Source organism: Belliella filtrata, assembly GCF_022549775.1.
In the GTDB taxonomy this organism is placed as follows: Bacteria; Bacteroidota; Bacteroidia; order Cytophagales; family Cyclobacteriaceae; genus Belliella; species Belliella filtrata.
Window position 1 is genome coordinate 57,672 of the sequence record NZ_JAKZGP010000007.1, and the last position, 55,042, is coordinate 112,713.

Here is a 55,042-nt window from a genome sequence, read left to right on the forward strand (position 1 = left end):
CCTTACACAGAGAGTTGAAGTAGCAAGTCGATCTATTATCAATATAGAACTAGGGTCAGATTTGCAAGCTTTGTCTGAAGTAATCGTAGTGGGGTATGGTACTCAGAAGAAAAGTGATATCACTGGAGCTGTCGCATCCTATAAGGCGGAACAGCTTGAGACAATGCCCACAGTTTCGCTTGGTCAAGCATTACAAGGACGGGTGGCTGGTTTAGCAATAACTAATTCAGGGTCAGGTGTAGAAGGAGATAATGTAAGCTTACAAATTAGAGGAAGAAATTCCTTGGCAGCAAGCAGCGAGCCATTTATCGTATTGGATGGAATACCTTATAATGGCCGAATTTCTGAAATCAACCCCATGGATATTTCATCATTGGAGGTATTAAAAGATGCATCTTCAGCGGCGATTTATGGTGCTAGAGCAGCAAATGGTGTTGTCTTGATCACAACCAAAAGGGGAACTACGGGCAAAGCAAAAATTTCATATGATACTTACTTTGGAATAGATCAGATTGCAAATATTCCTGATTTGATGGATGGGAATACTTTCTACCAAACCAAAGTTGATCGGTATGGTCTTGGGTCAATCTCTCAGTCAGAGCAGATTGCTTTTGAAAATGGAGTAGACACTGACTGGTTGGGTCTTGCAACTAGAATGGGGACAAGACAACAACACAACCTTTCGATCTCAGGGGGAACAGAAGATACAAAGTACTTTATTTCTGGGAATTTAGTAGATGCTAAAGGTGTCGCAAAGAACGATGATCTACTTAGAACTACATTGAGACTTAATGTTGACACAAAGATTGCACCTTGGTTGACATTGGGTACGAGTAACCAGCTTCTGTATACAGATAGAAGTGCGAATGCAGCAAATTTCGGATCAGCATTCAACATGAACCCACTGACGACACCTTTTCAAGAAGATGGGGAGACGTTGACGATTTTTCCTTGGCCAGAGGATTCATTCTATGCTAACCCACTAGAGCCTTTCAATATTCTCAATGAGGATAAAACTAGAAGAATCATTACTCAAAATTATTTACAGGTCGATGTTCCATTTGTGGAAGGGTTGAAGTTTAGATTGAATACTGGGTACGATTATAGGTATAGAGCTATAGACACATATTCTGGTAGAAATACCCGTTCAGGGCTGCAGCAAGGTGGAGTGGCAACTACAAATAATTGGCAGGAGGAAGATTGGATTGTAGAGAACATTCTTACCTATGACAAGAGTTTTGGAAAACATACGATAGGATTCACCGGGCTATACAGTGCACAGCAAAGATGGAGTAAAAACCATAACCTAACAGCAAGTGGTTTCCCCAGTGATATCATGACTAATTTCCAAAATAATTTAGCTACTGTGTGGAATCCAAGTGACAATTACACACAATGGAACTACTTATCGCAAATGGCAAGAGTCAATTATGGATTTGACAGCAAATACTTGTTGACACTGACGGCTAGAAGAGACGGATATTCAGGATTTGGAGATGCTACAAAATTCGGTTTGTTTCCTTCTGTTGCCCTTGGTTGGAACATTGACAGGGAGTCTTTTATGGAGAGCATGGCACTGGTTACTGCATTGAAGCTACGAGTATCTTATGGAGAAAATGGGAATCAAGCTATTGCACCTTATTCTACCTTGCCTGGCTTGAGTGTTCAGAATTATTTAGATGATTTGAGAGGAACTGCATTTGGATTTTACCCCTCTGGAATTGGAGATCCAAGTTTAGGGTGGGAGACTTCAAAATCAACTAATTTGGGTATTGATTTTGGCCTCTTCGAAAATAGAATACAAGGTTCAGTAGATTACTTCATGACCCAAACAGTGGATTTACTTTTAAATAGAAATATTTCTCAAGTTAACGGGACAGGAATCATCAGGCAGAATATTGGTTCGACAAGGAACAGAGGTCTTGATCTGCAAATTTCATCGATCAATGTAGACCAAAGAGATTGGAAATGGACAAGTGATTTGACTTTCTCATTTTTCAGGAACGAAATCGTAGATGTGGGACTTCGTGATGAGTTAGGCAATCCAGCTGATGATTTAGCCAATAGATGGTTTATTGGTCAGCCATTGAATGTGAACTTTAGCTATTTGTTTGATGGAATATGGCAAGTGGGTGATGATATAGTGAATTCCGCCCAGCCTACGGCAAGACCAGGAGATATTAGAGTCAGAGATGTAAATGGTGACGGAACTATCAATGCTGACGATCGAACCTTCATAGGAAGTGCAATACCAGATTTTATTGCTGGATTAAACAACACAGTCTCTTACAAAAACTTATCTCTACAGTTTTTTATAAGTACTGTTCAAGGTTTGACTAGAGGGAATGAGTTGATGAATCCATTTTTTGATGGCCGTACCAGAACGCTGAATAGAAACTGGTGGACACCTGAAAACCCAAATAATGAATGGCCAGCAAACAGAGATGACTCGAATGCTTTTCAAGTTCAATATTTTGGAAGATCAAACAATGCCAGTTATGTACGGCTCAATGATGTGACCTTGAGTTATAGGTTGAACACTTCACTGTTATCTAAGTGGAAGTTGGGTAGGGCAGAGGTCTATGTCAATGCTAAGAATTTGGTGACAATAACAGACTGGGAAGGAACAGATCCAGAGCTAAGCAGCCAGAGATCTATACCTTTTGTGAAATCATATATTGCTGGATTTAGAGTACAATTTTAACTGGTCAAAAACATGAAAAAGATATTATATACAATCATCATATTGATCCTTGCAGGTAGTACAGGATGTGATGAAGAGCAATTCTTAAAAGAAGACCCGAGAGATAACCTGTATGCTGATAACTTGTTTGGGACTTTTCAAGGTTTTAGGTTAGCTACCAATGCTTTGTTGGATTTTGTCCGTGATGAGCGAGAAGATAAAATCCAATCTGCCGAGCTCGGCTTCGCATGGAAGATTGGGGTGGATAATGGATGGGCAAATACTGAACTATCATGGACTAGAGGACTCAATCAATATAATATTGAATTGAATCCAGAGATGCAGCTACTCAATGGAGACACAGCTGGCAATCCTGGTATATTTTTATTGATGTATCGAGCGATCAACTCCGCAAACATGATCATCGCAAGAGCTGAAAACCCAGCAGTGGATTGGGAAGCTACTTCTCCGGAAATGGAATTGCAAAACAAGCAATTGATTTTGGGACATGCTCATCTTATCAGAGCTTGGGCGTACAGACACTTGGTTTATAGCTTTGGAGATGTACCTATATCGACAGAGGAGATCAATGGATTGAATTACAAGAATGACTGGGAGCGAAGACCTGTTAGAGAAGTCCAAGAATTGATCGTAGAAGATTTGCTTCTGGCAGAAGAATATTTGCCACATGTGTCAAACAGCGTTTTGAACTTATCCGGTGCTATAGCTTCGCATTATCTAGCAGAAATGTACTTATGGATGGATATGCCAGAACAGGCAAGAGATAAAGCATCTACAGTAGTATATGGTGGTGATTTTTCTCTCACTACTTCACGCTTTGGAGTTAGGGCCAATGAGCCTGGAGTACCTTTTATGGATCAGTTTTATGATGGAAACATCACAAGAGATCAAGGGAATAGAGAAGCGTTATGGATTTTCCCAAATTCAGATGTTTTAAATCTTCCAGGGGCAAGTTCTAACTCTATGAGAAGGTCTTGGGTGATCAATTATAATGGATATGCTCCATTTACTCCAGAAAATGGTGGCAGGGGGATTGGCAGACTTGCTATTTCAGCATGGGCATTTAGTATTTATGAGCCTCAAGATGATAGGTTTAGCGAATATGCTGTAAGGAAGTTTTACATAGGTTTCGATGGAGATACAATCCGTACCCACATGGAGCCAAGTCAAATGAATATCAATAACAATCGATGGGCTTCTACTAGGAAATGGGATTGGACCTACAATGATCCGAATCTTTGGAATGCAAACTATGCTTTTGCAGATCAAGTCTACTTAAGGGTTGCAGAGACTTATTTATTGCTGGCAGAGGCAGAGTTTAAACTTGGTAATTTGGGTGAGGCAGCAACGCTGATCAATCAGATTAGGAGAAGATCAAATGCTAGTGAAATTTCTCCAAATCAAGTGACAATAGACTTTATTTTAGATGAAAGATCAAGGGAATTGGTTACCGAGGAGCATAGGAGACACACTATGGTAAGGACTGGTAAATTGGTAGAAAGAAATCGAGCGCACAACAGGTTTGCTGCAAGCATTCAAGAATTTCAAGTTTTGTTACCGATTCCACAGCGTGTGATTGATGCCAATACAGATAGGGTAATGCCTCAGAATCAAGGATACTAAATGACATGATCGAGGTAATGGTAAATTAAAATATGAATAAAATGAAAAAATATAGTGTGATGATAGGACTTTTTCTACTGATAGGGAGTGGCATGTGGTCTTGCTCTGATTCAGGTGAAGAACCAGTAGTAGAGATTCCAGATGACCCTGATAAAGAGGAGGATAATATCCGGTTAAAAGCCAAATTTGATATTGGCGCTGCGGTAACTAATAGAGAGCTTTCAAGTGCTCAATATGCAAATACACTTCGTACGCATTATTCTCAAATTACAGCTGAATTTGAAATGAAAATGGCTCACATCTGGAAAGGTGAGAATAATTATGACTGGGCAGCAGCCGATGAAATGGTCAACTTTGCCCAAACCAATAACATGAAGGTACATGGACATACTTTGGTTTGGTATAGCTCATTTCCGAATTGGTTCAAAAGTGCAAACTATGATTCAGCTGCATTTGAATCTAGAGTGAAAACATATATCGAAAGAGTTGTCCAAAGGTATAAAGGTAAGGTGGTGAGTTGGGATGTCGCTAATGAAATATTTAATGACAATGGTACATTGAGAAGTGAGAACTGTCCTGTCTATCAGACATTTCGTGATCCAATTGCTTTTTATGGGAGGTGCTTTGCTTATGCAAGAGCTATAGATCCTGATGCCAAACTATTCTATAATGATTACAATGTAGTGTTAGCTTCTGGTAAAAGAGGGGCTATGAGACAGCTGGTCAATCGCTTTCAAGCAGATGGATATCCAATAGATGGCTTAGGAGATCAATTCCATTACATGGTGTCTACGAATAGGAACACAATTAGAAATGGCCTTACGGATATGGCAGGATCTGGATTATTGATCCATATTTCCGAACTGGATATTAGGGTCAATGTGAACAGGGAAGATGACTATGTATACCTGCCCTCAGAGCAAGCAAAGCATGCAGAAGCATATCGAGATATAGTTAGTTTTTACGAATCTATTCCACAAAATCAAAAATTTGCAATTACTACCTGGGGAGTTGCAGACAATGGGACATGGTTGAGGGATTGGTGGCATCCAAAAGAATATCCTTTGTTGTTTGATGATAGTTTTCAAAAGAAAAGGGCATATAATGGCTTTTTAGAAGGATTGAACTGACTAAGGGAAAGTAAATTTCTCGAACCTATTTTATAACACAAAGCAAGGGGAACTATTAGACAAGTTTCCCTTGCATAATCTTGAAAGATGAATCATTTCAAATACACACTTACAATTATACTGATCACTATGGTGATTTTCGGTGTACAAGCCCAAGACACCAATGGGTTTTATGAAGTAAAAGCAAGAAAAAATGCTAATGATACTGTATGGGGTACTTACCAAGCGAAAACAGTAGATCATATACCTGCATTGAGAAAAAAGAAAAAATCTCCGATACAAAGTAAGTATGGAGGGTGGAAGTTTATGCAGTCAGAGGGGACAGGATTCTTTAGGATAGAGAAAATTGATGATCGATGGTGGATCATAGATCCAGATGGATACCCGTTTATACATAAGGGAGTTGCAGTCTTTCGGCCTGGTAAATCTGAAAAGCAAAAGGCATCAATGAAAGACAAATACAATGATATCCAGACCTGGGCAGAAAAGGAGTCGACATTGTTGAAAGCGCATGGGTTCAATGGTACTGGAGCTTGGTCTGATGTGGATTTATTAAGACAGCTCGAAGATCCACTTGTCTACACAGTGATCGTCAACCCCATGGGGAATTACAAATCTGATCATATTAAGAAATATGGTGGTGAATATAAGCAAACTGGCTGGCAAGGCTTTAGGTTTGATTTGATCATGGTATTTGATCCAGAATTTGATGAATATGTAGATAAAGCCATAGCGACAATTAGTAAATATGCTGAAGACAAGCACTTACTTGGTTATTATACTGATAATGAATTGCCTTGGAAAAATGATGCTCTTGATAGGCACTTGATGTATTTGGCTAAAGATGAGTATGGTTATCTTGCTGCAAAAGCGTGGTTAGATGAAAGAAAGGGAAAGGATGCGAGTATAGACGATGTTAATGATGATGACAGGTTAGCTTTTACTGCATTCTATTTTGAAGAGTATATTTCAAAAGTAAGTACAGCTATAAAGAAATATGATCCTAACCACATGTTTTTGGGCTGTAGGTTCAACCAAGAAAAAGAGGAATTGCAGAATCCAGCGATTTTTGAGGTAGCTGGAAAATACATAGACATTATTTCAGTAAATCATTATAGAAAATGGGAGCCAGACTTGGCAATGCTTGAAAACTGGGAGAAATGGTCAGGAAAGCCTTTTATTATTACCGAGTGGTATGTAAAAGGAGAAGATTCTGGTCTACCCAATAGAACTGGAGCAGGCTGGAATGTCCCTTCTCAAAAGGATAGAGGGATTTTTTATCAAAATTTCGCAATGAAACTATTAGAAAGTAAGTCTTGTGTGGGTTGGCACTGGTTTACTTACCAAGATAATGACCCATTGGATCTTACCACAGATTATTCCAATAGGGATTCAAACAAGGGTATAGTTGATAGTGAGTTTAATGCATATAAGCCTCTTATGGAATCGATGAGAACTTTCAATAACAAGGTGATCGATTTGATACAAATAATGGATAATTAATTGGGTTTATTGTTTTGACACCCTAGAGACATAGTTTCTAGGGTGTTTTTATTTTTTAGCCTCAATTTTTATGGATTAATTCCCCAAAACCTCACTTGACTTTTGTATTTCTTTAAATGCTATCCTACTCAATTTCTTCACTTTCCTTTATCAGTGGTGAGTTCCATTTGAACTTCGCTGATACTGGATAATGATCAGAGTAGTCTACCTCATTGTGTGTCCTGAACTCCAATATTTCTAATAGATCATCATAGAAAATATTGTCAATTCGTAAAAAGAAAAGAATCTTATTATAAGTAAATCCAAAACCACGTCCGGCTTTTTCAAAAGCATTATTCATCAGTTTTCTCAATGAAAAGTAGGTGTAGCTGTAGGGTACATCATTGAAATCTCCCACTAAGATATTTGCATATGGGCTATTATTCATGTGCTCTTTTAAAACACCTAGTTGAGAAGCTCTTACGACTTGGCCTCTCTTTAGTTTGCTGAGGGTTTCTCTGTAGTTTTCCTTGATCCCATCAATATCTGTCAAACCTTCGGAGGAAATAGACATCGATTCAAGATGAGCATTATATATCCTGATCGTATCTTTCTTGACTACAATGTCTGCGAATATAACACCATTGTTTCTTTTAGTATCAAATACCTTTCCTTCGTTGATTATGGGATATCTACTAAATATAGCCAGCCCGAAGGATCTTTTAGAAACATTCCCGTCTACGACTTGATAAGAATACTCATAACCTCTTTCTGTACCGATAGCTTTGATGGCATTTCTGGAAGGTGTGGTGTAGTCTTGGTAGAATTCCTGAAAGCATTTGATGTCAGAGTTGTCGTCCTGAAGCCACTTGGTAATGTTTTTGGTAACCTCCTGGACGTTTTGTCCAGGTTTAGTGTAATTGAGCATATGTACATTGTAGCTCAATACGGTAAGGTTTGGTTCAGCTTCTTTGGGTGTGTTTAGTTGAAAAGTAATACCAATAAACTTCCATCCTATCACTATTGCGATCAATGGTAAAAAGGCTAACTTCCTTTTAGAGAATGCTAACAAAATGAATAAAATAGCATTGATCACGATCAAAAAGGGAATCAGTAATGTGAGTAGTCCGGCGTATGGAAAAAACTCTGGGGAGATATAGACGCTAAGAAAAAGGAAAATAGAAACAAAAAAGATAGATCCTGCAATGAAACGCAACATGGGTAGATGATTTTAAGATTCAAAATTATGTCTAATACTGATGCTATGCAAGTATTTACTGTCTCTTTGCGTTGGTATTGTTAAAATTTAAGATTGCCTTTTTTGACTTCAAGATCGATTATGTCACTCTGCATCATGTCTCTTTGGAATGTCTGGATTTATAAATGTGAAACCTCTAGCATCATTCCCTTCATAAAAATCTATTTGCATTCCCATGAGAAACATGAAATGCCTCTTTTCGATCAATACTGGAATATCCTCAAGTTCAAATTTTTGGTCACCATCTTTAAGCTTGTCAAAACCTAAAGCGTATGACATACCACCACATCCACCACCTTTAACGCCTACCCTCAAGCAGTAGTCAGCAGGGATGTTTTTTGTTGAAATGATGTTTTTGATTTCGATTTGGGCTTTCTCTGTAATACTTATCGGTATGATCATGGTGTATAAATCGAATTTTTATGAAATCGGTTCATTTACTTGTTCAAAAATAGTTAATCCATTTTTATTTATCTCGTCGCTGTGGTTATTAATGAATGTCATGTGAATTTTTAACATGTTTAAATAAAAAATTATACAAAAAATAAAAATATGGTTTTATAATAGACTAAATATCCATAGATTAACAGAAAATTTCAAGAATACGGTTTTAAATAAGACCTTGTTTTAGAATATCGCCCAAATATAACCTTTTTGAAAACCTCTGTGATAGGGTAGGAGATGAATTATAATTTCAGCAATAATCAACCTTAAATCTTTGAAAAACTAGCTACTACTTTGATTTAGGCAAAGACTCGTAGGGAGCTAATCGGGTTAGTTTAAAAGGTAAAGTTGGTTAAAGTTGTATGATAGTTCTAATGAGCTGTTTCAGTGTGTTTTCTTAAAGGTGATTCATGATTCTATTTCTAAAAAAAAACTATAAGCAAATGAAAAAGTCAATCAATCGAAGATCATGGATTAAGAAATCCTTCTTGGGAATAGGTGCTATAGCATCAATGCCGAAGCTTGTAAGTGCCATGGATGTAAATGCAGCATTCCCAAAATCCAGCTTTTATGAAATCACTCCTCGTGAAGATTTCAATGCACCAAGAATGCTTGCAAGATTGTCCGCAAATGAAAATCCATACGGTCCTTCACCAGCAGTAGTCGAAGCTATAAAGGAGGCGGTTGTGACTGGTAATCGCTACGCCCATAGAGATGCATCTGACTTGATCGAAATGATCGCCAAAAAAGAAGGTGTAAGTCCTAAACACATCATGCTTGGTCCAGGGTCTTCAGATTTATTAGAGAAGATGGCTTTTGTATCATTTCCTTCTGGTGGGAATATCGTGTCTGCAGATCCTGCATACATGTCTATCATCAGTACGGCAAGAGCTTTGGGAGCAAGCTGGAAGCCTGTAAAACTTAAATCAGACTATTCTCATGATCTTGAAGCCATGAAGTCTGCTATAGATAGTGATACCAAGTTGGTGTATGTCTGCAATCCAAACAACCCTACTGGATCCATAACAGCCTCAGATAAATTGAGATCATTTTGCTCAGATGTATCTTCCAAAGTCCCCGTATTTGTTGATGAAGCATATTTGGAGTTTCTAGATGATAGTCAATCACATTCTATGGTCGATTTGGTGGCTAAAGGTGATGATGTAGTGGTGGCGAGAACTTTTAGCAAAATTCATGGTATGGCTGGTTTGAGGATAGGTTACATTGTGGCTCAGCCAGAGCGTATTTCATCTATTACTGATAAAGTTAGGAGTACAATGGGTTTATGCTCTACTTCCCTTAAAGGCGCCATAGCGAGTATGAACGATGAGCAGTTCACTGCAGAATGTAAGAAGCTCAATACGGAATGTAGATCATTTGTGGTTGACAAAATATCCGCTATGGGGTATGACATAATTCCATCATCTACCAGCTTTGTATTGTTTCCTATTACCATGAACGGAATGGAATTTATGAAAGCAATGAATGAATCTGGAGTGAGTATTAGGGTATTTAGTATAGATGAGAAACCATATTGTCGTGTGAGTATGGGTACGATGGAAGAGATGGAATATTTTGTCGAAACTTTCGAAAAAGTAACAGCTTAAACTATGAGTATAGCATTACAAAAAACATTTTCACTGATTTTACTTATTGTCCTTGGGCTTGTGCTCAAGCGAAAATTTACCCAGCCTGAACAGCATAAGGGGCTTAAAATGATCATCTTGGATGTAGCACTTCCGGCCATGATTTTTGTGGCTCTGTTGAAGATAGAAGTAAATCCAGATTTGTTGATCTTGCCGGTGCTTGCCTTGTTGTTCAATATTTTGTTTTTGTTGATTTCAAAATATGCCTTACCAGTTTTGGGGATCGAGCAGGGTACAGCATCTATGCGAACACTTTTACTATTGCTACCATCCCTTGCACCCGGACTTACTTGTTTCCCATTTGTAGTGTCTTATTTGGGAGAAGATGTGCTAGCATGGGCAGCATTAGCGGATATTGGCAACAAGTTTTTTGTATTGGTATTGGCGTATTTATTGGCGATTTCTTGGTATTACAAACATCATCAGCTTAAAAAGGCCTCAACAAAGGATAGGGTAAAGCAGCTCTTGCTTGCCATGCTCAAAGAACCAATCAATTTAGTAATGATCTCTGCAATCATTTTATTAAGCTTTGGGATCAACATGGAGTCACTTCCGGTATTCATGTCAGAGGCAATTTTGATGATGAAAGACATGATGACTCCATTGGTATTGTTGTTTATTGGTATAGCTGTGGTATTCAAATGGGATCAATTAAGGATGTTAGCTGGTATGTTATTGTTCAGGGCTGGAATTACATTTGTTATCAGTGGAATTTTTGTGGCTTTGGTACCCATGCCGATTGAAGCGGTCTTATTGGCTGTGGTGTTTCCTCAAAGCGCCGTCAGTTTCTGGCCATTTGCTCATATGTCAGCGATAAGGTCAATGGAGTTAAGCGATGAATCAAAGAAGGTTAAACCAACTTTTGACTTGGAGTTAGGAGTGAATTTATTGGCGCTTTCTATGCCATTCAGTACGCTTTTGATCTTGGGTATATTTTCGTCAGGTACTTATTTCACCAACCCATACCATATTTTCTTGTTTGGTGGGATCATGCTTATTCTCTCCTTCTTGCCAAAAATCTCTAAGTGGATAAGTACATTAGCCATGGAAGAAGAGCTGGGGAGTTTGAGTCAGCAAAAATTAAATAAAAATAATTCAATTGAATAATTAAAGTGGTTTCAAGGTTTGATAGCAAATAAGCCTTGGTAGTTTACCAAGGCTTATTTTATGTTTTGTATTAAAATCGACCAAATCCCCAACTTAGTCCCATGTGGAAATCAGCTTGTTTGGAGTCTGCTGTAAAGCCTGTAAGTAAAGAGTTACTACCTACAAAGAATCCTCCATACCTAAGTCCTAGCCCTCCGTTAAAGCCTGAAATTTCTGTTTGAGTCCAAGGTGAATAAATCTCCAACTTACCTAGTACAACTCGTGGTGTGAGTACCAATACATTTTGAGAAGACAATTGTTGGTTTGAGTTTACATCCCCAAATCTCTGTTGGATGAAAGCACTACCATGGAGTACTCCAATGATGTGCATTTCTGCATATGCAGAAATCACAGAAGGCAAACTTGTTCTTATTCCAGTTGTCTCTGAAGATCTTGTAAAGTACCCACTTGAGATTAATTGATTTTCTATCTCTTCAAAATTACCTTCAAGTTGATCTATTCTAAAGCTATCACCTTCTGGGATGTCAATAGAATAGGTGTTGTTAGTTTGACCTTTTGCGAAAGTCATACTTCCTAAATTCATCAGTGATAGCCCAGTATTGAGTTTAGTCCTTCCTCTGTCGTCTTTTATTTGATAATTTGCCCCTAGGTCAAGCCCAAAACCATTTGGGGATCCTATATTGAAACCATTGCTTCCTAAGCCGAAATTTGAACCATTGAGATCAGATTCAGAGTAGCTGAAGTTCAATGAACCAGAAGCTTTCGTTACACTTACAGCTGTATTAACTTGGTTAATTTCGGCACGGAATTTATCTAAGCCGACATTCGCATACACACCCGGCATGAGTATTTTTGCTGTGGCACCGACAGAAAGTTTATGTTTTTCTGTATCAAAAATTTCTCTACCAACTACAAAGCCAACCTCACCATAAGCTGTAGCATTAATTCTTTGGTTGTATTCGGTTGCTATCGCTACAGAGTTACTCTGTCCAGCAAATTGAATATCCAATAAAGATTGACCTAAAGTTGGATCGAAATCTACAATGTCCGCTTTAGTAAAAACCTGAGTTGTCAATCCAAATGCCCATTTCCCTGACTTTATTCCAATCGAAGGTCCAAGTATATTAGCCATTGATCGAAAATTTACTGGTCCATCAGCCCTTTGAAAAGCGACATCAACGACATCCCCACCATATTCAAAAATATCACCAAAGGAAATGATATTGTTACTCACAGATCCATTGAATGAGAAAAAATTCACATCAACTTTTTTGTGAAGGTTATTGATCTCAGCGGGATTCATGGTTGCGCTGATGATTCCTTTTCTAGGGCTATTTTGCACACCAATAAATGAAGTCTGAGCCAAGGCCTGTTCAAAGCCAAGGGTGATTAGTAGCATGGGTAAAAATAACTTTTTCATAAAGAAGAATTATGTTTATAAATGAGTGTTGAATTTGCTTGATGTAAAGAGAAAATTTCTAGGTTTATTTAAAATATGCCGTTTTAAAGGAATGAAATGCTTTTTGAACCAGTAATATTTTCTTCACGAATGTTTTAATTTTTCATTCTTTAGCCTGTAAAAGAAATAAGATTATTAAATTTTATTCTTGATTCCAGAAATGCATTCAAGAATAAATTAGCGTAAAACACTGTTTTCTTAAGTATAAAATTATAAAAAAAGGAAGACTTGTTGGTAGTCTCCCTTTATTATTTTGTTATTTTTAGATTTGTTATACCTCTTTTACTTCAGAAGTTAGTTTTTGTAAAGAATCTTTTGCATCTCCAAAAAGCATTCTGGTCTTAGGATAAAAGAAAAGTTCATTTTCAATTCCAGCATACCCAGCACTCATGCCTCGCTTCAATATGATAACATTTTTAGCTTGGTCAACTTCCAGGATAGGCATGCCATAGATAGGCGAGGAGCTGTCGTTTTTCGCTGCAGGATTTACCACATCATTTGCTCCAATTACGACAACCACATCAGTGCTTGCAAGCTTAGGGTTGATTTCTTCCATCTCTTGAAGCCTTTCATAAGGTACGTCTGCTTCAGCAAGCAATACGTTCATGTGACCAGGCATTCTTCCAGCTACAGGATGGATGGCATAATTTACTGTTACACCTTTTTCCTCAAGCAATTTTTCAAGCTCATGGCAGATATGTTGAGCTTGTGCTACAGCAAGTCCATACCCAGGAACGATGACTACTTGCTGGGAATAAGATAATAGCACAGCAGTATCCGTAATGCTGATTTCCCTTACTGTTTGATCGCCAGCTTCTCCTTTAGGACCTCCTGATGCATTGCCTCCAAATGCACCAAGCAAGACATTAGTCAAAGACCTATTCATGGCTTTACACATCAAAATAGTGAGAATGGTACCCGCAGATCCAACTAAAATACCACCAGTCAGCATGGCTTTGTTACTATATAGAAAGCCTCCAAATGCAGCGGCCACCCCAGTAAACGAATTAAGCAAAGAGATCACAACAGGCATATCTGCACCTCCGATTGGCATTACAAATAACACACCATATATCAGGGATATGGCTAATAAACCGTAGAATAATGGCGTACTATCATTACCTAGCATTTGGTAAACTGTCAAACCTAGGATGGTTGCCAACATGAGCATGTTGACTACTTGATTCATCGGTAGGACAAAGTCCTTGATTTTTCCTTCCAATTTTCCATAAGCAATCAAAGAGCCAGAAAAGGAAACTGACCCGATAATCAGACCAAGTAGCATCACCAAAAACTCTCCATCAAACCCTAGGGAAGCTGAAGTATTGTGGTTTTGGTATTCGATCACAGCAATCAGTGCAGCACAAGCACCTCCCATTCCATTGAAGAAAGATACCATCTGAGGCATGGCTGTCATCTTGACTTTCTTTGCCATCATGGTACCTATGATAGTCCCAACCACTAATCCTAAAGCAATCAACCCGTAGTTAAGGGTTTTCGAGTTATCAAATGGTTGATATATGGTAATGGTAGCAATCACTGCGATAAGCATCCCTACTGCCGCAATGAGGTTGCCTTTACGGGCACTTTCAGGGTGGCTAAGCATTTTGAGCCCGATTACGAAAGTCAAAGACGCAATCAAATAGGCTATTTCAAGTATATTTAAGGTCATGATTTCTTCGGTTTTTTCTTGAACATCTCTAGCATTCTATCGGTCACCACAAATCCTCCAACGACATTTAGTGTACCCATCACTACTGCTAGAAAGCCAACAATCAAGGATGGGTAATTGTCGGGAGAGGCATGCAGCATTACGATGATTGCGCCGACCACTACCACACCATGTACCGCATTGGCTCCGGACATCAGCGGGGTATGCAAAATGGCAGGAACATTTGATATGACTTCGACTCCGAGTAGTATTGCCAAAATCAGGAAATAAATCATTTCCATGTTTTCGCCTATATAATTCAGTAATTGTTCCATTATGATTGATTTAAAAGTTGAGCGACACGTGGACTTTTTGCTTCTCCTGCATGACAAACACAAGTACCAAGGACTATATCGTCTTCAAAATTGAGGTTGATAGCTGCGTCTTTGATGATGAGTTTTAAGAAGTTTAGGTAATTTTTACCAAACATCTTGCTGGCATCCTGCGGGAGTTGGGTAGCAAGGTTGTCTACTCCAAAGATTCTGACTCCATTGACTTCTACAGTTTGATCAGGTTGAGAAAGTGCGCAATTTCCTCCAGATGATGCTGCAAGGTCTATGATAACTGAGCCTGGCTTCATGGCAAGTACGGTCCTTTCTTCTACCAAAAGAGGTGCTTTTCTTCCTGGTATTTGGGCAGTTGTAATGATTGCGTCAGCTTTTTGAGCGTGCTCATGAATGGTGTCCTTTTGTTTTTGGATATATTCTTCAGATTGTTCTACAGCATAGCCGCCAGCTCCTTTGTCTTCTTTGGCTCCTTCTACATCGATGAATTTGGCACCGATAGAAAGTACTTCTTCTTTGGCTGCCTTTCTGACATCAAAGGCATACACTGTGGCTCCTAGTCTTTTGGAGGTTGCGATGGCTTGTAGCCCAGCTACTCCTGCACCGATCACCATTACCCTGGCTGGAGTGATACTGCCAGCAGCAGTCATGAACATTGGAAAAAACCTAGGAAGGCTATTGGCCGCAAGTAAGGCTGCCTTGTAGCCGCTTACAGTAGCCATAGAGGAAAGTACATCCATGCTTTGAGCACGTGTAGTACGTGGCACAAGCTCCATACTAAAAGCAGTCCGTTTTTCTTTCAAGAGGAATTTGGTGAGGTCTAGGTTATAGAGTGCCCCCATTTGTGCCAAAAGTACCGCGTCCGGCTTCATTTGGCTGATTTCGGTGGTAGCAAGTGATTGAATACCGCAAATCATGTCTGCTGTGGTCAATATAGCTTCTCGAGTGGCAATAGTAGCACCTGCAGCTTCATAGGTGGCATCACTTGCAAATGAGGCTTGCCCAGCTCCTGATTCTACGACTACAGCTGTGCCCCAAGAAAGTAAGGTTTTGACCGCCTCTGGGAGTAAAGCCACTCGTGCTTCTCCCGTTGGTTCTTTGAGAATGCCTATCTTCATGTGTTAAGGTTGTATTGGAATAGTGTTAAAGTTTTGAAAGGCTTGCTTTCAAAGTTTAAAACTATCAAAAAGAATAAGATAAAAAAGTGATTTTTGTCATTATGATTTGCAATGTTTCAAATATTTGAATTAATGCTTGCCATTTCTGATAAAAAATAAAATTATGTATGGTGTTTGGGTTAGTTTGATTCAAACAATCCTATTGTTCCTCCAACCCAATCTTTGTCTTTGTTGAATTTGACGCCTATCATTTCTCCTCTACTGAGCCTTACAAGGTTGGTCATGAGGGTTGGCTTCTCATCTTTTTCTGGCCAAACAAGAAGCATTCTGACTTCTGCTTTGACTTTGGTATCTGGAGCTTGTAAAATGGGTATATAATTCACCTTTTTTTGGAGTATATAGAGGTCTTTTTCGACCACAGCCTCTATGTCAGAGGGTTTGACGTGAAATACTACACCGCTTCCTGAAAACGAGAAAAGTGGCTTTAGGACGTAGTTTTCCAAATCTTCAGGAATACGTTGTAAGTCGGATAGTAGGGTTGACTCAATGAAATATGGCCCACTGAGCATCGGTAGCATGTATTTGCTGATTCGAAAAAACCAATTGGGATGTCCAGCCCATTCAACATCCAAATCTTCTTTGAAGTCAAATGCTAGCTTGAGATCCGTTCTGGTATTTAGTTCATCAAAGATGACACGATTGTATATTCTTTTGATTTGGACTAGATCACCTTGCTCGCTTTTGTAAAATAGTTTCTGCCCTTCCTTGATCAGGTCTGTAACGCAAAGAAATGGAATCGAAAGGTCTCGGGTGCAGTAATAAAAGTCTATTTTTGTGTTTTGCTTTTCTGGCTCAATTTCTAACAGTACCACTTCTGAAGGAGCATGTCCGTTAAGAATGGTTTCACTCAGCTTTTGTAAATAGGATGTTTTGTCTAGTTGTCCAAAGTATGGAGTGAGGTCATTAAGCGAAGGGTAATGCCTTAGGAATTTTTCATGAAGATGATGTTGAAAATTGAAAACTGAAGGAAACCCTTGAACTTCTATGAGTTTTGGGATCACTTTTCCATCTTCCTCACAGATTCCGAAATCTACAGCAAGAAACTGAGTGTGCTGGTCCTCATTTGGCACATCGGTATTGAGGTTGACGGCACGTTGTGTCTTTGATTTGAAATCTTCAGTTTGTATAAAATTTACTACATCATCCGTTGCTTCAATCAATTGCTTTTTCAATTCTTTGGAAATGAAAAATGGAGTTTCTGCGATTCGAAAAGTAGGTAAATAATCAAAATCACTTGCTATATCTTCTAGAAGCGCTTTATACTTTTCAGGGCTAAACGCGTCGTTGAAAAGTGTTCTGTATTTTTGAATCATATCTTTATTCTTGAAAAATTTCTTGTTGTTCTAAAATGTTGCCCATAGCCTCTTTTAGGAAGTTTGGGATGAGTGTTTCATTGGTTTTGAATATTTTATCATCATCTACCAAGTGCTCAAGCATGGTTCTGTACTTGGCTTTCCCTTTTTTTGCTATTATTTTTTGCTTTACTTCTTCTTTGCGAAGGTGATTCATAAAACTAATAGGGTCAGCTTCAGGGTGGAATTGGGTACCGACAATTTCAGGAGAAAACCTGATTGCCATCAAAGCCCTTTCATACTCCAGGTGAGTCCTTATTTTTTCCAGAGCAATTATTTTTGCTCCCATGGCTTGGAATTTCTTCATCTTAGGCTGTACCACTTGATAATCTCTGGAGTCTACTGCCCAAAAGGGATTTCCCAAAGATTCAAAAAGACTATCCTCTAATCCTTCAGCTGTCTTGTGAATAGACATTACTCCAAATGACGTCGACTTTCTTCTCGAAAGTGTAGCCAACCCAAATGTGTTGACAGCCATTTGGAATGAATGGCAAATCAACAAAAGGTATTTTTTCCTTTTGTTGATTTTATTCCATTCTATCAAATTATACAGGAACTGACTATTTTTGAGATCCCATATGCCGTCACCTTCGAGTGGATCGCCAGGACCTCCTGTGGAGATATACAAATCATGGTCTTTAATGTCTGGAAGCTCTGCTTTTCCTCGGACATCATAGACCTTGTATGTTAATTGTCCTTCAAATCTACTAATGATATCCTTGATGCAGCGCATGCCTTGGTTGGGCTCGCCATCATACATATCTAGTATGGCTACGTTAATCATTACGCTTACTATTTTCTACAAAGATACACAGTCAATTCAAATAGGGTTATATGCCTTTAGTAAATTGAGATGTGATAAAATCTACAATTTTGTGATGGTCTTGGGTCTCCTCCCAAATTTTAAGCTGTTTGTCAGCTCCTGTACCTTCTTTGAGGATCTGATGTACATAGTTAATCTCCTCTCTACTACCAAGCTCATCTACGACATCATCTACAAAATCAAGTAATTCAACCATCAATTCTCTGTATTCGACTTCTTTGTTTTCTCCGAAATCTATCATTTTACCGTCGATTCCATAGCGTGCTGCTCTGAATTTATTTTCTCTTATCAGTGCGATTCGATAGATGTTGAAACTGGTGTTGGAAAGGTTCATTTTGTAGAGCTTCGCGACTACAGCTTGTATCAAAGCGACGATGCAGATGGTTTCTTGAACTGTCAAGCACATGTCACATATTCTGAATTCAATGGTGCTGAAAAAAGGATGCATTCTTAGGTCCCACCAGATTTTTTTTGGATTGTCAATGCAATTAGTTTTTACCAAAGTATTTAAGTAGCTATCATAGGCTTGTACTGTGTCAAAGTATTCTGGAAGACCAGTTCGAGGGAATTTCGCAAATACTTTTGCTCTATAAGCTTTGAACCCGGTGTTTCTTCCTTCCCAAAAAGGAGAGTTCGCTGATAGGGCATAGATGTGGGGTAAGAAATAGCATGCTTGATTCATGATTTTCAAGGCTATTTCCCTATTCTCTATACCCACATGAACATGAAGACCAAAGATTAGGTTGCTTCGTGCAGTGTCCTGAAGCTCATTGACTATGTTATGATACCTTGGATCATCTGTGATCTGCTGATCTTGCCATTTAGAAAATGGGTGTGTACCAGAGGCTCCGACTACCAAAGCTTGTTTGGCAGCGAGCTCTACTATTTTATGCCTTAAATAAGCTACTTCATTTTTGGCGTCCGTGATATTTTTACAAATATTGGTACCTACCTCCACCACTGATTGGTGCATTTCGGATTTTACCTGCTCTTTCAGAAAAATCTTTGCGCCATCCACGATTTTGGACATGTGGGAGCGAAGGTCACGAGTATGAGGGTCTATGATTTGGTATTCTTCTTCAACCCCTAAAGTAAAAACAGGTAATTTTTTCATCTTAAAAACGTTTTGCTGAATTCACTGCATCTTTCATAAATTTTCCCCAAGTCAAGTTGATTTGACCTGGTTTTTGACTTTTTGCATAGGATATGGCCAATTTTGCAGATTCTTCCACTACCCATTCAAAATTTTCTTGACCTACTGAATTGATATCCGCGTCAGGTGCAGGGTTTCCAAAGTCAATTGCATAAGGAATCCCATCTCTAACCGCAAATTCCACGGTGTTGAAATCATATCCTAAACCTTGACATAGCGCTATGGTATATTCTTTAACCTTGGTAAGTAGCTTCTTTGAAGCTGGAGGACCATCTATCACATAGCGCAGGTGATGAGGATTGCGTGGTTCATACTGCATGATCCTCACCGCTTTTCCACCTAAGCAATACACCCTGAAGTATTCTGTAAAGACAATTTCTTCTTGAAGCAGCATTACCAACTGTCCAGTTTCTCTATGCTTTTGGAAAAACTCTTCTTTACTTTCTAATCTATATACGTTTTTCCAACCACCACCAGCATAAGGCTTCATATAGGCAGGGAATTTCACATATTCAAAGATTCCTTCCCAATCCAAAGGCATTTTTAAGTTCCTAAATGACTTAGCAGTAGTATCAGTAGGATGCTCTACAGAAGGTAATAATACTGTATTGGGTAAGGGAACACCAAGTGTGTCTGCGAGGGCATTGTTGAAAAACTTATCATCTGCTGACCACCAAAATGGGTTATTGATCACTGCTGTTCCTGTCAATGCAGCATTTTTCAGGTAAGCCCTATAGAAAGGGACGTCTTGAGATATCCTGTCTATGATTACTGCATATTCTGTCAATTGATTTTGTACCACTTTATCAATGGTGACAGCTTCGGCCACTATTCCTTTGATGTTTTGTTGATTTACTCTTTCTATAAATGCATGGGGAAAAGTGTCTTCCATGCCAAAAAGAATTCCAATTTTTTTCATGTTCTTTTATTTAGTTTTTCTTTTAATACTCAATTTCTAAAGAGATTCTTCGGCTTCTTAAAATAGATTTTGCTGTCAAGAAATCTTTTACGCTAAAACTTATAAGTTTAAATAATTAGTTGAATTTAATTCTGGATAGGTAATGAGGAAACATTTCTTTCCATACTGGCCAATCATGGTTTCGGTCTTTGCGAACATCTAGCCAATGACCCACCCGCTTTCCTTCAAGTACATCACTGAGCTTTATATTTGCCTCAAAGCAAATGTCCCAGTTTGAAGTGCCTAATACAATGTCCATTTTCCATAATTCTCCATCATGTAGATCTCTGAGAAACTCCAATGGGGAGTGGTAATAGATGTCTTCGTGCTGATAACCGTGCATGAAGCTTCTGATCTCAAAGGCTCCAGACATTGAAAACATATGACTAACATAACCAGGGTGACGAAACGCAAAGTTGGCAGCATGATAGCCACCAAAACTACAGCCAGCCATCACTACTTTGCCTACTGGGGTGTTGTATCTGATTTTCTCTACGATATCATGGCAAATCATACGGTCATAGGCAGCATGGTTTTGAATGCGGTCATGAGGATGAATTCCTTTATTGTAAAAACTATCACGGTCGTTGCTCATGGGGCAAAATACCTGAACCAAACCTTGCTCGATAAACCAACGTGCTGATTCAATTAATCCCATGTCTCTGTTTTCATGAAATGAACCCATGGAAGTAGGGAACAACACCACAGGATACCCGGCGTGGCCAAAAACAAGCATTTCAACGTCTCTGTGAAGATGTGGCGAGTACCACTTAAAATATTCTTCTTTCATATTAAATAATTTGTGCTTCGTCTATTAATATTAAGAGTAATTCATCAAAGTCAAAAAAAAATCCTCGATTAATTTCAATATCAGTATAAAATTGGGTTTGGAGAATTTAAAATGATTTTTTATTTGCAGGCAAGAAGTTAAGGGACTTGGACTCAACTATCAACATTTCGAACCGACTTTCAAATGATGTTGATATATTAAATACTCTATATCAAGATATAGTTTTCATGATTTCTTCTTTTAGGTTAAAGATTTAATTATGAAGCATCACCAGGATTCAGCCTCCACTGAATGCAAGAGGAAACGAAATAAATAGTAAGCAAAGCGCCACTGCTTTATGCCCTAGTCTCTTGCCATGTGTGGGGGATGACATCCTAAATCGCTGAGAAATTGAATAGAAAATAAAACTGACAGCTTCAAGCAATCATTAGTATTTGAGAAATGGAAAACTATCTTAAAGCGGCTGCTTTTAACTGTAAAGTCATCAATGATGCGACAGGCGGAGATTTATTATAAAGATATTCTGTCGGGATTGCTGACCAAATCGGATGATGGGGAGTATGTATTTCAAAATGCTAAGCAAAATATTCAAGGTTCTGTTCTGGTGTTTTACCCTTTTTTATAACATCTTATTTTAGACGTTAATTTACAATAGAAAATAGGCTTAAAATATTGGAAAACAAAAATCAGCTGAAATATAACTTTGACAAAATATGCCATTTATGCCGAACTTATATAAATTTGTGTTATATTTATCAAATAAAAACAATTTTGGCAGAAACGTTAGGGAAAAATATCGGTCGCTATTTTATGGAAAGTGAAAGACTTTCCAAGCAGAAGCTTGTGGAGTCAATAAAAAAGGATTTTCCATCCTGGTCTGATAACACAATCAATATGTACCTGTCCAAACTAAAAAAAGAGGGGGTAATAAATACTCCTTCCAGAGGGATATATGAGATGGATCGTAGCATTCCTTTTCAACCCAATATTTCAAATAATTTAAAGAAATTATTTAATAAGGTAAAACATGAATTCCCTTATATCGCTTTTTGTATTTGGGATACGTTGTGGTTAAATGATTTTATGCGTCATCAGCCATTTAAACATTATGTCGTTATTGAAGTAGAAAAAGATGCGTCTGAATCTGTATTTGCCTTTCTAAGAGAAAGCAATAAAAACGTTTTCTTTAATCCTGGTGAGGAAATATTTGACCGATACATTCATAATCAAGATAAAGTTCTTATTGTGAAAAATATGGTTTCGGAGTCTCCTTTGATGGAAAAAGATAAAATTAATATCCCTGCATTGGAAAAGTTATTGGTGGATATGTTGATAGATACAACACTTTTTTCGGCACAGCAAAATGAAAGAGAGTTTATTATAAGAAGTGTAATGCAGAAATACACTTTAAACCAATTGAAGATGCGTAGATATGCCGCCCGAAGAAACAGAGAAGAAGAAATTGAAATACTGATAAATATAAGTTTGGCAAAATAATGTTATTTGTGCCAATAATATAAAACCTGATAGATACAAAATCATACACAATAGAATGGATTACCAACTTAAGAAATAAGTTGGGAAAGCGAATTGACCCAAAGCTTATTGAAAAAGTAATATATGCTTTAACACTTTTGGAGCAACTGCAATTGAATAATCTGAATTTTGTGTTTAAAGGCGGAACGGCTCTACTTTTAGCAACGGAAATACCTAAGCGGTTTTCGATAGATATTGACATCATTACAGAAGAACCTGAGGATAAAATCAAGGAGGTTTTAGAAAAGATAAGCCAATTAGAAATGTTTATCCGTTGGGAAGGTAATAACGACCGAAAACATACGCCAGATGCACCCATCGGACATTTCAAGATGTTTTATAAAAGTGTTGTAGATAGTCACGAAGAGCCGATACTATTGGATTTATTATACACGTCCAATACATACCCTGAAACAAAAGAATATCCAATAAATCATAATTGGTTAGCCACGTCGGGGAAAAATACGATAGTTGTATTGCCAACGTTTGAGGCTATTTTGGGAGATAAGTTAACGGCTTTTGCACCCAAAACCACAGGCATATTATATTCAAAACACCGTCCAGTCGAAATCATTAAACAATTGTACGACATAGGATTTTTGTTTGACCAAATAACTGACCTCAACGTAGTAAAAGAAAGTTATTCGAGAGTGGTGCAAGAAGAAATCGGCTATCGAAAGTTAAATATGGATGCTGACGAGGTATTGAAAGACACCTGGCAGACTTGCTATACATTGGCGGAAAGAGATACAAAATCTGATGAATTCAAGCACCTACAATTGGGGATTAAGAACTTTACAAATTTTATTATTGACCGTTTTTCAATCGTAGAAGCCATAACAGCATCATCTAAAGTTGCCTATCTGACATCATTACTGAATAAAGAAAATCAGGAAATCGAACGGTTTAAAAATCCGTTGGAAATCAAAGATTGGTTGATTGATGAGCAAACATACAATAAATTGAATAAGTTAAAAAAGACCAATCCGGAAGCATTTTTCTATTGGTATAAGAGTATTAATAATTAAGAGCAAATTATTTTAACAGAAAACTTGGAACAGGGTCAAGTGGGTATTTATCATGAAGCGATAATCATTTTCAGCCCATCAAAAACTTTGCTTCAGCAACAGCCTCTATATCCTCGAAAAAGTTCAATATAATTCCGCCTCCCGCTAGTCGAGTGGAGTTGGCAGGATTACAAATCTTAACAAGTAAGTGATTTATGTTTTTTTAAATAAACATATATTTTATATAATTTAAATTGTTGTAAATACCGTTTATGTTTAAATATGTTTTATTTAAATAATTTTTAACACTGGTTTTAACTATTTGGTAAATTATTTGTTGTAATTTTAAACTAGTTGTTTGCCAAGAAATCAACCTATCACCTAGAAGTATTTTTCTTGGATATCTAGCATCTTAAGTGATGTGTATTTTGAGTATCGTTTCTTCAAGTTTATTTGAGTGAAACATTTCCTCTTTTGAAGGAAAAACAATTTGATTTAACTCTGATTTTCGAGTTTTTAAGCGTAGCGTATCCTTATGAAAGCTTTATATGAAGCGATCATAGCATTTGATTACCCACATTACTAAACCAACTATTATATGATCGAATATTTGAATAGAACGATGCAAGTGCCATGCGGCATAACTTCATTCGTGGGAAATACAGGTCTTGTGAGACTTTCCAAACTTTTCCCTGACAAGCAGGTATATGGAAAGCTCGAGCTAATGAATCCAGCTGGAAGTATCAAAGATCGTACAGCAAAATTTATCGTGGAAGAGTCCATGAAACATGGACTTATCGATAGGAATTCAATAATTGTGGAGAGCACATCTGGTAATATGGGTGTTGGTTTGGCACAAATTTGCTTGTATCATCACCTAAAATTGAAGCTAATCGTTGACCCCTACATCAATACACAAACCTTGAAACTTATCAAAGCTTATGGCGCTGAAGTGGAAATGGTACAAACACCAGACGAATCTGGTTCTTATCTGAGTGCTAGAATAGCCAGGGTCAAAGAAATTCTTGAGCAGCATTCCAACGCTTTTTGGGTAGAGCAATATGAAAATCCACTAAACCCGATGACTCATCACAATACTTTTAAGGAAATTGAAGAGCAATTGGGTCAAGCCCCAGATTTTATCCTTTCGGCAACTAGTACATGTGGTACTTTAATGGGCTTGGCTGAAGGGAGTTGGTGTGAAGAGAATCTTGTCAAAGTAATTCCTGTTGATGCTTATGGTAGTGTGATTTTTGGAGGTTCCCCTGCAAAAAGGGTTATACCTGGTTTTGGAGCATCTGTTCCTGCCAAGCTTTTAGACAGAAGGCTGATACATCAGCCACAATGGGTTCACGAATGGGAGTGTATTGTAGGCTGCAAAAAATTACTGAGTCAGGAAGCGATATTGGCAGGTGGCTCCACGGGAGCCTTAGTGGCTGCTGTTGAGAAATTAGAAATGGGACGAGATGAAAAAGCTGTGATCATCATTTGTGACCGTGGCGAGAGATACCTAGATACTATCTTCTCTGATCAATGGATCTTAGAAAACTTTGGGTACGAAACCTTATCCTTAATCAATGAAAAAGCATATGACTATGTGGGGAATTGATTCAATAAGAAACCTTTCTTGTCAAAGCAAGTCGTTGCTTGAGGATTTTCACAGTGGCACTTATGCTCAAGAGGCCAATCTAAGAATTGCAATAGTAGGAGGAGGACCTAGAGGTGCTTATGCGATAGAACGACTTGCAAGTGTATGGAACTCCAAAGGGAAAGGAAAAACTTTAGAAATTGTTTGCTTCAACAAAACACCTGATTTTGGAACAGGTCCTAATTTTTCAACTTCCCAACCAGCATATTTGTTGATGAATAACCCTATTGGTCAAGTCAATTTTTGGACCGAAGAAAAAGAGCAGTTGATTCATGATAGACCAAATTTGGTAGAGTTTATCAAAAGGTACAAAGTTGACAAAGAGAAGCATGTTCAGCCTGACCAATTTTGCTCACGAGCACTGACTGGATTATATATCAAGCATTGTTTTGTCAAAGTGATAGAAGCATTACCTGCTAATATTAGAGTTCATTTGATAATAGATGAGGTAGTCAGTCTTCTTGATGAGGAGGGAAAAGTCAAACTTCAAACCCAGTCTGGAATGCTAGGAAGTTTTGATGAAGTTATTTGCTGTTCAGGCCACAGCTATACATTGGATACCAAGGAGCGACATATTTATGATGGAAAAATGCAAAACTCTACTAAAGGATTAGTAAATCAAATCTATCCTATAGAGAACATAAGCAATCAAAAAGTTAAAGGCGAGAAAGTAGTCGTCAAAGGTCTTGGACTTACAAGTATTGATGTGATCCTTGGACTCACAGAGGGAAGAGGTGGAAAATTTTATCGAGAAAATGGAAAACTCAAATACTTACCGTCAAGAAATGAACCACATTCAATTTATGCATATTCTAGATCTGGGATCCCAATGATGGCCAGACAGCCTCCACTGGCTGATAAAGTTTTTACTTTGAGGTTCTTTTCTCAAGAATCGGTTGATTATTTATGTCGTAGCTTCAATAAACTTGACTTTAGGAAGCAAGTTTTACCTTTCATAGTGCATGAGTTTCGATACCAATATGTAATGCATTTGTTACACTTTTACACCAATCAGCATATCCCTCAAGACAAAACTTTGTGTGACTTGGAACATTGTGCAGGACTCTTATTTCCAGGTTTCAAACCATTTGATTTGAATGAATTTCTTAGTCCAAAGTTCAGCTCTATACGGGCGCCACATCAAGCTGTGAAATACCTGAGATTGAGTGCAAACCCAGATAAAGCTAAACCTTTACAAGCTTCTCGTATTGCTATGTCAGCCCTTTGGGCAAAAATATACCCTTTATGTCAGCAACTTTATGCTTTTGGGAAATTGACGGGAACAAGTCAGCGTTATTTTGACAGGCATTTTTATAAGAAAATACAACGCACAGCATTTGGCCCGCCCAAAGAGAATGTAGAAAAGCTTTTGGCATTAGCAGACACAAGTATTTTGAGTTTCGGAAAAGGTGAGTTAGCAAAAACAAATAAAGTTGCAGTGCACAATGCGTCCGGCAAACCTGAACATAATAAAATTGCAAAGACCTGTATTGATGCCAGAATTGCAAAGTCAGCTGGATTTGCTACTCAGCCAGAGTATATTCAACGACTTTTGAATTTACAAAACGTCAACTTTTTTGATAATGATGGCTATACCCCTGGTTGTCTGGCTTTGGATCAAATAGGTAGGGTAGTCAGTCAAGAAAGGATTTGTATGTATGGAGTACCTACTGAAGGATGGACACTAGATAATGAAAGTTTATCGAGAACAAACAATAACCTACTATCCAATTGGATTCAAACGAGTTTAATAAAATATACTAAAAATGAAATATTTGCCTTTAACACCCATTTTACACCCTTGGATAGAAGAGCTTAACAAAGACCACGATTTAATTTTTGATTGGATAAGTAAATTTGGTTCTCCTATCAATTTGATCAATTTGGATGTGTTCGGAGAGAATTTTCAGGAATTTGAGCAGGTCTTTAATAAGTATGGTCTCAAACACAAAATATTTTTCGCAAGAAAATCTAATAAATGTAAAAGTCTCGTCTGGGCAGCCAAAGAGTTAGGATTCGGAGTAGATACAGCAAGTATTGAGGAACTTGAAGACTGCGTGGCTATTGGGTTGGAAGCATCATCAATTACAGTCACTGCCGCTATCAAAAACCAAAAACTTATAGAATATGCTGTAAAGCATCAGATACCGCTTATTTTGGACAATGAGGACGAATGTGATTTATTGCAGAAAGTACTTCAGGAATATGATGAAACCTTAAATGTTGGGATTAGGCTCAGTGGTTTTCGGCACAAAGAGCAAAGACTTTATTCAAGGTTTGGTTTTGATGTGGAGAAGGTTAAAGATTTTCTCTTTTTGCATTTCAATCCTCGAGGGAAATTCAACAGGTTAAATTTTGATGGATTTCATTTTCATCTGAATGGCTACAGTGTGTCAGAGAGAGCTTCTGCACTTTTTCAAACCATAGCTTTAGCCGATGAAATAAGGCCACATGGATTCGATACTTCATTTATTGATATAGGTGGTGGGATTTTGATGAATTACCTCGCTTCAGCAGCTGAATGGGACGAGTTTCACCAAGCTTTGAAAGAGAGTGCTAAAAATGAAAAGGAGGAAGTAACTTTTCAGAAAGATCTACTAGGGATGACTTTGCAGAATGGACAGGTAGTAGGTGAACCAAAGGTCTATCCGTACTTCAATAAATTGTCTCAAGGTAAGTTTATAGAAGAAATTTTATTAACTGAAAAGCAAGGTCAACGTTGCTACGATTTGCTTAATGAGAGAAATATTGAACTAAGAATAGAGCCGGGGAGATCAATTTTGGCTCAAGCGGGACTTACTGTAGCAAAAGTAGCCTATCGTAAGCAAGATGCAGAAGGCCGCTTATTGGTAGGGTTGGAGATGAACAAATCACAAATGACTAGCGCTAGTGCAGATTTTTTGGTTGACCCGCTGTTTATTCCACAAGAAAAGTTGAATTCAGAACCATGTGAAGTTTACTTTGTCGGAGGATATTGTCTTGAGCAAGACTTTATTTTGAAAAGGTGTATTAGGTTACCACAGTTTCCACAGATTGGTGATTTGCTGTGTTTTGTAAATACTGCGGGATATATGATGCATTTCTATGAAAGACAAGCACATGGGTTTGACTTGGCAAAAAACCTAATCATTGGAACCAAAAGGACATGGGAGGCTAAATCAGACGAGATCTTTTGGGAGGCACGGTTAAATACTTGATAAGTTGTGAAATTACAGGATGTTATTGGTACACTTTATTGATTTTTGACCAGAGCTCATTATCAAATTTGGATCCGGCGAATACTGGATTGTTTGGATCTGATGCATTTCCCATTCTTACAACGACCATATTTTTACTTGGTACAACATAAAGTCTTTGGTCAAATGCCCCCATAGCCGCATACATGTCAACGGGGGCATTTGATACAAGCATCCCTGGATATATATTTCTGTCACTGGGTAACATGTAGTTTTCTTTGCCATTGAGCCACCACATATAACCATAAGATGGATTTAGATTTTGGGAAGTAGATATGCTTTGAATGAACAACTCTTCATCAATAATTTGCTCGTTCATCCATTTCCCTTTATTTAGAGCCAGAATTCCAAATTTTGCCATACTTCGTGCAGTACTGTGGTATATTGTAAAGACAAGACCAAAATTCCAATACCCGTCCATCCCTATTTTTTCTTTGAGGTTTTTATTGAAATAATTTTCGTAAGAACTGCCACTTGAAACTTCTGTGATTTCAATTAATTTTTGAAAAATATTGCTGTATGCCCATCTAGAACTTGCATCTGCGATATAGGTTATATTTTGTTTTACCATGAGCTGCTTACTTTCATCGTTTCCAGCAGACATGTTCAATAAATTTTTCACAGTGATTAGGGCTTCTTTTTCAGAAGGCATGTTAGTCCACCCGGTGCCCAAATAATCAGATACCTTGCTATCGATCTGAATTTGATTATTTTGAAGGGCAATTGTGGAGGTAGTTGCTACGAGTGTTTTTCCAGCACTATTCCATTCCCAACTGTCTGATACGCTATGACCATCAAAATATTCTTCTAATACGATCCTGCCATTGATAAGTATCATGAATGCTTTAGTGTTTGACTCAATTAGGTAGTTTCTTAACTCTGGTATGGCATCTTTATTCCAACCCAAGGATGATATACTTTCTGTTTCCCAATCACTGCCAGAATTTGGCGGGAAGTACATGTCTTGATTTGTACCAGGTTGATTTTCTTTGAAATCATCGCACCCTAAAATCAAAGATAATAGTGGAATCAAAATAAGTTGCCGCATAGTTCTGGTATTAGATGTTTTTGAAAGGATTGTCTTGAGCGTCTATTCTTAAACTCAATTAATCAACCTTTGCTAATTTACAAATTTTTAAAAATGGATCTTACCTTGATTAAAGAAATGAAATAGACCGAAGTGCCATTTTTTTAATCTTCTGGTTTTACATTAACGACTTTGTTCGATGAGAGTAGTTTATGTCTTTTTCTTGAAGGTCAAATTGTATATCACCATTTACCTTGGAAGCTCGTGTAATATCTTCTGATAGCATAATACTGTAAATAGGTGATTCGGTTTTTGTTAAGAAATCACCAAATTTCAAATGGAATGTTTTTTCACTGACCAGGCCTACCTCATTTACGGTTTCGATAAGTTTACATACAGTTTTACTCAAAAGGTAATAATCAGCTGAAGGTAAAATACTTGGTAAACTTGCTTACCAAGGGTAGACAGTGATGATCTGATTATTTGCTTTTAGTTTATGGAATTCAAGCTTATTTATCATAAACTTAGGCCCAAACCTAGCCTTCAAGTCAACTTTGATTTTATTAAATTCAAATACTTTTTGTGTTTGTTTGACTTCGGCGTAGCATAAGGATTCAGTTTGATAATGATGTAAGACGAATTTATGATTGATTGCTTTCCAACTTTCAATCAAATCTCTTTTAAGTGGTTTTCTTGGGTGATTTTGATTTGTTTCAATTTGTGGGTCAAGGACATATAGATTGAGTTCTTTGGAGATATTTTCCACAAACTCCATGGCTTCCAAAGCAAAATAATCTGGTTTGATATACTCAATGTTGAGTAAGAGAGATGCAAAAATAAAACCCTAAAAACAGTCAAACAAATCTTGACCTTCCTCATCTAACTCATAGTCCAGTCTTTCGATATACAACCTAGTCAGGGTATCCCTGTTCTCCAGAATCCATTTATTCTTACCTACTAGGTGAGCATTAGATTGACTATTGATATCATGTTCAATCGTTTTGATGCTTAAAGCAACACCTTTTTTGGAATAAAAAATAAAGATCAAAAGCCATTGTGTACGATATTTTGTTGGTTTTATGATCTTTTTCTATTTAAGGTATTCAAAAAAATAAAAAGTTTTATCAAGTATTCAATACAACTGGGTGTTAAGTAATCAGGCGGGCATAGTATTTCAGTTTTTTAGTATTGGTTTTGCTAATCTTTTGAATTTCAAGAAGAATAAATAAAACGCATCTTCAAAATGCTTGAAGTTGATGTTTCCATTTTTGTATTGATATTCACCTACGATGTCGAACCTGATGTCTTTATGCCAATCGATTTCATGGATATAGTGATCGGCCACTTTGATGAGAAGTTTTCGTTTTGTGTAGACTACGAATTCCTCAGCATAGCCAAATCCAGTTCCACTTCTGAACTTCACTTCTACAAATACAAGAATTCCCTCGTACTCAAAAATCAAGTCGATTTCTGCATATCCATGCCGGTAATTGGATACTTTGAACTCATAACCTTTGCCACTTAGCTAATCTTTGACTTGTTCTTCTGCAAGCTTTCCTTTTTCATTGTGTGTTGCCATGACAATTATTCATTAATTTTGAAAAGTAAAAACTGTTTGCCTATTTCGGACTTCATCAATTCAAGAACTGAATCGCTTCAATTGGCGTTGGATAATAAAAGAAATTTATACCCACTGTGAATAAAGTTATCAATAAAAAAGTAAAATTTCTAGACCTTGGTAAAAAGGACTACAAAGAAACCTGGGATTTTCAGGAAGAAATTTTTGCAAAAACTGTCACTTTGAAGATAGAGAATCGCAAGGCCGGTGAGGAAAATCAACAATTGACCGAGAATTATTTACTTTTTGTAGAACACCCCCATGTCTATACTTTGGGTAAAAGTGGTGAGCTTTCTCATTTATTGTTGGATGAATTTGCATTAGCGGAAAAGGGAGCGACATTTTATAAGATCAATCGTGGTGGAGACATTACCTACCATGGCCCTGGTCAGTTGGTGGGCTATCCGATATTGGATTTGGATAATTTCTTTACGGATATCCATAAGTATTTGAGACTCCTAGAAGAGGCCATTATTATGACTTTGGCAGATTATGGAATTGAAGCAGGTAGAATAGATGGGCTTACGGGGGTTTGGCTGGATCATGTAACGCAGAAGAATCCGAGAAAAATATGTGCTTTGGGAGTGAAGTCTAGCCGGTGGGTGACCATGCATGGATTTGCATTCAATGTAAATGCAGATTTGAGTTACTTTGGAAATATAGTCCCTTGCGGTATAGCCGATAAGGCTGTCACATCCATGCACATGGAACTGGACAGACCAGTAGATGAGCAGGAAGTAAAAGATAAAGTCAAAAAACACATCGCTGCACTATTCGAAATGGAATTAGAGTAGGTTATACTTTTTAAATAGGTCAAAGTTTAGTGTACAAAGTTGACTGGGATAGACCAGAAATGTTTTCTGGATCAAAAAATAAATGAATCTCATTCGATGAAAAGCGGTTGAATTTTGTCAAATATTATGCCTATTTAAACTAATAGGTATTTGACTTGTACGATCAATCTTCTAGAATGAAGAAAATAGCTAGTTCATTAATTTAGGAATAAGAAAAAGAAACTTTCAATAAAGAGTAAATGAAAAAAGATATAGATTTTCATCCAGTCACAGGTGTGAAATTGGCCATTGCCAAGGATTATGTCAATGGAAATGAAGAGTGGTCGGTATATATTATCAACCTCAACCTCATAGAACTCAATACTGTGATGATCACTTCCAAAGGATACGGGATCATAGATGGAGAGCAGCGTAAGACGTCTACTTTGCGCCACATGATTGAGCAGTTGGGGTCACAATCTATTGCAAAGGTGGAACCGATTGATCCTTCCGTTTTTGTGCTGAACAATGAGTTTTGGGTGAGTTATTATATCTTGGATCAGATATTTGACAAAAAGTTTATCTTTACTGAAGGAAGTATGGATCCTTCACATATCAGAATGATTCCTGAACTGGGACTAGAAGGTGTCCTGCATGGTTAAAATCACAATCCTATGAAACATTTTTTTGAAGAATTGAATGATATCCTATTCTTAGATATAGAAACAGCATCTATTGAGCCAGGTTATGAATTGCTTTCTGAAAGGTATCAAGAAGAGTGGCTGAAGAAAGAAAGACATTTACATGGGGTCAAGGAAGAGCTTGTTCCTGGAAGTTTGTTTTTTGAAAAGGCAGGGATTTATGCCGAATTCGGGAAGGTGATTTGCATAGGTGTAGGTTTCTTTCACTTCGATAAAGAAACCGAAACATTGACCTATAGATCGAAGACTTTTGCAGAGCCTAGTGAATACCATACCCTAAAGGCTTTTAAAGAACTTTTGGATAAAAAGCCTTGGACACTTTGCGCCCACAACGGAAAAGAATTTGATTTCCCTTATTTGGCAAGAAGGATTCTCATCAATAGGATTCCTTTACCAGAACCACTACAGCTTGCAGGCAAAAAGCCGTGGGAAGTCAGGCACTTGGACACTTTGGAGTTTTGGAAATTTGGGGATTACAAACATTACACAAGGTTAGAGTTATTGGCAACTGTTTTTGATATACCTACTTCCAAAGATGGTATAGATGGATCAAAAGTAAATGAGAGCTACTACAAGCATAATGATCTCCAGACTATCCGCACTTATTGCTCCAAAGACGTGCTAGTTACAGCACGAATTTTCTTGGCGTTTCGGGGTATTCCACCCGAGCTTGATTTTGAGATCGTCAATTTGGATGAAGAACAAGCTTAATTTGATTTTGGTATGGTGATTTTTCATGGTTCTACCAGATGCAAATTCAAAGTAGAACTTATGTTATTTCAAAATAGAGTTTATGAATCTACGGAACTTTGCCAGCGGCCAAATTAAATATTGACACTTAGTGTCAATGATTTGATGAGGAGGATTGAAATGGTTTAATTGTGATCAAATATAAAATACTGATCATGATTATACTTAAGTTTAATGAAAGGTTTCCAGATGAAAAGTCTTGCATAGAATTCTTCAAGGCAAAAAGACTCAAAGAAGGGGTAGTATGTAAGAAATGAAAGGGATTAGATCATTACTTGCTTCACGCCAAGAATATGTTTCAGTGTAAAAGCTGTAGTTTTAGAACAAGCCTTAAGAGTGGTACGGTCATGGAAAACAGTAATCTTACACTTAAGGAATGGCTAACCGCAATCACCTTCTTTACAGCAACTAAGCAGGGCTTTAGTGCGCTGGAACTCCAAGGTCAGATGGGTTCATATAGCTATTAGTAACCTCAAGGGTGATTTAAGGAAATTTAAAATGATTTCCGAGAAGTATATCCAAAACTACCTCGATGAGTTCTGTTATAGGCTAAACAGAAGATATTTTGGAGAAAAACTATTTGATAGACTTGTTATTGCGTCAGTTCAGCCTTATTGGCAAAGTAGCGTATAATCATATAAATCTTTAACCTAAAAGAAGAAATCATGAAGACTATATCTTGATATAGAGTTTTTAATATATCAACATCATTTGAAAGTCGGTTCGAAATGTTGATAGTTGAGTCCACCACACTGTCCAAAGTCGAAAATTTCGACTTTGGACTTATTTTTTTAGATTCTAACATGTTGTTAATCAGGTAGAAACTTCGAAGTGCTTCATTGACTAAAGTGGTTCGATGTTGTGTTCCGTCAAAACACCAATTTTTGGGATAGATCGAACCAAATATACGCCTTTTCAACTCCACGTTAGCTGTAACATACAGATTATCAATATTTGAAGCCATTTTCAGAACACTATCCAAAAACTTAATAGGTTGCAGGTCAAGTGGTGGTGCAACCTTAGCCAACTCGATTTCTAGACTGGTTATTTCAGCTTCACAATCTCGTTTCATTTCCTTATAATCTTCAGGGGTTATGGATTCGTTTAATAGCAATTTTCTAGCCTTAGCCATTTTATTGTTTTCCTGATCTATAAGATCAACAATTTGTGTTTTACCTTTATTTCTGAGTTTTTTTCCTTATCAAAAAGTTGGGAAAAAATAGTTTTGATCACACCAATAAATTCAGGTTTAAGCTTGAAGTTAGCAAGATGTTTCACAAAGGAATCATTTACTTCATCAGCTTTGAACCGTACCCCACATTTGGAAGTACAATGATAGTAATGGTAGTTTTGCTTTCTGCCTTTAGACGCACTCGCGGTTAAAGACCTAGAACATTTTGGACAGTCAAGAAAACCCCTAAGGGGAATTTGCTCACTGGTAACTATTTGTGTTTTTCTGTTGCGCTTGTTGCCATCAAGTACCAACTGAGCCTCATTAAACAAAGTTTCAGTTATGATTGGTTGGTGTTGGCCTTTTACAAACACACCTTGTTCATCTTTGTAAGGGGGCACAAAGGTTTTTCCATAGTAGAATGGATTCCTGATAAGCCACCAGAAGTTATTTTTCGTGAGCTTGGAACCATTTTCCCTAGCTTTTTTTATAATTTGCTCACAAGAGTAATTACCTTCTGCAATGGTTGTGTAAATCCATTTAAGGTGAGCGGCTTCTTCTTCATGGACAACTATTGTAGGTCTGCCTTCAGGAGTAGTACGGTTACGATAACCATAAGGTGCTTTCCAAAGCCATCTACCATCCTTTCTGGCTCTTCGCATACCATGAAAAACATTGAGGGCTCTGCGGTCATTCTCGACTTCAGGAGCAGCCAAATAGAAAGCGAGCATCATTTTATTTTCTGGGACAGATAAATCCAGTGGTTGCTCTATTCCTTGAGGTGCCACCCCAAGTTTTCTTAAAATACTAATCATTTGATAAGCATCCCCAGCATTCCTACTAAACCTATCCCACTTTGTGAAAAGGACTAATTTGGCCCTCATTTTACGCTTTTTTATGTCGTCCAACATTTCTGTCCATGCAGGACGTCTAAAAGTTTTAGCTGAGTAATCTTCTTGAACAACTTTCCGAACTTCGATATCATTGTGCAGACAGTACTTTCTAAGTGACTCTTCCTGATGTTGGAGGGAGTACCCCTTGTCCGCTTGTTCGTCTGTACTCACTCGAATGTATAGAATCGCTGTTTTCTTAAGTATCTAGATTAAATGTTACTATAGCTAAAATACTGATAAAATTCAAAATGAACTCTGCCTGTTCTAAGTTAACATCCAATCCATGTTGTTTGCAGATTTTTATTATTTCATCTGGATAAATATCATATTTGTTGCTTTTCATGTCCTCTTTGTTTATTAAAAGAAAGTGGACTCAATTTGAGGTATATGACCAGATAAAAATCACACTGTATTTTGGAAGTGGGTTATTATTCTTGGTTTTGTGGAGTCAAATTTATGGGTGCAAACGGGAAGGACTATATTGTCGTCTATTCTGCCTGTTCTGTAGCGGGAGTCGGAATTATGTCGAACTTTTTCGAGGATATAGAAGCTGTTGCTGAAGCGAAATTTCTATTGGTCTAATTACAGTTTTTTTTAGTGCTATCGAAAATGAAAGCACATAGGGAAGAGGTAAAAGTGAAGTTGAAATAATTCGTCACACTATTTTTAAACAAGAACTAATAAATCACAATTCAAACTACTATTCATTTGACGATGAGGGGTTGTTATGACCTCCTTGTTTGGTTATTATGGAAATTTGGTTGAATGAGTCATTCATTTTTTAAACATCCTTACTCGAAAAAGCAAAGCAATGTATCCTTGCTCTAAGTAAGTGATGAAAATTAGATTGATTACTGATGAATTAAGGGTTTGTAATTGGGTAAAGAATAAGGGTTTAGATTTTAATATTAAGCTGATTTTTTGTTGAAATTTCTTAAAAAAATATCTTACTGAAAAAATCTTCTATTTTTTTTCGAGGGGTGTAAGAAATTAAATTTGGGGGTGTTTTCAGACTTAAAATGAAATGATCTATTAATGGTTCTAAATTCAATAATTTGTATTTGAAAATTTTCTTGTTTAGATCTATAAAATTCAGCTAGTTAGGAATTTTTCCTGAACAATAAAATACCTAGAACTAGGTATTTTTTGACAATTTTAAATTTTTAATATTTGTCGAGTATCTATTAGTTTCAAAATGTAAATGTTGTAAGTTAAGCTCATTTTGTTTGAGCTTAACTTACAAGCAAGGTATTGATGATTGGATTGGCTAGTAGCAATTAACTCACATCAATAAAAATTGCATTTATGCGTTTAAAACTCATTTATACTAATAGTAGTTGGTTACTTTTTACAATCATAGGGTTGGTAGCCATAAATTTTAATTTAATTGCTCAAAATAATATTTACCCTACTTCTGGAAGTGTCGGTATTGGAACGACTGCCCCGATTTCAAATTCTAATTATTCAATTCTTGACATCAAAGGTAAATCGGTAACTCAAGGAGGGTACATCCAGCTGTCAACCTCAAATAATTCTGGACAAATCAGAATATTCTGTACAAATGACAGGTTGCTTTTTGATCTGCAGAAAGAGGGCATGTATTTTCAACATAGAAATGCCTCAGGGCAACAAATATATAGACTCAACCAGAATGGATCGGCAACTTGGAATGGAAATGCATCAAGTTACACAGAATTGAATTCCAATGCAAGCGGTCAATACCTTAGACAATATGCAAATAATGGAACAAGTCAGAGTTGGCTGATTAGAGGATACTCAAGTGGGGGAGTACAGGCTATTTTCAATGATGGAGGTATTGATGTAAATGGTGTTGTAAAAGCTAAAGAAGTAAAAGTGACTTTGTCAGGATGGCCAGATTATGTGTTTTCGCCTGGTTATGATCTGATGTCTTTGAATGCAACAGAGGAATTTATATTGAAAAATGGGCATTTACCTAATGTACCATCATTAAATCAGGTAATCCAAGATGGGGTCTCATTAGGGGATATGAGTAGGATTTTGCTAGAGAAAATTGAGGAATTAACACTTTATTTAATACAGAAAGATAAAGAGTTGGAGGTCATGAAGTTGAAAATTGAAGTTTTAGAAAATTTAAATAATTAAAGATGTTTCGATTTGTTTTTTCAATCCTATGCTATGTATTTGCTTTTAATGCTTACTGTCAAACAAATATTCATGGAAATTACAAAGCAGTAACAATTCCCTTAGATCAGAACGTTCCATACACTAAAACTTTGATCCTGCTACATGAAATTTATAATGGTACAGATTTGCCAAATAATTTTGTCGTTGGTTCCATTTTAGCAATGCGTGGAGATATAAACGCAATGCATCGTTTGAATGTTATGCAAATAAACTCTGGATCTGCGTACAGGAGTTTTGTTGCGTCATTAGATTCTCATGATCATGATGTGACAGGGTGGAAACTTAAAACCTGCTTTTATAATGGTAAAAAATATATGGCCTTAGATGTTCCTTACCTCCCTCAACAACATACTCTTGGATTTCAATTTGTAGGATGGGCAAACTCAAGTGGAGAGGAATTAAAGGTTGTGACATATGAAATGAATGGCATTGCTCAAAATCAAGATAAGCTTAGTGCTGTAATTGACTATGTCTCCACAGCAGTTTCTAGACGTGAAATTGACAAGTTTTTCATTAAAGGTAACCTCGGTATAGGGACAAATGTTCTCAATAACAAACTTGAAGTCAACGGTACCATCCGAGCCAAGGAAGTAAAGCTGGAAGCCACCAACTGGCCAGATTATGTTTTTGGAAATGACCACGAATTGATGCCATTGGAAGAAGTATATGCCTTTATCGAGGAAAATGCACATTTACCTGGTTTGAAGTCAGCTAAAGAATATGAGGATGAAGGGGTGAATATGCTGGAAATGAACCAGAAGTTGTTGGAAAAGGTGGAAGAGTTGACGCTGTATACCATAAGTCAAGAGAGGAAATTAAGAAATGTGGAGGCCGAGGTAGAATTATTGAAACTACTGATAAAAGAAAAATTATGAAAAAAGTCTGTACACTACTTTGTTTGGTGCTCTTATTTCTACCAGGCTATCTTTTTGGGCAAAGCAATACTTTTCCTACTAATGGAAACATAGGGATTGGAACATTAACGCCAACACGTAAACTAGAAGTAATTGGAGAAATTGGCACAAACTCTAATTTAGTCACTTCAAATCCAGCTAATAATGGCGCAGTGTCTTTCCTTGGTTGGATGAATAATATAGCAAGGATAAGGATTGGAGGAATTGGGGAGGGGGCTGCAAATGGCTTAGATATCCAAACTATAGCAGACGTAAGTCTAATGCGGTTGCTTCATAATGGGAATGTGGGAATAGGAACAACATCTCCAGCATATAAGCTTGACATTTCTTCAGGTGATTTGCCAGGGGTAAGAATAGGACCTAATTCCTTTTATGGGGAGAGTCTTTTTTTGGGAGGCTGGACTACAAACGTAACTTCTTCAAGAATTGCTACTTCCAATGGTAATCTTCATCTAGACAGTAAACTAGGTAGAAATATTTATCTAAATCATTATCATAATGGAAATATAATTGTCGGGGCTGGAACTAGTAAGGGCAATGTCGGAATTGGCGTTACTGTTCCCACACACCGCCTTGAAGTTAACGGCATCATTCGAGCCAAGGAGGTGAAACTAGAAGCCACCAACTGGCCAGATTATGTATTTGAAAAAGATTATGAGTTAATGCCATTGGAAAAGGTCAAATCCTATATAGATCAGAAAGGACATCTACCTGGTCTGAAGACGGCAAGGGAGTATGATGAAGAAGGGGTGAGTATACTGGAAATGAATCAGAAGCTGTTGGAGAAGGTGGAGGAGCTGACGCTACATTTGATCGAACAGGAAAAAAGAATCAAACAGCTGGAAAGAAAGCAACAAAATTGATCTAAGATGATGGCAAAAATTGTCTTAAAGTTTGTCCCCTTATTGCTTTTAGCTGTTGTTGGGGTATGTACTTCGATAGAGGCTCAGCAAAGTGGGAATATTACTGTGGGAGGGAATTTCAATACATTTTATCCAGTTACGTGGTTGGATGGAGGTTGGAGTTCCAGCCGACAGACAGAATTAGATATTGGACGCTCATTTATCCATACAAATAGCCAATTTAGAGGTTCTGTTTTGGCTTCTTTCAAATTCCATGTTACCGACTGGGGCCATCAATCACATTTCATAAATGCACACATTGTGAATAGTAATTCAGGAAATCCATTGACATTAGGCTTTATTGCTGGTTGGGAGGACTCTTCAAATGGAAATCAAAGTAGAAGGATCATCATTTGGCTTAGAGGTGGTGGGACAACATATTATTATAATGCTAATTACAATGTTTCCCCCATTGTTTATGATGGTATTCAAAATTCATTGCCATATGTGACCCACAATGGAAGTCATACTTATAATGAGAAATCTGAAGTAGATTTATATGTAAAAGTTTCTGGGACAGTTTTGCAACATCCCCTTCACTTAAGGGGTGGAAACAGTGCAATCATGGGAAACCTTGGTATTGGTACCACTGTTCCCACCCACCGCCTCGAAGTCAACGGCACCATCCGAGCCAAGGAAGTAAAACTGGAAGCAATCAACTGGCCAGACTATGTCTTCGAAAAAGGTTACGAGTTGATGCCATTAGAAGAGGTTAAATCATTTATAGATCAGAAAGGACATCTGCCGGGATTGAAGTCAGCTAAAGAATATGAGCAAGAGGGTGTAAATATGCTGGAACTGAACCAGAAGCTACTGGAGAAGGTGGAGGAGCTGACATTACATATTTTACAACTTGAACAGAAGTTTCAAAAAGTAAATAGGTTAGAAGCTGAACTTGAATATTTAAAAAAAATAATTAGAGAGATCCCATGAAAAAATTTTATTCAATTATAATAATATGGCTCATACTCTTTTCAAGTAATTATTTGTATGGTCAAACCAATAGCTTCCCTACTTCTGGAAATGTTGGGATTGGTACAGTTTCCCCCAGCTCTAAGTTGGATGTAAAAGGAGGTATTTCGGTGGAAGGTAGTAACCCGATTACTTCAGTAAATAATTTTAGAAATTCAATACAATTAATTGCGCCAGGTCACTCTGCTATTGTATTCAACCCTGGTGAAAGTACAGAATTGATGTTTGGCTTTCATACAAATGGGAATTTTTATTGGGGTACAGGCCAGAATGCTGGAAACAATTATCTGATGACGCTCAACAGACTTGGGGATCTTAGGGTGTATCGCAATATGGGAATTGGAATAGCCCCAATATCGGGGTTTAAGCTATCGGTGAACGGTTCCATAAAAACCAAAGAAGTCAATGTCACTACTTCCGGTTGGGCGGATCATGTGTTTGAAAAAGGATACCCTTTGATAGGTCTGGAAATCCTTGAGAGTTTCATCAATTCCAATCACCATCTACCTGGAATCCCTACCGCTTCAGAAGTGGAAAATCAAGGAGTCAACCTTGGGGAAATGAATGTAAAGCTATTGGAGAAAGTAGAGGAATTGACATTATATACAATTGATCAGGAAAAAAAGATTAAAGAACAAAATAAAGAGATCAATGACCTTAAATCGGAAATTCAGGAAATTAGGCAACTAATCGAGGGGAAATTATGAGGAAAATTTTCATTATACTGTTTTTAATACAATCAGTAACACCTTCCCTTCTATTTGGACAAGCCAATACTTTTCCTTCTTCGGGAAATGTTGGAATAAGGATCACTTCCCCAAGTGTACCACTACATGTCAATGGTGATGTACTCTTTGAACGTCAGGACAATGGAGGTAGAAATCATTTGTTGATACACTCAAACTCTGGAGGGGTATTTTTGACCAGTGATGATCCTGGAGTAAATCAAAAGGACCTTTTCATCAGGGCAAGCCCTACGGGAAATGGGCAGACGAATCGAAGTATCAGGTTTCAGACAGGGAAAAACTCAAATGGAGACTTCATGAATAGAATGATCATTGGCGGAAATGGCAATGTAGGAATTGGGATAATAAATCCAACTACAGCACTCCATGTTAAGGGTACCATCGCAGCCGAAGGAATGTTTTACATTAGATCTGATGACGGAAATTCTGCTGGATATATAGGTACTACAGGAGAATCAGAATCTTTAAATGGAGTCAGGATTAATTCAAGTAGGGGAGGAGGCAAGATTGTTTTCAATACCATTGGAGGAAGTTCTTCAGAGAAAATGAGAATTACTAATGTTGGCAATGTTGGTATCGGAACCACCTTACCTACTCATAAACTCGAAGTCAATGGTGCCATTCGTGCCAAGGAGGTCAAACTGGAAGCGACCAACTGGCCAGATTATGTATTTGAAAAAGATTATCAGTTAATGCCATTGGAAGCGGTAGATACCTTTATTGTGGAATATGGCCACCTCCCTGGCTTGAAACCGGCTAAGGTTTATGAAGAAGAAGGGGTGAATATGCTGGAAATAAACCAGAAGCTCCTAGAGAAAATTGAAGAGTTAACACTTTATTTAATAGAAGAAAAAAGGCAAAGGGAAAAACTAGAGTACGAATTAATTTTTATAAAGGAGAAGATTTTATTTAATAATTAATTTATGAGAAGCTTGATTTTATTAGTTGTTTTTAGTTTTGCAATCACTATGTTTTCATTTGCTCAGACAATTGAGTCTGAGTATGTAAATCCAAAGCTTTCTGGAACTGGTAACATTTACCGTTATATCCGATTTGGCAATGCAACTACATATTATGCAGGATTTATGTGGAATAATAATAGTCCAGCATATGGAAACGGGAATGATTTTTCAATTTTTACATATGGGGATAGGGACATTACAATACAAACAGGCTCAGGTAATTTCATTGTATTTCCTTCAACTGGAGGAAACATGGGGATTGGAACAACAAGTCCTTTGCGTCCTCTTCATATTAATCGTGGAAATACATGGACTGCTAGGTTTCAAAATGAAGTAGGGTATATTGACATAGGTCCAGCAAATTCTACTGGTGCTCATATTTATACGGATAGAGAAGTGTTTTATTTTAACAAAGATATTTCACTAGTAGGCAATCCATCTAGGATAAGGGCTTATCAAACTAACTCATTTATGATAAATGTTGGGGGAAATGATAGACTTCTTATTCATAGTAATGGCAACGTTGGCATTGGCACTTTATTACCCAACCACCGCCTCGAAGTCAACGGTACCATCCGAGCCAAGGAAGTAAAGCTAGAAGCGACCAACTGGCCAGATTATGTTTTTGGAAAAGACTATGAATTGATCCCATTGGAAGAAGTTGATGCCTTTATTGGGGAATATGGGCATCTGCCAGGATTGAAGTCGGCCAAGGTCTATGAAGAAGAAGGGGTGAATATTCTGGAGCTGAATCAGAAGCTGTTGGAGAAGGTGGAGGAGGTAACCCTTTACCTGATCCAACAACAGAAACTGATCGAATCACAAACTGAATTAATTAAAAATCAGCAGATCGAACTCGACCGATTGTCTGAAAAGTCTTCCAAACCAGACTGAAATAATTAATATAAGCTACAGGAAATCATACAAACAATTGTAAAACCAACAAGCATTGAAAAAGGCCATTCTCTTGATATTGTTTTTGATCAGCAGCCTCAGTGTTCAAGCTCAGCATTACGATGTGAAGCTGTTTGACGGACGTATCAAACAAGCAGGGGTAAAGACTGATAAAATGAAACAAGAGTACCGTCAGGTCCAGAGGGAATATAAGAAATATGTAAAAGATAGGAAAAAGCAATACCATGCAAAGAAAGACAGCTTAGGGAATTATGATAGTTTAAAAAATGTGATTTCAACAGACTCTATCAAGAGGCTGTTGAGACTCAGAGAAGAACAATATGTTTTTGTAGATAGCCTTTATAGCCTTGAGCAAATCGCTTCTTGGGACAAAGCTGAACTTAATTTGAAGAACCAATCGATACTAATGACTAAGGAAAGGCTGGAAGGTAGGGGATACTTTTCGAAGTATGAAGCGCTAAAAGGTCAAATAGCTTCCCATAGAAGGATCATTAAGGAATATAAGGATAGTCTTTCGAATATAGACTCTCTAGACAGGGATGAGATCAATTTCAAAGTAAAACAAAAAAAAGAGGAGCTAAGCGAGGCATATGAAAGTAGGATTGAGGCTATCACAGGTGAAATTGTAAATGATAAAACGCCTGAACTACCGGGTGGTTTCCAAAACAAGGAATTACAGAAATTCCAAAATAAACACGCTCATTTGAAAGGTAATTTTGACGAACAAGGACTACTTCTGCTCTCTGAGGCACAGGCTGTGGATCATTTTGCAGGAAAAGAACAGGTTTTACAGGCTGCACAGGAGAAAGTGGCAGTTTTAAAGAAGAAATACAGTGAAGTTATAGATGCCGAAGACCTGTCGACTGCTACGAAAATAAATTCACTTAAAGGTGAGCCAATAAGGAATAGATTAGTCTATGGTGGTACGCTCCAGCTACATGTAGATAGAAGCACAAACCTAGATTTGAATCCGGAAATTTCCTACAGAATGAAAAAGGATTTAGAGTTTGGATTGGGAGGAACTTACAGGTTGAATGTGCATACCAAAGATCTTCCAAATGCTATCAAACAGCCAAATGTGGTAGGGTATCGTGGGTTTGTGAATCAAAAGATTTTGAAGAGTCTATATGTGCATGGAGAGTATGAAAGTCTGTCCAATACCCTAATGACAAAAGATAGACAGCTGGGTAATATATGGTATGGCAGTTTCTTGGGGGGATTACAGAAGCGCTTTCGACTCAAAGGAAAGTCTTATGGTCAAGTGCTATTGCTCTATAATTTTCACTACAGGGAAAATCCAATGTACAACAATCCCTGGGTCTTTAGAGTGGGGTTGGTCAAATAAATAAACTAGAAAAATTTAGAACATGTCAAAAAAAAATATTGTTTTCGTATTTGGGCTAATGGTAAATTCAATAGTTGGCTTCTGTCAAAATTTTGTGATGCCTGAGATAATACCTCCATCTCCGCAAGCCCAGATGATAGAGAAATTTATTGATTTTCCGGTGGATTTATCAAGTGGTTTACCACAAATAAGCCTTCCAATTTATACAATTAAAACGAAAGAATTTAATTTTCCAATCCAACTTAATTACCATAATTCTGGATTAAAGCCAAATTCAGATGTAAGTGGAATAGTTGGGCTCGGATGGAGCTTGAACTGTGTTGGAAACGTTAGTAGGATAATGAATCAAATGCCTGATGAGAAGCATTGGAATTACCAAATTCCAGACAAATATGCAATTAGCAGTAATACAAATAATCTTGTTGCAGATCCAGATGCTGATATTTTGGATAAAATAGCAAGAGATGTGAGAGATTCAGAACTAGATCTTTTTACCTATAATTTCCCATCAAAAGGTGGAGGTAAGTTTGTATTTGAACGTAGTAGTCAAATGGAGGCATTTTTAAAGCCTATTACATTACCTTATTCCCCAGTTAAAATCGCCCCTGTTTTGGGTAATGAGCAAGGTGTTATCTTTGACTATTTTGAAATTACAGATGATGAAGGGGTTTTGTATCGATATGGCAAATCTGTTTCAAGCACCCAAAGTGGATTTCGTGAAAAATATTTCAATTGGAACAAACCTTCTGAAGCTGGTTATAATTCTTGGTTGTTGACTGAAATTATTTCGGCAAATAAGTCTGATACAATTTCTTTTGAGTACGGTTATATGCTAAATTCTCAGGGGAATAATGGTTTCAGCAAAAGTAATCAAAGCTTTAGCAAAAATGTAAGAATCACTAGAATGGGGGGACACGGTGAAGTCGGTCAAAATCAATATTCAGGTACTGAAATTAAAAGTTATTTGTATGGATACACTGAATTAAGAATTGAAAAAATCAAATTCAAATCTGGAAGGGTTGAATTTAGTTACGATCATTCAATCAGTCCTCAAATGCTTGATAACATAAAGGTGTTTTCCAATGAATTATCATCTCCAATAAAGACGGTCCAATTTTCTCGTTCTCAATTTTCAGAGTCTCAAAACAAAATAAATTGGTACAAACTTGATGATTTGACTTTTTATGATGAAAATTTAGTAAAGGTCAATGGTTATAGTTTTCAGTACTATTTTCATGGACTTCCAAATATAAATACTTCTAGTATTTATACGCCCCAAACATATTCAATTGATCATTTCGGCTATTTTAATGGCGCATTAAATGCGAATTTAATGCCTAATTTTTCATGGAATGGGATGGTTTTTGGGGGACCAAATATTTTTGGTTCAGCCATTAGGTCTCCAAACTCCTATTATGCTTTATCAGGTGCATTAAAATCGATTATAAATGTTACAGGTGGTGAACATACTTTTGAATATGAAGGTAATGTTGGTAAATATGGGAATAATGTGGGTGGAATTAGAATAAAAAATATAATTGATAACTCAAATAGCGATATTATTTCTAGAAATTTCAAGTATGAGGATAGTGTGTCGGAGTTTATAAACCAAGATTACTTCAAGAGTCATAATATTGTAGCTAGCGGCGGTCAACCCTTAAATCCCGAGTATGTTTTTGACTATTTCCATACTTCTTCTTCGCCAAATGTCGATATTAGCTACAATGGACGACCAATTATTTATACAAAAGTTGTAGAAAGTTATTTCGAAGGAAATCATCAAAATGGTAAGATAGAACATTTTTTTAATGCGTCATTTATTTCTCCAATCATTATGGATACTTGGAGTATTCAGCGTGGATACCCATGGTTTAATGCTGGTGGCCCCCTTAGTTTAGGACCCTTAAATGTTTTTTATAAAAACAATATATTTGGGAATGTGAATGAGTATAAATCACTTTTTTATGATGATAAAGGGGTAGTTGTAAAGTCTATTGAAAATTTTTATTCAAATGATTTGATCAAAAGAGTTAAGGGGCTAAAAGTGAGTAGGGTAATTGATGCCCACCAAGCATCCCACTTACGTGATAAAGTATATTTTTTTATATTTTACAATAACAATTTTGATCAACTATCCCAAAAGTTGGATAGCGCAGTTGTTAAAGAATATTTCAACACAGAGGTGAAAGAGATAACAACTAGTTTTAGTTACAATCAGAATTTGTTTAAAATAGAAGAAAGTTACAAAAACAGTAGCGGAGAAATTAATAAATATACCTATAAATACCCTTCTGATTTTGCATCGTCTGGGAATGTTTATCAAGAAATGGTTTCCAAAAACATTTTGAGTCCAGTAATCGAGACAGCTGAATATAAAGAGGATTCTTTTTTGGGTGCTATAAAGACCAATTACCACAAATGGGGCGGAAATATTGTTAAACCGAGGACAGTTGAAACAAAAAAAGGCAGTAATGCATGGGAAAATAGGCTCAGGTACCATGACATGGATGCCCATGGAAATGTTTTGTCGGTATCCAAGGAAAATGGTACACCGACCAGCTATTTTTGGGGGTACAGTAAGCAATACCCCATTGCCAAGATAGAAAATGCCTCTTATGCCCAAATAGCCAGTGCTTTGGGTACCACGGTCAGTTCCCTAAAAAACTATACCGAATTAAACCTGACACAGCTCAACAACCTACGGAACGTGCTTCCTGGAGCTATGGTTACCACCTATACCTATGATCCACTGATAGGGATGACAAGCGAAACGGATCCCAATGGTGTCACAACTTTTTACGAGTACGATTCATTTGGTAGGCTCAAAACCATCAGGGACAAAGATGGAAATGTCCTCAAAGGCTATGAATATAATTATAGGAATAATGGAAATTGATATTAGACCATCGTTTGGACAGAAATCTATAGGAGAGATTGGCTTGTTGGTCAATTTTCCAAAGTTGTCAAGTTTTAAATAAAAATACATTTAGATATGAAAAAGGCATTATTGTTTTTAATGACATTTTTAGTCGTTTTGGTTGGCTCTGCACAGCAAAGCACCAAGGTTCAAGATGTGTCCTGTAGTTATGTTTCTCAGTTCACTGGAAAGGTTGACGGACAAAGCGATTCGGTGTTTGTCCAAACATTGGAGATTGATTTCCGGCAAGAGGTGGCGATAACAGGAGTTTCGTTTGATGACAAGGACTATCAAAATGAACTGCTGTCATCCAACAGAACCGGTGAGGCCAACAACGGGGGAGGCAAAAGTAGAAAAATGTTTATAGGTGAATCATCCCCCTATTTTGAACAGATCAAGAAATCCAAGGATATGTATTTGATGGATACCGAAAAGCGGATTTACCGGGTGAGATTGGATAGTCCAGTTCCTATCCAAACAAAAGAAGAATATCTTGACCAAGATCCAAAAATGGTTATCCGTAAACCTAAGTCAAACGATAATCTGCCAAAGCAATGAGGATCAGGACTTACTCTACTGGATGTTTGGCAACCTTCCTTGCCTTAGTCTTGCAACTGATTTCAATGGATGCTGTTTCTCAACAATCACATACAGTACAACTATCCCCCATAAAAAGTGCAGAGGTATTGTTGTGGAATGGTGACCCCAGTTATGTCAATACTAATTTTGGTTCATCAGCATATTTTTCTGGACAGGCATGGACAGCTAGCGGTACTCTAAGCTTGAGAAGAGGGTTGATGCAGTTCAACTTTGGATCCTTGCCTCCCAATGCTGTAATCACTAATGCTGTACTCAATCTATATTCACCTATAGATGGTGTTTCTTGGGCTGTGCATAGCACCATGTCGGGTTCGAACAGTGCAGGGCTGTATCTTGTTGCACAAAGTTGGAATGAAAACACAGTAACATGGAACAACAGCCCTACTTATTATGGAAACGAAAAAGTGTCCCTACCCACCAGCAGTAATGATACTCAAAACTATCAGGTGAACATTACCTCATTTGTTAAGCTGTGGGTTGAAGAAGGAGAACCAAACCATGGGGTATTGCTCAGGTTGGATACGGAAAATTATTACCGTAGGATGAACTTTGCCTCTAGCAAACATGCGAATGCATCCAAACATCCTAAACTTACAGTCACCTATACTGTAGAAGGGGGAAGCGGGATAACCTCTAACCAGAATTATATTTGGGAAGTGGTGCCTACCGTTCCGGTATCAAATATACCCATTGTTAGACAAAATAGCGATTTTCAGGAAAGGGTCACCTACTACGACGGCCTAGGCCGTCCGAAGCAAGAAGTTCAAAAGCAAGCTTCACCTTTGGGAAGGGATATAATCGTTCCCATAACCTATGATGGGTTTGGCAGGCAAGCAAAATCATTCCTTCCATACACCAGAGACAACGGTACTGCAGCAGGTGATTTTCGTCCTGCTGGAGAAGCAGAGCAAAAGGCTTTTCACAACACACACTTTGGAGGATCCTCAGGGAATTTTGCTTTTAGCGAAAATGTATATGATGGCTCTCCACTGAACAGGGTGGTGGAAGCACATTCCCCGGGTCAGCCATGGGCTAGAACAGCCCATGGAGGTGGCAACAAGCCTGTGAAGATGGATTACCTTACTAATATCGCTGCAGATAATGTCTTTTTGTGGGAAATATCTAATAGTCGTCCAATCGCCTATCGATACTATAATCCCGGTACATTATATAAAACGATCACTACTGATGAGGATGGAAACAAAATAGTTGAGTTCAAAGATTTTCAAGATAGAGTAATACTTAAAAGAGTGCAGGCGACAGCAAGCACTTGGGCAAATACTTATTATGTTTATGATGATTTTGGGAATTTGACTTATGTATTTCCTCCTGAAATGCAGAATGGTTATAACAGTACCAATTTGAATACCCCCTCTGGTTTTTATCTAGTAACGGAGAATATTAACTACAATGCTATTCCAAGTGCAAACCGTAACAAAGTAGCCTATATTCCTACGGCGACAGTGACCATTAGCCCTGGAACAACCCTAGCAGCAGGAGTTGAGATTAAACAGCATGGTGTAATGCCAAGCCAAGATCACCTTGATAACTGGGCATTTCAATATAAGTATGATGGGAGGAATAGACTGGTAGAAAAGCAGGTGCCTGGAGCCAAGCCTGTATATTTGGTTTATGATAAACTTGACAGGTTGGTGTTGAGTCAGGACGGTAACCAATATCCCAACAAATGGAGCTTTACAAAATACGATGCATTCAACAGGCCTGTCATTACAGGAGAAAAAGCTATTCCAAACGTTTCATTGACGACAATTAGAAGCAATGTCCATAACCATTCAGTTTTATCGGAAAGTTATACCGGGAATGGAATTACCAAATATGCCAACACTACCTATCCTGCTTCGGTAACCGATGCTGATATCCATACAATCACTTATTACGATGACTACAGGTTTACCAGCACGACTTTCAGTCTACCTTCAGGTCAGTTCAATACCACAGGAGGGAACATAGTTCCTGCTGTATTTTTAACCGTCAAGGGTCAAGTCACTGGTACTAAAGTGAAGGTCTTGGGAACTACAAACCAATATGTGGAAACAGTAAACTTCTATGATGATCGCTATAGGTTGATCCAATCCAGGATGGTGAATTACAAAAATGGTAATGATGTACTCACCACGCAGTATGATTTTGCGGGTAGGGTAAGGAAAACCTACCTGCAGCACAACAATCCCGCTGCGGATATCAAAAACATCGCTATTGCTCAGGATTACAGTTATGACCATGCAGGTAGGCTACTAACTGTTACCCACAAAATTAATAATTCCCCTACGATTACCCTTTTAAGTAATACTTATAATGAGCTGGGAGAGTTGATCAAAAAGGATCTGGCCAATGGCTATGAAGACATAGATTATGCCTACAACATGCGGGGCTGGCTGACCAGGATCAATAACCTGTCGGATGCTACACCGAAGCTTTTTGAAATGGATTTGAAATATAACGATGCGCCTACAGCCAATAGGAGATTCAATGGTAACATAGGTCAGACCGAATGGAAGAATCCATATGAGTCTATGAAGAATTCCTACGCTTACACTTATGACCAAATGAACAGGCTGACAACTGCTATTTATAGCAACAATGCCTCAGGAAATACCATGAACTTCAATGTTCCTGCGATAAGCTATGACCTGAATGGAAACATAAAGACATTGCAGCGTAGAGGGAATCACAATGACACGCCAAATCAACTGATAGACAACCTGACCTATACCTATGCTAAAGGCAATCAGCTTAGCAAGGTGACAGATGCCACAGGGATAAGCTCAGGCTTCAAAGACGGAGCAAATGTAGCCGATGAGTATCTCTATGATCCAAATGGCAACATGACAGTTGATAGGAACAAAGGCATTACGTCGATTACTTACAACCCACTGAATCTACCAAGCAAGGTAACCTTCAGCGCATCCAAATACATAGAATATACCTACGATGCCAGTGGTAGCAAGCTGTCCCAAAAATCGGTAGATGGAGGTACAACCAAAATCTCAGATTACGTAGGAGGTTTTGTATATGAGAACAACAAGCTGCAGTTTATGCAACATGATGAAGGTCGAGTAGTAGCCAAAAGAAATGCTTCGGGGACATTCCAGAACTACGAGTACCAGTACCACCTGAAAGACCACTTGGGTAATGTGAGGGCAACTTTCAAGACACAGCATGATATAGATCAATATCTGGCAACATTCGAGAATGCTTCAAGTACCTATGAGAACAATTATTTCAGCAGGTACGGCGAAGTTACCAGAATCAATGCCCCAATATTTAACAGAACTTCAGGGTCTGGAAATTCATTTTCTGTTAGGCTTACTGGAGTAGGAAATTCAAAGCATGGATTAGCGAAATCCCTTGCAGTGAAGCCCGGAGATAAAATAGATGCGGAAGTTTATGTGAAATATCTGGATCCGAGTACTACAGGAACCCCAGGGTCAGCCTTTGCACAGCTGATCACCAATTTGGCAAACAATGCCTCAAGTGTAGTGATAGATGGAGCCACGGCTGGAACTAACCCGATGCCCTTTGCAGGCTTGATGGGCTATGGAAGTGACAACTCCACAGGGCCTAAGGCATACCTGAATGTCCTGGTCTTTGACCAAAACTATCAGTTTCAGCCAAATCAGAGCACTTTCAAATCAGTGACTTTAGCAGCCAGAGAGACAGGGACGAATGTTCCGCACGAACTCTTAAAAACGATCCAAATCACAATACAAAAGCCAGGATATGTGTATATTTACTTCTCCAACGAGAATCCAACTCCCGTTGAAGTGTTCTTTGATGACTTCAAGGTAACCCATACCAACAGCAACATAGTCCAAAAGGATGACTACTATCCATTTGGAATGACGTTTAATTCATACTCGGCGCCTAGTGGGGTGGGGCAGGCATTCAAGTTTAATGGCAAGGAAAGGGAAGAGCTGACAGGCTGGGATGACTTTGGGGCTAGGATGTATATGAGTGATTTGGGGAGATGGGGAGTTGTTGACCCGTTGGCGGATGCCCTGCCCGGTTGGTCTCCATATGTATTCAGTCTGAATAATCCGATATTGTTTATTGACCCAGATGGTCAGTTTCCTTATACGTTCCATGTGAGATCATTTCATCCAGATAGAACTTTTGGAGGCGGATTTATGGGTGATAATAGGGGTTTTTCTAATAATCCAAGCTCTTCTGCCAGAATAGCTCAGCACTTCACATTTGACCCGAGTACAGGTCAAACTTCAAATAAGGGTTTTGCTAATAACCTTTCGATGCATCCAGGTGGATTTGTAGGTACAAGGGGTGTGTGGGGAATTGGAAAAGAAGTACCAAATGAAGCATATTACAATGTTTCAGGAGGAAACGGCTCTTACAATATCTCGACCGGTTATGAAGGAGCGAATCCGTTGACACCAGGGTTTATGACTCCTGATATTGATGTTCATTCCAAATTTTCTATTACTGAGAATTTAGAAAAAGGCATATTATCTGTTGGGGCAAGCATTAAGGGGGATAACTTCCCAAGTGCAGAAGCTTTTCTTACAGATCAGACAGGAAACTCTGTTTTTATTGGAGTCAGCTCATTAAATGGCAGTGTATTGACAAGCTTGTGGGGAGATAATTACAGGGAAATGATAAATGCAAACTTCAGCATAAACATTGACAACAAAGGAACTTTCACGAGTATAACGGTGGGAGATAGGAGCTTTACACTTGACGAATGGAACAAGCAATTTGAAACTCGATCTACTAGGTAATGCAATGGAAGCTCTTAAGAAAATAGCATACATACTTTTATCACTATCTCTTCTTCCGGTACTTGCTACCTACTTTGCTTATGGCAATACATTGGAAATGGTGTTCTTCACAGTAACCTTACTGTTCTTTACAGGACTACTTTACCTCGTATTTGCTACCTCAAAGCGAGTTGCTTTGGTAGTGCTTTTCTTTGGGATTGGCTTGTTCATTATACAGCTTATCCAATTGAATCAACTTTGGTTTGATAACGAAGGTGGTGATCCGAGAGTACCGATAGTCTTTACTCTACAAAGTATATTTACTGTAATTGTGCTAATCCTATTGATGAAGGATAGCAAGGTTAAGGCTCTAAGTGGTAAAAAATCAATCTAACTAAAGCAAAAAGCCCGGCGATGTCCGGGCTTTTTGCTTACAGTGTGGCTATGTTTTTCTGGAGGTAGTCCTTGAAGCGTTTTTTGGAGACGAAAGTCTCAATAAGCTTCAGGAGGATGGATTTTTCCTCTTCGTCGAGTTCGTTGATCAGCTGTAGCTGTTTGAGTGCTGCCTTGTCGTTGACGGATACCTCGGCTGGGACGCCGTTCTTTTCGTCGAAGTAGATCACTTCGTCCACCGACATCCCGAATTTTGTCGACCAATTCTAGGGCATCGACGGGGATCTCCTGCTGGTTGTTTTCCATCTTGAAGTATACGATTCTATGCCAAAGGCAATCAGCTTAGCAAGGTGACAGATGCCACAGGGATAAGCTCAGGCTTCAAAGACGGAGCAAATGTAGCCGATGAGTATCTCTATGATCCTAATGAGGACTGAGCGTTAAAAAAGCTTTGATAAAGCTTTTAGCGAAGGGCCAGGTTGCAGGGTGGGTTTAAAAGAGTGTGGGAATCACTAGAATCACTTACAACCCACTGAATCTACCAAGCAAGGTAACCTTCAGCGCATCTAAAAACATAGAATATACCTACGATGCCAGTGGCAGCAAGCTGTCCCAGAAAACGGTAGATGGAGGAACTACCAAGGTTTCGGATTATGTAGGAGGCTTTGTATATGAGGACAATAAGTTACAGTTTTTACAACATAATGAAGCGGTTAAGCCGTTAAGAAACAGTCCAGTGGACTGTTTTAGGCTTAAGCAAGGTTGCGGGAAGGAGTAGCTAAAAAAAATGCTTCGGGTACATTTAAAAACCACGAGTATCAGAATTAAATTTCCAATCTAATGTTGGTTTTATTTCCTCAAACTGTTTTTCATGCTTGCGGGTGGGATGACGGAGATCCGGGCCAGCGGTGGCCTGTAGCCTGGATAGGATTTCTCCGTCTTGACTTTTTTGTTACTTTTTGTGTCAAGACAAAAAGTAAGAGGAATTGATCAAGATAAACTTCACCATTTCACTAACTGTCCAAAGTTTCCCTATTATATTTTTAGTAAGAAATAACGATCATTTACACACGATCCAACAATCGTAAGGATTAAATAGATGCTCAAGTTTATGTGAAGTACCTGGATCCGAGTACTACAGGAACCCCAGGGTCAGCCTTTGCACAGCTGATCACCAATTTGGCAAACAATGCCTCAAGTGTAGTGATAGATGGAGCCACAGCAGGAACTAACCCGATGCCCTTTGCAGGCTTGATGGGCTATGGAAGTGACAAATCCACAGGGCCTAAGGCATACCTGAATGTCCTGGTCTTTGACCAAAACTATCAGTTATTGACATCATCTTTTGTTCCGGTGACTACAGATGCTAGGGAAACAGGAGGCAGTCCACAACCTGGCCCAGAGACTCTCTTCTTTGTCCTCACATGAACTCGTAAAACTATTCAAATCACAATACAAAAACCAGGATATGTGTATATTTATACGTAAAAGACGCATAGGCTTTCTCCAACGAGAATCCAACTCCCGTTGAAGTGTTCTCTCGGTAAAAGACTCTTAACTAGTTGTAATTATTTTAAAATTATAGTTAAAAAATTTATTTTGAATGAACGCCATGTTCAAGTCATAAATGCAACGCCTAATTTTTTCTTTAGACATTCAATAGGACTAAGATAATCAAACTTTCTTACTGGTCTATTATTGATTTTGGATTCAATACACTGAATATGTTGCCATGATATTTCATTCAGGTCAGTCCCTTTAGGCAGGAAAGTCCTGATAAGTCCTATTCTATTTTCGACCGTACCTTTATCCTGAGATGTATATGGTCTTGTAAAGAAGGTCGGGACATTGTATTTATCTCTGATTCTATGATGGTTTGCGAATGCCATGTCGTTATCGAAGGTTATTGATTTGAAGAATGATGATCCTATTCTCTGTATTCTCTTTGATATTTTCTGTTCAATGGTTTCTGCATTTTTTCCATCAAGTTTCTCCATGGTAGTAATCAAAGTTGC

45 protein-coding genes and 2 pseudogenes (1 of these 47 running past the window's edge) are annotated in these 55,042 nt (G+C 37.9%); 29 read left to right on the forward strand and 18 right to left on the reverse strand.

What is annotated here, in order from left to right:
- From MM239_RS04700 to MM239_RS04715, 4 genes are all read left to right on the forward strand, one after another.
- On the forward strand, positions 1 to 2,704 hold the 3' portion of the coding sequence (locus MM239_RS04700; RefSeq protein WP_241347030.1) for a SusC/RagA family TonB-linked outer membrane protein. It extends 233 nt beyond the left edge of the window; 2,704 of the gene's 2,937 nt are visible here — the last part of the coding sequence; the start codon falls outside the window, past its left edge; its stop codon occupies positions 2,702 to 2,704.
- 12 nt (positions 2,705 to 2,716) lie between these two features.
- On the forward strand, positions 2,717 to 4,327 hold the full coding sequence (locus MM239_RS04705; RefSeq protein ID WP_241347032.1) for a RagB/SusD family nutrient uptake outer membrane protein: 1,611 nt from the start codon (positions 2,717 to 2,719) through the stop codon (positions 4,325 to 4,327).
- Between the two features lie 41 nt (positions 4,328 to 4,368).
- Positions 4,369 to 5,457, forward strand: coding sequence for an endo-1,4-beta-xylanase (locus tag MM239_RS04710; protein WP_241347034.1), 1,089 nt, complete (start codon positions 4,369 to 4,371; stop codon positions 5,455 to 5,457).
- Between the two features lie 87 nt (positions 5,458 to 5,544).
- On the forward strand, positions 5,545 to 6,960 hold the full coding sequence (locus MM239_RS04715) for a hypothetical protein (protein WP_241347036.1): 1,416 nt from the start codon (positions 5,545 to 5,547) through the stop codon (positions 6,958 to 6,960).
- 124 nt (positions 6,961 to 7,084) lie between these two features.
- Here MM239_RS04715 and MM239_RS04720 read toward each other — a convergent pair whose 3' ends face one another.
- Positions 7,085 to 8,158 (reverse strand): endonuclease/exonuclease/phosphatase family protein, encoded by a 1,074-nt coding sequence (locus tag MM239_RS04720; protein ID WP_241347038.1) that lies wholly within the window; start codon positions 8,156 to 8,158, stop codon positions 7,085 to 7,087.
- Between the two features lie 123 nt (positions 8,159 to 8,281).
- Complete coding sequence (locus MM239_RS04725) at positions 8,282 to 8,599, reverse strand: HesB/IscA family protein (RefSeq protein WP_241347040.1); 318 nt, start codon at positions 8,597 to 8,599, stop codon at positions 8,282 to 8,284.
- 485 nt (positions 8,600 to 9,084) lie between these two features.
- On the opposite strand from MM239_RS04725, the gene MM239_RS04730 reads away from it, so the two are divergent.
- Entirely contained in the window at positions 9,085 to 10,248 is a 1,164-nt protein-coding gene (locus MM239_RS04730) for a pyridoxal phosphate-dependent aminotransferase (protein WP_241347042.1), read from the forward strand.
- A gap of 3 nt (positions 10,249 to 10,251) precedes the next feature.
- Positions 10,252 to 11,394, forward strand: coding sequence for an AEC family transporter (locus MM239_RS04735; protein ID WP_241347044.1), 1,143 nt, complete (start codon positions 10,252 to 10,254; stop codon positions 11,392 to 11,394).
- A gap of 70 nt (positions 11,395 to 11,464) precedes the next feature.
- Here the strand turns inward: MM239_RS04735 and MM239_RS04740 are convergent, their stop codons facing one another.
- The 9 genes from MM239_RS04740 to MM239_RS04780 form a co-directional block, all read right to left on the reverse strand.
- Positions 11,465 to 12,814 carry a DUF5723 family protein gene (locus MM239_RS04740; RefSeq protein ID WP_241347047.1) on the reverse strand — a complete coding sequence of 450 codons (1,350 nt, stop codon included), beginning with the start codon at positions 12,812 to 12,814 and terminating at the stop codon, positions 11,465 to 11,467.
- 310 nt (positions 12,815 to 13,124) lie between these two features.
- A complete protein-coding gene (locus tag MM239_RS04745; protein ID WP_241347048.1) occupies positions 13,125 to 14,525 on the reverse strand; it encodes an NAD(P)(+) transhydrogenase (Re/Si-specific) subunit beta in 1,401 nt (466 codons plus the stop codon).
- Entirely contained in the window at positions 14,522 to 14,839 is a 318-nt protein-coding gene (locus MM239_RS04750; protein WP_241347049.1) for an NAD(P) transhydrogenase subunit alpha, read from the reverse strand. The genes MM239_RS04745 and MM239_RS04750 overlap by 4 nt, the downstream gene beginning before the upstream one ends.
- Positions 14,839 to 15,966 (reverse strand): NAD(P) transhydrogenase subunit alpha, encoded by a 1,128-nt coding sequence (locus MM239_RS04755; RefSeq protein WP_241347051.1) that lies wholly within the window; start codon positions 15,964 to 15,966, stop codon positions 14,839 to 14,841. The genes MM239_RS04750 and MM239_RS04755 overlap by 1 nt, the downstream gene beginning before the upstream one ends.
- Positions 15,967 to 16,145: 179 nt before the next feature.
- Positions 16,146 to 17,339 (reverse strand): hypothetical protein, encoded by a 1,194-nt coding sequence (locus MM239_RS04760; protein ID WP_241347053.1) that lies wholly within the window; start codon positions 17,337 to 17,339, stop codon positions 16,146 to 16,148.
- Positions 17,340 to 17,343: 4 nt separating this feature from the next.
- Complete coding sequence (locus tag MM239_RS04765; protein WP_241347055.1) at positions 17,344 to 18,162, reverse strand: type 1 glutamine amidotransferase; 819 nt, start codon at positions 18,160 to 18,162, stop codon at positions 17,344 to 17,346.
- 46 nt (positions 18,163 to 18,208) lie between these two features.
- A complete protein-coding gene (locus MM239_RS04770; protein ID WP_241347057.1) occupies positions 18,209 to 19,315 on the reverse strand; it encodes a carboxylate-amine ligase in 1,107 nt (368 codons plus the stop codon).
- 1 nt (position 19,316) lies between these two features.
- Positions 19,317 to 20,273, reverse strand: coding sequence for an ATP-grasp domain-containing protein (locus MM239_RS04775; RefSeq protein WP_241347059.1), 957 nt, complete (start codon positions 20,271 to 20,273; stop codon positions 19,317 to 19,319).
- A 115-nt stretch (positions 20,274 to 20,388) separates the two neighbouring features.
- Positions 20,389 to 21,102 (reverse strand): esterase family protein, encoded by a 714-nt coding sequence (locus MM239_RS04780; RefSeq protein WP_241347061.1) that lies wholly within the window; start codon positions 21,100 to 21,102, stop codon positions 20,389 to 20,391.
- A gap of 771 nt (positions 21,103 to 21,873) precedes the next feature.
- On the opposite strand from MM239_RS04780, the gene MM239_RS04785 reads away from it, so the two are divergent.
- The 5 genes from MM239_RS04785 to MM239_RS04805 all read left to right on the forward strand — a co-directional run bounded on the left by MM239_RS04785 (position 21,874) and on the right by MM239_RS04805 (position 28,490).
- The gene (locus MM239_RS04785; protein ID WP_241347062.1) at positions 21,874 to 22,599 is read left to right on the forward strand and encodes a DUF6577 family protein; all 726 of its coding nucleotides are present in this window, start codon (positions 21,874 to 21,876) and stop codon (positions 22,597 to 22,599) included.
- An 80-nt stretch (positions 22,600 to 22,679) separates the two neighbouring features.
- Positions 22,680 to 23,666 carry a nucleotidyl transferase AbiEii/AbiGii toxin family protein gene (locus MM239_RS04790; protein WP_241347064.1) on the forward strand — a complete coding sequence of 329 codons (987 nt, stop codon included), beginning with the start codon at positions 22,680 to 22,682 and terminating at the stop codon, positions 23,664 to 23,666.
- A 577-nt stretch (positions 23,667 to 24,243) separates the two neighbouring features.
- On the forward strand, positions 24,244 to 25,254 hold the full coding sequence (sbnA, locus tag MM239_RS04795; RefSeq protein WP_241347066.1) for a 2,3-diaminopropionate biosynthesis protein SbnA: 1,011 nt from the start codon (positions 24,244 to 24,246) through the stop codon (positions 25,252 to 25,254).
- Positions 25,223 to 27,112 carry an FAD/NAD(P)-binding protein gene (locus tag MM239_RS04800; RefSeq protein WP_241347067.1) on the forward strand — a complete coding sequence of 630 codons (1,890 nt, stop codon included), beginning with the start codon at positions 25,223 to 25,225 and terminating at the stop codon, positions 27,110 to 27,112. Before sbnA ends, MM239_RS04800 begins: the two co-directional genes overlap by 32 nt.
- Positions 27,060 to 28,490 carry a type III PLP-dependent enzyme domain-containing protein gene (locus tag MM239_RS04805; protein WP_241347068.1) on the forward strand — a complete coding sequence of 477 codons (1,431 nt, stop codon included), beginning with the start codon at positions 27,060 to 27,062 and terminating at the stop codon, positions 28,488 to 28,490. Before MM239_RS04800 ends, MM239_RS04805 begins: the two co-directional genes overlap by 53 nt.
- 22 nt (positions 28,491 to 28,512) lie before the next feature.
- Here the strand turns inward: MM239_RS04805 and MM239_RS04810 are convergent, their stop codons facing one another.
- The 3 genes and pseudogenes from MM239_RS04810 to MM239_RS04820 all read right to left on the reverse strand — a co-directional run bounded on the left by MM239_RS04810 (position 28,513) and on the right by MM239_RS04820 (position 31,135).
- Positions 28,513 to 29,577 carry a serine hydrolase domain-containing protein gene (locus MM239_RS04810; protein ID WP_241347069.1) on the reverse strand — a complete coding sequence of 355 codons (1,065 nt, stop codon included), beginning with the start codon at positions 29,575 to 29,577 and terminating at the stop codon, positions 28,513 to 28,515.
- A 430-nt stretch (positions 29,578 to 30,007) separates the two neighbouring features.
- Positions 30,008 to 30,331: a hypothetical protein gene (locus tag MM239_RS04815; RefSeq protein WP_241347070.1), complete on the reverse strand. Its 324-nt coding sequence runs from the start codon at positions 30,329 to 30,331 to the stop codon at positions 30,008 to 30,010.
- 399 nt (positions 30,332 to 30,730) lie between these two features.
- Positions 30,731 to 31,135, reverse strand: a pseudogene (locus MM239_RS04820) (YraN family protein).
- A gap of 116 nt (positions 31,136 to 31,251) precedes the next feature.
- On the opposite strand from MM239_RS04820, the gene lipB reads away from it, so the two are divergent.
- From lipB to MM239_RS04840, 4 genes and pseudogenes are all read left to right on the forward strand, one after another.
- Positions 31,252 to 31,968: a lipoyl(octanoyl) transferase LipB gene (lipB, locus tag MM239_RS04825; RefSeq protein ID WP_241347071.1), complete on the forward strand. Its 717-nt coding sequence runs from the start codon at positions 31,252 to 31,254 to the stop codon at positions 31,966 to 31,968.
- Between the two features lie 239 nt (positions 31,969 to 32,207).
- Positions 32,208 to 32,609, forward strand: a complete 402-nt coding sequence (locus MM239_RS04830) for a hypothetical protein (protein ID WP_241347072.1) — start codon at positions 32,208 to 32,210, stop codon at positions 32,607 to 32,609.
- 12 nt (positions 32,610 to 32,621) lie between these two features.
- Positions 32,622 to 33,359: a 3'-5' exonuclease gene (locus MM239_RS04835; protein ID WP_241347073.1), complete on the forward strand. Its 738-nt coding sequence runs from the start codon at positions 32,622 to 32,624 to the stop codon at positions 33,357 to 33,359.
- Between the two features lie 194 nt (positions 33,360 to 33,553).
- A pseudogene (locus MM239_RS04840) lies at positions 33,554 to 34,031 on the forward strand (hypothetical protein).
- On the opposite strand, the gene MM239_RS04845 reads toward MM239_RS04840, so the two are convergent.
- Positions 33,991 to 34,530, reverse strand: coding sequence for a hypothetical protein (locus tag MM239_RS04845; RefSeq protein ID WP_241347074.1), 540 nt, complete (start codon positions 34,528 to 34,530; stop codon positions 33,991 to 33,993). The pseudogene MM239_RS04840 and the gene MM239_RS04845 sit on opposite strands and share 41 nt — an antisense overlap.
- 17 nt (positions 34,531 to 34,547) lie before the next feature.
- Positions 34,548 to 35,633, reverse strand: a complete 1,086-nt coding sequence (locus tag MM239_RS21075) for a recombinase family protein (protein WP_241347075.1) — start codon at positions 35,631 to 35,633, stop codon at positions 34,548 to 34,550.
- A gap of 1,134 nt (positions 35,634 to 36,767) precedes the next feature.
- Here MM239_RS21075 and MM239_RS04855 point away from each other — a divergent pair.
- From MM239_RS04855 to MM239_RS04910, 12 genes are all read left to right on the forward strand, one after another.
- On the forward strand, positions 36,768 to 37,586 hold the full coding sequence (locus MM239_RS04855; RefSeq protein WP_241347076.1) for a hypothetical protein: 819 nt from the start codon (positions 36,768 to 36,770) through the stop codon (positions 37,584 to 37,586).
- Positions 37,587 to 37,588: 2 nt separating this feature from the next.
- Positions 37,589 to 38,503: a hypothetical protein gene (locus MM239_RS04860; RefSeq protein ID WP_241347077.1), complete on the forward strand. Its 915-nt coding sequence runs from the start codon at positions 37,589 to 37,591 to the stop codon at positions 38,501 to 38,503.
- Complete coding sequence (locus MM239_RS04865; RefSeq protein WP_241347078.1) at positions 38,500 to 39,405, forward strand: hypothetical protein; 906 nt, start codon at positions 38,500 to 38,502, stop codon at positions 39,403 to 39,405. The genes MM239_RS04860 and MM239_RS04865 overlap by 4 nt, the downstream gene beginning before the upstream one ends.
- A 6-nt stretch (positions 39,406 to 39,411) precedes the next feature.
- Positions 39,412 to 40,377, forward strand: coding sequence for a hypothetical protein (locus MM239_RS04870; RefSeq protein ID WP_241347079.1), 966 nt, complete (start codon positions 39,412 to 39,414; stop codon positions 40,375 to 40,377).
- Complete coding sequence (locus tag MM239_RS04875) at positions 40,374 to 41,123, forward strand: hypothetical protein (protein WP_241347080.1); 750 nt, start codon at positions 40,374 to 40,376, stop codon at positions 41,121 to 41,123. The genes MM239_RS04870 and MM239_RS04875 overlap by 4 nt, the downstream gene beginning before the upstream one ends.
- Complete coding sequence (locus MM239_RS04880) at positions 41,120 to 42,082, forward strand: tail fiber protein (protein ID WP_241347081.1); 963 nt, start codon at positions 41,120 to 41,122, stop codon at positions 42,080 to 42,082. Before MM239_RS04875 ends, MM239_RS04880 begins: the two co-directional genes overlap by 4 nt.
- A 3-nt stretch (positions 42,083 to 42,085) precedes the next feature.
- Positions 42,086 to 43,018: a hypothetical protein gene (locus MM239_RS04885; RefSeq protein WP_241347082.1), complete on the forward strand. Its 933-nt coding sequence runs from the start codon at positions 42,086 to 42,088 to the stop codon at positions 43,016 to 43,018.
- 55 nt (positions 43,019 to 43,073) lie between these two features.
- Entirely contained in the window at positions 43,074 to 44,384 is a 1,311-nt protein-coding gene (locus tag MM239_RS04890; protein WP_241347083.1) for a hypothetical protein, read from the forward strand.
- A gap of 97 nt (positions 44,385 to 44,481) precedes the next feature.
- The gene (locus MM239_RS04895) at positions 44,482 to 47,280 is read left to right on the forward strand and encodes an RHS repeat protein (protein WP_241347084.1); all 2,799 of its coding nucleotides are present in this window, start codon (positions 44,482 to 44,484) and stop codon (positions 47,278 to 47,280) included.
- A 96-nt stretch (positions 47,281 to 47,376) separates the two neighbouring features.
- The gene (locus MM239_RS04900; protein WP_241347085.1) at positions 47,377 to 47,859 is read left to right on the forward strand and encodes a hypothetical protein; all 483 of its coding nucleotides are present in this window, start codon (positions 47,377 to 47,379) and stop codon (positions 47,857 to 47,859) included.
- Entirely contained in the window at positions 47,856 to 52,655 is a 4,800-nt protein-coding gene (locus MM239_RS04905) for a DUF6443 domain-containing protein (protein WP_241347086.1), read from the forward strand. Before MM239_RS04900 ends, MM239_RS04905 begins: the two co-directional genes overlap by 4 nt.
- Positions 52,656 to 52,659: 4 nt before the next feature.
- On the forward strand, positions 52,660 to 53,028 hold the full coding sequence (locus tag MM239_RS04910) for a hypothetical protein (protein ID WP_241347087.1): 369 nt from the start codon (positions 52,660 to 52,662) through the stop codon (positions 53,026 to 53,028).
- A gap of 37 nt (positions 53,029 to 53,065) precedes the next feature.
- On the opposite strand, the gene MM239_RS04915 is transcribed toward MM239_RS04910, so the two are convergent.
- A complete protein-coding gene (locus MM239_RS04915; protein WP_241347088.1) occupies positions 53,066 to 53,266 on the reverse strand; it encodes a DNA-binding protein in 201 nt (66 codons plus the stop codon).
- Between the two features lie 263 nt (positions 53,267 to 53,529).
- Between MM239_RS04915 and MM239_RS04920 the strand changes: the two genes are divergently transcribed.
- Positions 53,530 to 53,805: a hypothetical protein gene (locus MM239_RS04920; protein WP_241347089.1), complete on the forward strand. Its 276-nt coding sequence runs from the start codon at positions 53,530 to 53,532 to the stop codon at positions 53,803 to 53,805.
- 335 nt (positions 53,806 to 54,140) lie between these two features.
- Positions 54,141 to 54,455 carry a hypothetical protein gene (locus MM239_RS04925; protein WP_241347090.1) on the forward strand — a complete coding sequence of 105 codons (315 nt, stop codon included), beginning with the start codon at positions 54,141 to 54,143 and terminating at the stop codon, positions 54,453 to 54,455.
- Between the two features lie 188 nt (positions 54,456 to 54,643).
- Here MM239_RS04925 and MM239_RS04930 read toward each other — a convergent pair.
- Positions 54,644 to 55,042 (reverse strand): IS30 family transposase (locus MM239_RS04930; protein WP_241347091.1); only part of this gene is annotated, 399 nt, incomplete at its 5' end.

What these genes read in the sequence shown, in the direction of transcription:
- MM239_RS04705 (WP_241347032.1), top strand. Translation starts at nt 2,717, where the DNA reads ATGAAAAAGATATTATATACAATCATCATATTGATCCTTGCAGGTAGT.
- MM239_RS04710 (WP_241347034.1), top strand. Translation starts at nt 4,369, where the DNA reads ATGAAAAAATATAGTGTGATGATAGGACTTTTTCTACTGATAGGGAGT.
- MM239_RS04715 (WP_241347036.1), top strand. Translation starts at nt 5,545, where the DNA reads ATGAATCATTTCAAATACACACTTACAATTATACTGATCACTATGGTG.
- MM239_RS04720 (WP_241347038.1), bottom strand. Translation starts at nt 8,158, where the DNA reads ATGTTGCGTTTCATTGCAGGATCTATCTTTTTTGTTTCTATTTTCCTT.
- MM239_RS04725 (WP_241347040.1), bottom strand. Translation starts at nt 8,599, where the DNA reads ATGATCATACCGATAAGTATTACAGAGAAAGCCCAAATCGAAATCAAA.
- MM239_RS04730 (WP_241347042.1), top strand. Translation starts at nt 9,085, where the DNA reads ATGAAAAAGTCAATCAATCGAAGATCATGGATTAAGAAATCCTTCTTG.
- MM239_RS04735 (WP_241347044.1), top strand. Translation starts at nt 10,252, where the DNA reads ATGAGTATAGCATTACAAAAAACATTTTCACTGATTTTACTTATTGTC.
- MM239_RS04740 (WP_241347047.1), bottom strand. Translation starts at nt 12,814, where the DNA reads ATGAAAAAGTTATTTTTACCCATGCTACTAATCACCCTTGGCTTTGAA.
- MM239_RS04745 (WP_241347048.1), bottom strand. Translation starts at nt 14,525, where the DNA reads ATGACCTTAAATATACTTGAAATAGCCTATTTGATTGCGTCTTTGACT.
- MM239_RS04750 (WP_241347049.1), bottom strand. Translation starts at nt 14,839, where the DNA reads ATGGAACAATTACTGAATTATATAGGCGAAAACATGGAAATGATTTAT.
- MM239_RS04755 (WP_241347051.1), bottom strand. Translation starts at nt 15,966, where the DNA reads ATGAAGATAGGCATTCTCAAAGAACCAACGGGAGAAGCACGAGTGGCT.
- MM239_RS04760 (WP_241347053.1), bottom strand. Translation starts at nt 17,339, where the DNA reads ATGATTCAAAAATACAGAACACTTTTCAACGACGCGTTTAGCCCTGAA.
- MM239_RS04765 (WP_241347055.1), bottom strand. Translation starts at nt 18,162, where the DNA reads ATGATTAACGTAGCCATACTAGATATGTATGATGGCGAGCCCAACCAA.
- MM239_RS04770 (WP_241347057.1), bottom strand. Translation starts at nt 19,315, where the DNA reads ATGAAAAAATTACCTGTTTTTACTTTAGGGGTTGAAGAAGAATACCAA.
- MM239_RS04775 (WP_241347059.1), bottom strand. Translation starts at nt 20,273, where the DNA reads ATGAAAAAAATTGGAATTCTTTTTGGCATGGAAGACACTTTTCCCCAT.
- MM239_RS04780 (WP_241347061.1), bottom strand. Translation starts at nt 21,102, where the DNA reads ATGAAAGAAGAATATTTTAAGTGGTACTCGCCACATCTTCACAGAGAC.
- sbnA (WP_241347066.1), top strand. Translation starts at nt 24,244, where the DNA reads ATGATCGAATATTTGAATAGAACGATGCAAGTGCCATGCGGCATAACT.
- MM239_RS04800 (WP_241347067.1), top strand. Translation starts at nt 25,223, where the DNA reads ATGAAAAAGCATATGACTATGTGGGGAATTGATTCAATAAGAAACCTT.
- MM239_RS04805 (WP_241347068.1), top strand. Translation starts at nt 27,060, where the DNA reads ATGAAATATTTGCCTTTAACACCCATTTTACACCCTTGGATAGAAGAG.
- MM239_RS04810 (WP_241347069.1), bottom strand. Translation starts at nt 29,577, where the DNA reads ATGCGGCAACTTATTTTGATTCCACTATTATCTTTGATTTTAGGGTGC.
- MM239_RS04815 (WP_241347070.1), bottom strand. Translation starts at nt 30,331, where the DNA reads ATGGAGTTTGTGGAAAATATCTCCAAAGAACTCAATCTATATGTCCTT.
- MM239_RS04830 (WP_241347072.1), top strand. Translation starts at nt 32,208, where the DNA reads ATGAAAAAAGATATAGATTTTCATCCAGTCACAGGTGTGAAATTGGCC.
- MM239_RS04835 (WP_241347073.1), top strand. Translation starts at nt 32,622, where the DNA reads ATGAAACATTTTTTTGAAGAATTGAATGATATCCTATTCTTAGATATA.
- MM239_RS04845 (WP_241347074.1), bottom strand. Translation starts at nt 34,530, where the DNA reads ATGGCTAAGGCTAGAAAATTGCTATTAAACGAATCCATAACCCCTGAA.
- MM239_RS04855 (WP_241347076.1), top strand. Translation starts at nt 36,768, where the DNA reads ATGCGTTTAAAACTCATTTATACTAATAGTAGTTGGTTACTTTTTACA.
- MM239_RS04860 (WP_241347077.1), top strand. Translation starts at nt 37,589, where the DNA reads ATGTTTCGATTTGTTTTTTCAATCCTATGCTATGTATTTGCTTTTAAT.
- MM239_RS04865 (WP_241347078.1), top strand. Translation starts at nt 38,500, where the DNA reads ATGAAAAAAGTCTGTACACTACTTTGTTTGGTGCTCTTATTTCTACCA.
- MM239_RS04870 (WP_241347079.1), top strand. Translation starts at nt 39,412, where the DNA reads ATGATGGCAAAAATTGTCTTAAAGTTTGTCCCCTTATTGCTTTTAGCT.
- MM239_RS04875 (WP_241347080.1), top strand. Translation starts at nt 40,374, where the DNA reads ATGAAAAAATTTTATTCAATTATAATAATATGGCTCATACTCTTTTCA.
- MM239_RS04880 (WP_241347081.1), top strand. Translation starts at nt 41,120, where the DNA reads ATGAGGAAAATTTTCATTATACTGTTTTTAATACAATCAGTAACACCT.
- MM239_RS04885 (WP_241347082.1), top strand. Translation starts at nt 42,086, where the DNA reads ATGAGAAGCTTGATTTTATTAGTTGTTTTTAGTTTTGCAATCACTATG.
- MM239_RS04895 (WP_241347084.1), top strand. Translation starts at nt 44,482, where the DNA reads ATGCCTGAGATAATACCTCCATCTCCGCAAGCCCAGATGATAGAGAAA.
- MM239_RS04900 (WP_241347085.1), top strand. Translation starts at nt 47,377, where the DNA reads ATGAAAAAGGCATTATTGTTTTTAATGACATTTTTAGTCGTTTTGGTT.
- MM239_RS04905 (WP_241347086.1), top strand. Translation starts at nt 47,856, where the DNA reads ATGAGGATCAGGACTTACTCTACTGGATGTTTGGCAACCTTCCTTGCC.
- MM239_RS04910 (WP_241347087.1), top strand. Translation starts at nt 52,660, where the DNA reads ATGGAAGCTCTTAAGAAAATAGCATACATACTTTTATCACTATCTCTT.